Source organism: Microcoleus sp. K4-B3 (assembly GCF_036704615.1).
Taxonomy (GTDB): Bacteria; Cyanobacteriota; Cyanobacteriia; order Cyanobacteriales; family Microcoleaceae; genus Microcoleus.
The window spans coordinates 1-57,671 of sequence record NZ_JAUBSF010000033.1 but is presented as its reverse complement, the minus strand read 5'-3'; the positions used below and the strand labels follow the sequence as shown (position 1 = coordinate 57,671).

Genomic DNA, 57,671 nt, shown 5'->3' with positions numbered 1-57,671 from the left:
TTTGCCGCACTCCTACGCGATCGCCAATCAATTTCAGCTACTAGAAATGCTGAAATATCCCAACTTAGAAATTTTCCACAAAGATATCCCATATCTAGACGAAAATTGGCAGCCAGCAACCGGTTTGTTAGACGCAACTGCTGAAGCAGCAATAAAAAATATTCCTCACCCTTCCGGGTCTCTAAAAGCAGACGCTACCTTACGGATCTCAGTACCTTACAATTTTGCACCCTCAAACACAAAACGGACGTGCTTGTTTGCCACAACAGAATGGGGAATTCTACACAACGAAAACTTTAGAATAACGGGCGCAGCTTCCCTCCGCGAAGGACACAGCAACTCCGATATAATTATTATTACGCCTTCCCATTGGTCGAAAACCGGATTTATCCGCAGCGGTGCGAATCCCGATCGCACAATGGTCATACCCTGCGGCATCGATCCGAATATTTACAAACCTTTAACAAAATCGGAACGCGAAGCTTTGCGGAAACAGCTAGGATGGGACGGATTTGTATTTTTGAATATCGGTGCAGGATCTCCCAATAAAGGCATCGATTTATTGTTAAAAGCTTTCGCAGTTGTAGTTGAAAGTTATCCCGAAGCGAGATTAGTATTGAAAGGAGAAGAATCAATATATGAGTCGGATTCTCTGATAGCTCAAAACATAGACGAACTGACCTTTGACGAAGCAGAAAAAGTTTTGCCGCGCATGGCTTACATAGGAGAAACACTGCCTTTTGCCAAAATGGCTCAACTTTATCAAGCAGCCGATGCCTACGTATCTCTTTATTTAGCAGAAGGATTCAATTTGCCAGCACTAGAAGCAATCGCTTGCGGCTTGCCGCTTATCTGCACTAAAGGCGGCCCGACGGATGATTTTACAACTCCAGATTTTGCTTGGCACGTCGAAAGTACGTTTCAAGAAGGTACTTCTAACGATCTGCCGATATTTCGCCTGATGCCAGATTTAGAACATTCGATCGCCTTAATGAAAAATATTATAGAACAGCCGGAGTTGTGCGATCGCTCTCGCGAAGCAGGCCCCAAATTTGTAGCGGCTGGGTTTACCTGGAAACACGTTGCAGACCAACTCCTAGAGGTACTTTTGCCAACAATTCGATCGCCAAATTAAACAGGGTGCGATCGAATTGTTGGCAACTTCCGATAATTAGCGCTTGTAACGCGCTGTTCGGAATTAATATAAGATACAATAAAAACAACAAGTTGAAGCTTCAGACCTTATTTGACATTCAAGCTATGCAATCTACAACTCAGTCCGAAACAGAACTGGCGATGGACGCTCCCAAACACGGATTGCCCGTTACAATCATTACAGGATTTCTCGGCAGCGGCAAAACAACCCTGCTCAACCACATCCTGACCAACCAGCAGGGTTTGAAAACAGCAGTTTTGGTAAATGAATTTGGCGAAATCGGCATCGACAACGAACTGATTGTCACCACCGACGACAACATGGTTGAGCTGAACAACGGCTGCATCTGCTGCACAATTAATGAAGATTTAGTTAATGCAGTTTACAAAGTTCTGGAACGTCAAGAAAATCTCGATTATCTAGTAGTCGAAACAACCGGACTCGCCGACCCGCTGCCAGTAGCGATGACTTTTTTAGGCACAGAACTGCGCGACCTGACTCGTCTCGATTCGATAGTGACAGTAGTAGACGCAGCCAACTACAGCTTAGATTTGTTCAACTCTCAAGCAGCTTACAGTCAAATAGCTTACGGCGATATAATTATCCTCAACAAAACAGATTTGGTTGAGGAAGCAGATTTAGATTTGTTGGAAGTTAAGATTCGCGATGTCAAAGAAGGTGCTCGAATTCTGCGAACTGTAAAATCGCAAGTTCCCCTACCGCTAGTCCTCAGCGTCGGATTGTTTGAATCGGACAAATATTTCCAATCTGAAAAAACTCCTAGCAGTCACGACCACGATCATCACGATCATCACGACAATCACGAACATCACGAACATCACGACCATCACGACCATCACGACCATCACGACCACGAACATCACGACCACGGCCATCACGACCATCACGGTCACGACCACTCCAACCATTTAGAAAATGACGGATTTACCTCAATTTCTTTCCAGAGCGACAAGCCGTTTTCTCTGAGAAAATTTCAATATTTCTTAGACCACCAACTGCCAACAAACGTGTTTCGCGCCAAAGGGATTATGTGGTTTGAAGAAAGTCCCAAACGGCATATTTTCCATTTGAGCGGCAAGCGATTTTCGATGGACGACGACGAGTGGAAAGGTGAGCGGAAGAACCAGCTTGTTCTCATCGGTCAGGGTTTGGATACCGAGAATTTGCGATCGCAACTCGAAAACTGTCTTTGTATGCCTTCAACCAATCGCGGTAAAGGTTTTGGGAAAAACTAAAGGTTGAAAATTAAACAGAACAGACGTGCGCTGGCTAGAAACCCGGTTTTTTCGTCGAGACTTCGCGGTCAAAACCAAGATTTATCCGAGAAACCGGGTTTCTTTTCATAATTTCTATTAAAAAGGGAAGTTTACCTTTTGATTTTTAGTTTTAAATTTAAGAATTTCTAATTTCCAATGCGAGTCATCATCCAGCGAGTAAAATCATCTCAAGTCGAAATTGAAGATCAAATTGTCGGCAAAATTGGCTGCGGACTTAACTTGCTTGTAGGTATTGCGGACACCGACACCGAATCAGAACTCGATTGGATGGCTCGCAAATGCCTAGAATTGCGTTTGTTTCCCGACTCGGCCGGGGATACCGGGCGCTGGGACAAGTCCGTACAAGACATCGGCGGCGAGTTGCTGGTTGTCAGTCAGTTTACGCTCTACGGCGACTGTCGCAAAGGTCGGCGACCTTCCTTCGATCGAGCAGCGGCTCCTGAACGAGCTGAAATTTTTTATGATAAATTTGTCGAAAAGTTGCGCCAGAGCGGCTTAAAAGTCGAAACAGGCGTGTTTGGAGCGATGATGCAAGTCTCGATCGAGAATGACGGGCCGGTGACTTTGGTATTAGATAGAGAATCCGGGTGAGTTGTGAATTTATAATAGAAATATTTGCAGTGAGTATGGTCACAATTAAAGGTGATTATTGTCATGTAACCTCTGAGTTAATTGTCAGATCATTAGTCAAATTTGGTCAAATAGGATAGTTTATGCCCGTCTAACTTATTTAAACATTTTATTTTTATATTTATGTTAACCCCAGTAAATAAACCATCTGTCCGAGTTACCGAAATCGGCGAGTACATCCATTATCAATCTTGCGATCGCCGCTTTAAGCTAGAGCATAATAACCGAAAGCTTGCCCGAGAGCTTCCGTTTGCAGAACGCCTTTTCAACTCCTTAGATCCAGTTCTCCAAGAGGCGGGGCGATTGAGGGAGAACGAATGGGAAACTTCTCTCAAAAAAAATGGTCTCATTGACCTCACTTTGTACAGCCAAAAATCTGCTGACGAAAAGAAGACACCCTGGACTACCTTTGTCGCACAATTGCAAGGTATAAGTTCAGGACAAAGAGCATATGGACGCGAAATTTCTCTTGAAGCAGACGAGGGAGCTTTCCAGATCAAAGGCCAAATTGACTTTGTACTAATCTTGTGGGAAGCCGATCGACCAAAGCTGCGAATTGTTGAATGCAAAGCCAGTCGTCGAGACCGTACCTACCACCGCGTGCAGGTTGCTATATACCGGATACTTGTACGGCAGCTTATTCAGGTGAGTCCAGTGGCTATTGGCGGCGTAGAACTCAGACCAGAAGATATCGAGTGCGTGGTTGCTAGGATTGATGAGAGTACAAATAAAAGTCAGCTCATCCTCGATCTAAAACCCTTTAAGCTAGATACAGAAGAAGCGGACATTAATCGCCTCCTGGCATCTGAGGGTGCGCTAAACCGCGTAGTTCAGGCTGATTTAGCTGATTTGGACTATCAAATCGATCCGAAGTGTGATGGCTGTGTTTTCAATATTCACTGCTTATCAGAAAGTGCCAGATTGCGTCGCCTTGAACTAATAGGCTTAGATCCATCAGCAGTACGAGTCTTGCGAGGGGCCGGGATTGATAAAATCGATGACTTGGCTGAACTTGACTTAGCCGGACAGCAGGCCGCTCAAGTGCGGCACGATCCAAGCTTTAGCGATAACCTAAAACTTATCCAGTTAAAAGCAAAAACTCGCAGGCGTACACTTCCAGGCGGAAATATCAACCCAGATTCCTATGAAGTAGAGCCGCTACCTGATGCAGGTCAAGGTCAACTTCCAGAACACATAATTAATGGTGAGCGGCTGATTCGCGTTTACCTTTCTGTGGATTACGACTATGTAGAAAACAGGATTGGAGCGCTTGCAGCTCATGTGACCAAGAGCGAGGGACAATTACATACAAGCTTCACGCACGTAAATGGACACAGGCAGCCAGACCCCACGGTCAAGGAACGGTGGGAGGTAGGGCGCGATCGAAATAATCGCCCAGTCTATGAAGAGCGTTCTCTCCAAAGTAAAGAAGTTATTGAGTTTCAAACCTCTCCGTGGACGGGGGAATACAGAGAAGACACAGGGGCGGAGAAACAGCTAATTCAAGCGTTTCTAAAGAAGCTGGTTGAGGTTATTGATGAGGTAGCCGAGACCGAAACCGCTCCCATTCACTTTTATGTCTGGTCTCGATCGGAGATGGATCAGTTGCTCGAAGGATGCTCCCGCGTCAGCTCGCAGTTGCTCGCCAACCTCCGAGAACTTCTAGGATGCCGTGAAAGTTTAGAGCAACTCATCTACTCTTGCTTGCACGATGAAGTCGATCGACGTTTTGCTTTGGGATGGACAGGGAGAGGCTTAGCTGTCGTTACTTCTCTGTCGTGGTTTGGGAGGCGTTATCACTGGCGGCGGCGGGTGTCTGGTGCCGAGGTCGATCTAGAGCAAGCTTTTACACAGGATATCTTCGATTTTAAGACTGATTTGAATTTAGATGCTCAGGGGCAATGGGCAGAGCGAGATTCTGAGCAAGTCAGCAGGCACAAGTTTGAAATCCGCAGTCGCTTTTATGATTCCTTAACAGCACCCTACTGGCGCGCTTACTGGCGAAAATTGCCAGATCCAACAGACCCAAATCTATCGCCAGCAGTTGCTAAGGCAATTGAGCGCTACAACAGCGCTCGGAAACCTAACTATCTCAACCATTATTTTCGTGCCCGCGTACACGCGCTGCGGTGGGTTGAAGAAAGCATTCGTTTCAAGAACCCAGAGATAGTAAAACCATCTCTTGTCATCGCTGATTTACTGGAATTCACGCTTGGGGTAGATAATGCCGCTCAGGCGGGGATTGACTATCTCCGATTGGATCAGCACGTTAAAGTGACAAACTGGATTGCTACTCATCTAGTCCCGCCTGTCTATCGCGTTCCTCTAGGGCGCACTATTCCTATTAGTGATGTTGTCTCGCACGGCAACAATAGGCTGACAGCCACTATCAACCTTGATCGGTATGGTATTAACTATGAAGTTTTGGAGACTAACTGCACGATCGAAAAAGGCAACTTTGTAAGGATTAGCCCTTGTTTTAACGATCCGCATCGCGGTCAAACATTCGGTCAACTTCTACGCGGTGGAAGTACGTGTGTTGTGGATAATATTGACTGGGAGACTCGACAGATTGAGCTTTCAGTAAGACAAACAAATAAACCAGACCGCTATCAACTCCCAGGTCGGTTTTATAAGCAAGACGAAGACATTTTTTCTTATGCTACTTTAGATGAAAGTCCTTCTGATTTTGTAGCCGGAAAGGTTGACGACAGACTAATAAGTGGTTTGGGAAATCATGTATGTCACTGGTTCGATCCTGAGCGTCCTCAGATTCCTCCACAACAGGCTCTAGCAGCACAGGAGCTAGAACAATACCAGAATCTACTGCAGTCCTTGACATTGCCTAACGGACAGAAATTGGCTACCGATCAAGTAGCTGCTGCTGTCAGCGGCTTAACCGCTAGAATTCAACTTTTACAGGGGCCTCCAGGAACTGGCAAGACACAGACAACAGCGATCGCTACTTTTTTAAGAATTTTGGCGCGTTGTTCGATCGGAGATATCGTTCTCATAGCAGCACCTACCCATACGGCTGTAAACAACTTGCTTTTGCGCCTCAATACCCTCTTGCCAATCCTTCAGCAACAAGCCGAGCAATCAGGCTTAACATTACCGCCAATAAAACTTAGCCGAGTTGACCCTAAAGAGGATGAGTCTTTTTTTGAAAAAAATGTTGAATGTTTTCGATCTAAGGGTGATGCGACAAGAGTAAATCAAATGCGCTCAAATGCTGTATTGGTCATCGGCGGTACAACCAGCGCTCTTTTGAAATTATCGCTGCAAATTAAAGCTATCCAAGTACCTATACTAATCGTTGATGAAGCAAGCATGATGGTGTTTCCGCACTTTTTGTCACTGGCTACATTAGTAAAAATTGACGGGGAAATCATGCTTGCCGGAGATCATCGGCAGCTATCACCAATTGTTGCTCATAATTGGGAGCAGGAAGACCGTCCGCCCATTCAACTTTACAAACCTTATGTGAGTGCCTTTGAGGCAGTTAAAAATATTAAAATTACAGGAGTTACTGATTCAGCTATTCTGAGTTCTGCGTTGAGTTTTACATTCCGTTTGCCACCTCTGATTTGTGGCTTAATTTCCCGTATTTACAGAATGGATAATATTGAACTAAAAGGAAGGTCGCTGGATTCAAATAGTCTTTTACAGGAAGAGCTAGGTGGCTTACTTCTTGTTCTTCATGCTGAGCGTCAGTCAAAACGCAGCAATATGCTTGAGGTGCGAATTATTGAGAAAATTATTGAGGCTGCGAAAACTAAAAGAGCAATAGAAAACAAATCTGTTGCTATTGTCACTCCACACCGAGCGCAGCGAACACTGCTTAAAAATTATTTGAATGACTCCCGCGACCTCATCGATGTAATTGATACTGTTGAAAGCTTGCAAGGTGACGAGCGACCTTATATAATTGTGTCGGCAACAGCCAGCGACCCCTCAGCAATCAGTAAAAATGTGGAATTTATCTTAGACCTCAATCGGTCTAATGTGGCTTTTTCTCGGGCTCAGAAACAACTGATTGTGGTCTGCTCTAAGACGCTGCTAGATCACATTCCAGCAGAATTAGAACATTACGAGGAGACAATGCTTTGGAAGTCTTTACGATCTGTGTGTTCGGAACTCATCGGTAAAGAGATGGTGGATGGGCATCACGTAGAAGTTTTTATGCCACCACCCGATATTCTCGAAAAGCTGTCACGCAATTAAATTGCATATTTCAACTTGTGAGGATTTATCATCTTTAATATTTAATTCGATCGACTCAGCATCGCTGTTGTCAATTTGCGGGTCTAAACTTCTGTAAGGACTTACCCGCCCCCATCAAAGCAATCGGGCTGATTTAATAAAATACATCGCTTCGGGCCTCGCTTTGGAGCTAGAAATCTGGCTTCGGTCAATCAACCTGCCTTCTGTCAGATCAAATTTGCAGATTAACCGGGTTTCCGAATTGCTGTGCCGTAGCTTCAGAATACATTGCAGTTCGCTACACTCTGCCGAGTCTCGATTCCGTAATCTCGATCGCCCAAAACCACCTCAAATAGCCAGTTAGTAAATCGTCCACTCAGCGGCCCCGGAACACCGTCAATCTTTGTCGCGATCGCCCTACCCGAATAACAGCTCAGAATGCTTGTACAGTCTGGCTTTAAGGGCAATAAAACCAATCTTCCACAGCCAGCGCTTAGAATCAGATTCAGCAGCCAAAAACTGTTGCATGAGAGAGTGGAACACTGGCATAACTGCGGTTATCTCTACTTCCGTAACATTCAATGTATAGAGAGTTGAATCAGCACAGCAAGCGAAACCGCCAGCAACTGCCACCTCACTCTCTGAGAAATGTCCTCGCACGCTGTGCGCTACTACCCGATAAACGCCATGACTCTCAAAACTGCCACCAACACCGTCAACTGCAACACCGCTTCTGGCTTCAACTCCATTCCGGCCACCGTTGGCGAACCAAACGCCGAAATCAATACTGTTTCCAGCATCGATATCCTCGCTTTGGCTGACTTCGCCCTCAAAGAATTGCAAGCGGAAATGAAAACTGCCAGCCGCAGCGCTCAAGCAGTGGCGATGCGGATTGCTAAGGAAGTCGAACGGATTTGCCAAAAAAGCGATCGCATCCAAATTTCCGGCGAAGTTGAAGCTTGGCAAATCACCTTGGCCGAGCACCGGTTGCAAAAAATCCTGCAATACTACCGCCTCGGTTCCAAACAAGGCCGCGTCGAACTGCACTCCCACCTCGCGGCGATGGTTTACCGCCATGTTGCTTCCTTCCGATCGAACTTGAACTTCCAAGCTCGCTACAACATGATTGAAGACTTTTTGCAAGGCTTTTACATCGAATCTCTGCGAGCTTTCCGCCGCGAACACCAACTCGATGCCACCTACCAGCCCCGCACGCAGCTAGAATTGGCTGAGTACATGGCTTTTACCGAACACTACGCCAAGCGCCAAATCGGTTTGCCCGGCCGCAACCGCCAGCGCCTGATCGTGTTGCGCGCTCAAGGATTTGCCAAGGGTCAACCTCCCGAAACTGCGATCGACATTGAAATGGCTGTAGAATCCGGCAAGGGAGAAGATGCGGAAATGTACAGCCGCTCTCCGGCGCTGCAACAAGTGCGCGAGCAAATGGTATCGGAAACTGTCGATCCGGCTGATGCTGTGCTGCGCGATCGAGTAGTCTCGGAATTAATCGCCTATCTGGAATCCCAAAATCAGCCCGAATGCGTGAGTTACTTAACTTTAAAATTGCAAGACCTTTCGGCTTCGGAAATCGATCGCGTTCTCGGTTTGTCTTCCCGCCAGCGCGACTACTTGCAACAGCGGTTTAAGTACCACGTCGAAAAATTTGCCCGCACTCAAAATTGGAAACTCGTGCACGAATGGCTGGGTGCTGATGTCGATCAAAAGCTGGGAATGACTTCTGACAAATGGGAAGCATTTCGCGCTCAACTGTCGCCGGAAATGCAGCAACTGTTAGAAATGAAGCGGAATCAAGAAAGCGACAAGGCGATCGCCACCGCGCTCAAATGCACTCCCAAACAAGTCCAAAAACGCTGGGCGCAACTGTTGGAGCTGGCTAGCCAGACTCGCAACAGCAACCAAGCTTAACTGGTACTCAAATATGAATGCAACTGTTTTCTTGAGACTGGAAAATGCGATCGGGTGCGGCACCTGCACAGGAATGCCCGCCCCGGCGTCCGCTCTCAAATTAACAAGGGCTGCTACTAATTTATCGCCGCTTTTTGGCAAATTCAATTTATTAAAACAACATTACTTTTTTTAATATTTTTCCTTCCCCGGCATAACCGGGGAATTTGTTTTTATTAGTCATCAGTCATCAGTCATCAGTCATCAGTCATCAGTCATCAGTCATCAGTCATCAGTCATTAGTTATTAGTTATTAGTCATTGGAAATTGCTTGCTAAAGAGGCAGTACGTCGCTCGGTTGAGAAATGCTGTATCCGCTGTCGGTTCGCAATGAAAACTATATAATTTTCCAGCGGGCATAAAAAATTTTACTCTGAGGTGCGGCTGATGTTTCCAGTGTGGTTGCAGGCAGGATTTTGGGGTTTAGTGGGGGGTTCGGCGCTGCTACTGGGAGCGGCGGTGGGTTACTTTGTCAGGATTCCTCAGCGGGCGATCGCGACAATTATGGCTTTTGGCGCTGGTGTGCTGATTTCAGCGCTATCCTTTGAACTGATGGATGAAGCTTACAAGCGCGGCGGTTTCGACTCGACGGCGATCGGCTTTTTGGGGGGCGCTGCTGTCTACACAGCCGCCAATTGGTTTTTGAGTCAACAGGGAGCAAAACACCGCAAGCGATCGGGCGCTTTGCACCCAGCTAAAACAGAGTCAGGCGATGGCGGATTAGCCATTGCCCTCGGCGCGCTGTTAGACGGGATACCGGAGTCGATCGTCGTTGGCGTCAGCATGATTTCTGGAGGCGCTGTCAGTTGGGTGACAGTAGCGGCAATTTTTCTTTCCAACATTCCCGAAGGGCTCTCCAGCGCCGCCGGCATGAAAAAAGCAGGGAGATCGATCGGTTACGTTTTTGGAGTTTGGGGCGCGATCGCAGTTATTTCCGGTATCGCAGCATTGTTAGGATATGCGGTTTTCAGCCACTTTTCTGGGGAAGTAATAGCCGCAACTACCGCCGTAGCAGCAGGGGGTATTTTAGCAATGATCTCAGATACTATGATTCCCGAAGCATTCGAGGAAACTCACGATTTTGCTGGACTAATTACTGTCTGCGGATTTTTAGCTGCTTTTGTACTCAGCAAGTTAGGGGAAAGATAATTGGGAATTAGCGAGCGATCATCACTAATATAGAATTGGTAATTGCTGAGAGTTATCGTGTTTTTGATATAGACACAGACGAATTTAATATATTGCCAAGCTGTCTCTGGCAACAAAAAAGCTTATAATCAACATCAGCGCTCGCACCTCCACAAGGAACTATAAAATTTATGTGTCTCAATCCCGGAGATATACTAGCTGGACGCTACCAAATCATTGATAGATTAGGACAGGGAGGATTTGCTAGAACCTACACCGCTCAAGATTTACAAAATCCCGATCGTCCTCCGTGCGTAATTAAAGAAATTCTTTGTCGTGAACCTGAAAATCCCCCGGTATTGGCCCAAGCAACGAGGCGATTTCAAAGAGAAACTAGGGCTTTGCAGACTCTGGGCAATGACTCGCGCATTCCACAATTGTTCGATCATTTCGATGATGAAAATGGCAAATTTTACTTAGTTCAAGAATTCATTGAAGGAGTACCCCTCACTCAAGAACTCTGTCAGGGCCAGCAATGGACGGAAGCAGGTGTAATCACCTTTTTACAAGAAATTCTAGAAATTTTAATTTTTATTCACCAATCAGATGTTATTCATCGGGATATTACACCTTCTAACTTAATTCGGCGCACAAACGATGGTAAAATTGTACTGATTGATTTTGGAGCTGTCAAAGAAATCAGCACTTTCACCTCTAACAGTACAGGTGAAATAGTGACATCGGAACCGATCGGCACAACCGGTTATATGCCTGCCGAACAATATAGGCCGCGATTAACTCCGCAACCCTACAATGATATTTATACAGTAGGAATCGTCGCTATTCAAGCTCTCACCGGCCGACATCCTAGAAATCTACCACATGACTCCGATACTGGCGAAGTGATCTGGGATTATTCAACATCCGATCGACCGATGTTACAAGTTAGCGATGGTCTCAAAAATATTTTAAATCAAATGGTGCGTTACCACTTTCAGCAGCGCTACCAATCTGCTAATGAGGTGTTGCAAGCCTTGGATTCTCTTCAATTGCCACAGCCGATCGCATTGCCACCACCCTCGATCGAATTGCCACAGCCGCCGATCGAATTATCGCAGCCGCCGATCGAATTACCAGCACGGAAACGCAGCTTAGATCTATCGCACTTTCGCTGGTTGCTATTAGGATTCGCGGGGTTCGGTGCTGCATTGGCGATCTCCTATTTTATCCCCCGGTTACTTCAACCACCAATTCCTGAATCAATCCCTCCATCAATCTCTCCATCAATCTCTCCATCAATCTCTCCTGTATTAGCCTGTATAGATGGTGTAAGTTCTGGAAAAAAAGTCCTTCTTCAAAGTACGCCCCTTTGGTCAAAACAAAGGGGAATAGATGATTTTGCCAATTCAAATTATCCAGAAGCTGTGAAAATGCTCAAACAGTCGTGGCTACAAGAACAGCGTAAAGATCCAGAAACTTTAATTTATATGAATAATGCGCTGCTGATGACAACAAAAGCAGAGTATTATACAATCGCGATCGTTGTTCCTACTCGTAGAAATCAGAATGGTAGCATCATTGATGCAAACTTAGCCGAAGAACTGCTGCGTGGCGTTGCTCAAGCTCAAACCGAAGTTAATTTAAGTCTTCTAACTCCAGACGATACCAATAAAGACTTTCCAGGTCAAGGTTTTTTAGAACCTAAACCTATTAAAGGCAAAGGTCTGAGAGTCATCATTGCTGATGATGGAAATATCGAATCTGAGGCAATTAAAAGGGCAAATTGTTTAGTTGCTCAACCAGATATTTTAGCAGTCATCGGACACTATACCAGCGATATGACTGTGAAAACAGTAGATATTTATAATGCCAATAGATTAGTCGCCATTTCTCCCGGAAGTACCACAGAAGAACTGACTAGGAAACCTCGAAAGTTTTTCTTTCGGACTGCTCCCACCACCAGGATAGAAGCAGAATCTTTCGTGGCTCAGTTACAAAAAGTAAATCAAAAAAAAGTCATCGTTTTTTACAATCCTAAAAGCCCGTTCAGTGCTTCTTTGTGGGAAGAATTCAAAAAGCAATTTGAATCCCCAGGACGCTCGACATTCAGAATAAACGACGAGTTTTACGACTTATCTAAAAATGATTTCAATGCTGAAATAGCCATAAAAGAAGTTAATAAAATCGGAAAAACTGCGTTAGTTGTAATTCCTGATGGTCAAGTCACCAATGCCGTAGAAAATGCGCTCGCAATGATTAAAGCTAACGACGATCGCCATTGGATAGTCGCGCCCTGGACACTCTACGATCCGAGAACTTTAGAAGTTGCAAAACAGCTAAAATCTGTCGAAAAACTGGCTATATCTGTATTCTGGCATCCTTTAATCAGTGTGGACAAAAAATTTCCTGAAAATGCTCAAAAATTGTGGGGAGGCCCGGTAAATACTCGATCGGCTTTAACTTACGACGCCAGTCGTACACTAATTAAAGCCCTAGAAATGCAGCCGCAACCAAGCCGCGAAGGAATGCAACAAACCTTAGCCGATCCAAATTTTAAAGCCGAGGGAGCTACAGGTATAATTGAGTTTGATCCGAAAACAGGCAATCGCAAAAATCCTCCTAAACTATTGGTGCATATTGTACCGTGTTCTAAAGAACAGTTTGGTTTCACCTTTGTGCCGATCGAATTTCCCACAGCCGCAGCCGCAGGTTTAAAGTGCGATTGAATTGATATCTTGTGGCATTCTCAACAAACCTGTAGGGGCGGGTTTTACCAACCATAATTGCCTAAAATCAATAATCTCATAAACCCGCCCCCGCACCACGGTAAATCGCTATTGCGACTATCGCGATCGGTGCAACATATCAATTTATTGGATATATTAAACAAGGCTAGTTTTTTTTATAGAAACCCTTATGACTGTCAATCTCGCTCCCTGCCAAGATTCTAGTCTCAAACCTGAAGCCCAAAATATCTCAGCACTCAAACAAGTCTTGCAGACAATTGATGCCGATAGCTGTCCCGGTTCCTACAACTTCCATATGCACACGGTGTACTCCGATGGGCGTTTGCACCCAGATGAATTGCTTGAAAAAGCGATCGCGATCGGTCTCAAAGGCTTAGCTATTACAGACCACCATTGCACCAAAGGCTACGCTCAAGCTCAAATTTGGTTGGATAATTGGAAATCAAACAATCCCGACAGTAATATCACAGCACCAGCCCTCTGGACAGGGGCTGAAATTACTGCTGAATTGCTAAACAATGAGGTACACATTCTCGGTTATGGCTTCGATCCGCAACATCCCAGTATCAAACAATACTTGCGACGTGATACCGGTACTGAAAGTAGCGATAATTATCCAGCACCAAAGGTAATTAAAGGTATTCAGGAAGCAGGAGGTTTAGCAGTTCTCGCCCATCCTTGCCGCTATCGTTCTAGCGCAGATAAATTAATCCCAGAAGCCGCTCGTTTAGGAATTGACGGCGTAGAAATCTACTATGCCTACGGTAATCCAAATCCTTGGAAACCGAGTCCCAAACAAACAGCTTTAGTCAAAGAATTAGCAGAAACTCACGGCTTGCTTGGAACTTGCGGAACCGACTCTCACGGCCTCAGTCTTCTAGTCCGAATCTAGATAGTTTGGAAATAACAAGTGCTTTATCCTGTGATTGCAAGCCTAAGCGTTAGCGGAGCGCTCTCTTATGAAAGCAATCGCAATGACCCGAAAATAAACAGCTTACCCTGTCATAGTATGTCCGCTCAAACGACCACTATAAAATTGGTTCAGTAGTGAGGACTGAAGTCCTCATTAAAATGCGAGGACAGAAGTTTTCACTACTTGCCTTATAACGGCTATTTTACTAGACGTGGTATCATTGCGATCGCCAGCATTAGCTTTCGCGATTCAAAGGAAAGCAATCACCAAAGCTGGTAATATTTTTGCAACTCCTAGAGACATTGCGCCCTAAAAACCAGTCGCCCTTCTACCGTTCTGGGAACAACTGACAGGCCCTGTTAGTTGGCTGATTTGCCCAATCCAAGCGAGAATTTCCAAATCGATCCATCCAACCTTCCAAATAAGCCCGATTAGCCTTTTTTTCCTCATAATCCGATGTATTCATGGGATGAGGTGCTAAACCCAAAATAGTCGCCGTCGTCACGCAAAACATCGACTTTTGAAAACTCTGACAAATTTGCACCCGCACATCGTCTTCACCCCGACAACTCGTGCGATAAACTTCGTGCAAATACTCCGGCAAAAATTGACGCATATCTTGCATCAGTTGAGTTGGGGGAATCCCTGCACCTCCAATCGGTAAAGGGTCAGCAAACAAAGCCCCGTAGGCAAATTCTCTTTGTTCTTCCGGGATTTGATGAGCTTGAGCATTGTATGAAACTGTGCCAAAAAACGCAGTGCCCCGAAAGAAAACAGCCTCTACATAAGGCACGGCTACATCTGGTAAAAATGTCAAATTAGCCGTCGCTGGCAGTATATCGTAGACTTGAGGGCCAATCTTGACGCTGTAGGTAATCGGTAGGCTGGCCGCGGCGACTAAACCGGCTTTGACAAAATCAACTACATCAGAAATAGACTTAGTTTCCCCTCGATCGTAGGAATCGGACAAATCAATAAACAAATCGCTCATTACCCGCCAAAACTGACCGAGACCGGTGTAGTAAGCCAGCATCCGCACTTGTTCCGGCAAAAAATCAGGAAATGCTTTGTGGAGTCCCTGCATGAAAAAATTGCCTTTTAATTTAGCGGCGATCGCCTTTTCGACCAAACTGCTAAATTCCGGGGAATCCAAATAACAGTCCATACCCCCGCCGCCGTGCCAAAGCATTGTTCTCATGCAATACTCCGCATACTCAAAATTAATGCGATCGTGCCACAAATAGCGTATTAACTTCGGCAGAGTGACTTCCCCATTGAAATATTTAAAAAACGGGAAAAGCACTAAAAACTGTTCTTCAGCAATATAATTGAGATTGCGAGAATAGGCATCTAAAACAATACCATAACTTTTCAGAACGCCGACAACTTCTACTACATTTTCCGCCGATTCAGGCAGCAAAGCTTTGCCTGATTCTAAGACATCAATGTATGCAGCTAGGGGATGGACAGACGGTTTTAATACGGTACTTTTCATCTGGATTCAGCCTGAATTTAATAACTATTTTCTTACTGCTTATAGTTCTGGTATTATATCATTTTTGGCAATGTTGGCTACCTAAAAACACAAAAATTTACTTTGTTTTGATATAAAAATACCTAATATCCTGGAGGCACTCTATATCGAAAAAAAGTGGGTTTTTTAGGTTTCTGCGGGGTGCGTTTGTTTGTAGTGAGGAATGCAAGTCATCATACAATTCTGAGGACTGTCATACTCACTACAAACGAATTGGAGTGCGGTCGATCGACCGGACATCCTATCAGTCTAAGTTTTGAGAAACTTTAACTTGCGCGGGCCCAGGAGCTGCCATTGCGATCGCGGTTTTCTCGCTCAAAGCAACTAAAACTCCCGGCTGCACTCCCATGATTGCAATAATTATTGCTAAAACTAGCGAAGGAATGCGATCGTCCCAGCGGACTTGCGGCAAATTTACCACCAAATCCGAAAGGCGGCCGAAAAAGGCGCGGTTGACCATAATTAAAAAGTAAACTGAAGTCAAACCAGTGCCGATCATGCAGAGGAAAGTTTGCACGGGAAACACTGGCAAACTGCCCCGAAATATCAAAAATTCAGCAACAAATCCAGCCAAACCCGGAATGCCGGCACTTGCCATCACGCCGAGGATCATTAAACTGCCAATCATCGGCAAACCGCGATCGGGATTGAATAAACCTTTGAGCACATCGATGTTGCGGGTACCCGATTTTTTGTAAACAACGCCGACACTCAAAAATAGCAGCGCCGAAATTAAACCGTGGCTAACCATTTGCAAAACAGTTCCCAGTATACTAATCGGAGTAGCTGCGGCGCTAGCTAACAAAATGTAGCCCATGTGAGCGATCGAACTGTAAGCTACAATTTTTTTCATATCTTTTTGGGCGATCGCGCAACTCGCCCCGTAAAGCACGCTTACCACCGCCCAACTCGCCAAAATCGGCGCCGCCACCGCCCACGCATCCGGAAACAAACCCAAACCAAAACGCAGCATCCCATAAGTTCCCAGCTTCAAAAGCACCCCCGCCAGGAGCACCGAAACCGGCGTCGAAGCTTCTACGTGAGCATCCGGCAGCCAAGTATGAAAAGGCACCAAAGGAATCTTAATTCCAAAAGCCAGCAACACCCCGGCCAGCAAAACAATTTGCCTTACCAAAGGCAATGGCAATCCTCCTTCCAAATGCGATGCGCCCGCTGCACCAACGATATCGAAACTAGAAGCACCGCTGAGCCAAACCACCCCCAAGAAAGAAGCCAGCAGCACAATGCCCGAAAATGCAGTATAAATTAAAAACTTAGTAGCAGCATAACCCCGGCGCTCGCCTCCCCAAATCGCAATTAACAGGTAAAGCGGAATCAATTCTACCTCAAAAAACAGGAAAAATAGCAGCAAATTTTGAGATAAAAAAGCCCCCGTTACGCCGCCCGTAATTAACAGCATCAAAGAATAATAAAGTCGAGGTCTGCGGATAGACTCATCCGTAGCGTAAATAGCTACCCCTGTCAGCAGAGTATTTAAAATTACCAAAGGCAGAGACAAACCATCAACGCCGAGATTGTAATTCAATCCCAAAGCATTTATCCAAGGAATAAATTCTGAAAACTGCAACTGACTCGTACTGGCATCAAACTGAGCTGCCAAAATCACCGAGAGAATAAAAGTTATGCCGGCAATGGCGAACGCGACATTCCGAACTATTTTAGAACTGATGGCACCGGGCCAGAACCCAATCAGGGCGGCCGCCAACATTGGTATCCAGATTAAAGCACTGAGCATCAATTAAAACTTTCCTTTGTTACACAGTTTTTAGAGCTATATTTAACATTAACGCAAAGCAACTACATATAAAAGCGATCGGCTGATTTTCTTGTTAACATAGATTCAAATGTCTCTGGAATCCTCCTATGACCTCAAGTCTTACAGATCGAGAAGATTTGCAAATTAAATCAGGTTCTCCTTCCACCCGCCTCACCGTTGCCGACTTGGAAGAACTGCAAGGTATACTCTCGGAAGCACATCTAGACTACCAACTCGAACTGGTAGACGGGAAGATTATCGTTATGGGCCCATCAGACATTGTATCGAGCGAAATTGGACTTGAGTTTGGCAGTCTTTTGCGTAACTGGGTCAAACCCCGCAAACTCGGACGAGTTTTCGAGTCCAGCGGCGGGTTTATTCTCCCCAATTCAAATCTTACAGCACCGGACGTTTCGTTTGTGGTAGCCGATCGCCTCAAGCAAAGTAAAAGGTATTTTGCCGAACTCGTTCCCGACTTAGTTGTAGAAATCAAATCTCAGTCCGAGCGCCTCAAACCCCTCAGAGAAAAAATTTTATCATTCATCGAACTCGGAACCCAAGTAGGAATATTAATCGACCCGGACAAGCGCACAGTAACAATTTACACTCCGACAGCCGAGCCAGTTGTATTGAGAGACGGCGACATGATTTCAATTCCCGAACTTTTAGCCGGTTGGGAAGTTCCGGTTGCCGAATTGTGGCCGATCGAGTTTGAGTAAAACTAGATAAAAAAGCAGACAAACCCAGAATAAAATCATCGGCTTTCATCTGCGTTCACCTGCCCTCATCTGCGGTTTAAAATGGAATAAAATTAGATCAAAAGCAGACAAACCCAGAATAAATTCATCTGCCGACCTCTACGGTTTAAAACTGCCAAATAATCAACGCCAACAACACAGCAACCCCCGACGCAATAGTCAACACATAAAACTGCGACTGACCGGTGCCGCTGTACTTCAACCCTTCGCCGCTGAAAATTGTTGCAAAACCAAACAAATTCACCGCCCCGTCCACCACATACTTGTCCGTCCAAGCGCTGATTTTAGAAATTGAAGCCACAGCCCAAACGACTGTCACGCGGTAAACTCGATCGATATAAAAATCGTAAGCCAACAAATCCTGTAACGCCGGAATCGGCAGCCGTACCGGTCGAGGTAACACCCCGTACCAATAAATCGCAACCCCAACCGCAACCCCAATCAACCCAGATAACATTAACAGCGGAATATCCAGAGTCTTCAACAGCAAATTTAAAGTATCAAAATCCCCCGTTTCCGCCCAAGGCCCAGTCCAACTAATTAACAGTTGCCACTGCTGCAACATCCAAGGCACCAACAGCCCCATTACGGTCAAAATTACCATCGGCAAAGCCATCTGCCAACCGACTTCTGGAGCTCTGCGAGTTTTGGGCTGCGGTTTTCCAGCAAACACTAAACCGAATATGCGAGTTAAATTTAGCGCCGTCAAACCATTAACCAAAAACAACACAATTACCAGCCACAAAGGCAGGGTCCAAAAACCGTTGAGCCAGCGCCGCATCGTCCAAAAGTTGCCCATAGGCAACAGCGCCACCATCCCCGCAGCGCCTACTAAATAAGCGGTAGTCGTGGCAGGCATCTTCGACCACAACCCACCCATTTCTGTTAAATCTTGAGTGTTAGTTGTGGCAATAACTGACCCTATGCTCATGAATAATAAGCCCTTGGCGATCGAGTGCGCGAACAGCAACAGCAAAGCAATGTCAACTTGATTTAGCCCCACGGCGATAAACACCAAACCCAAAGAAGCGCTGGTAGAATGCGAAAGTGCTCTTTTGATGTCGATTTGGGCGATCGCCACCAAGGAAGCGCCAACAGCAGTCACCGCACCCAAAACCACCAGCACCGCATCTGCGATCGGCGACAGCGCTAAAACAGGCTGAAGTTTAATCAAAACATAAGATCCAGCGCCCACAACTACCGTATTCCGCATAATCGAAGCCGGGTTGGGCCCTTCCATCGCCTCGTCGAGCCACAAATGGAATGGAAATTGAGCGCATTTTGCCGTAGGTGCGGCAATTAAAGCCAAACCTAAAAGAGTCGCCACTACGGGAGACAAAGTTGCAGTTTCCGCCCATTTTTCCAAATCGGAAAAATTCAAACTTCCCGCTAAAGTTGAAAGCGTCACTACTCCCATCAGCAGCGGCACGTCTCCTACACGCTTTGTTAAAAAAGCATCTCTAGCCGCTGTTACTACCAGCGGTTGAGCGTACCAAAACCCGACTAGCAAGTAAGTTGAAAGCGTCAGCATTTCCAACAAAGCGTAAGTTAGAAGCAGCGAGTCGCTAATCGCAATGCCGCTAATTGCCGCTTCAAAAAAACCGAGCAGCCCAAAAAATCGAGCTAGCGCCCAGTCTTTTTCCATGTAGCCAAGAGCGTAAATTTGTGCTAGCAAACTCAGAACTGTAACTAACTCCATTGCTCCGACGCTGACCGTGGAGATTTCTATTGCAAAAGACAAATCTAAATCTGCTGCTTGCACCCAATGCACGAGCAACTGTTGGGGCGGTTGATCCCAAGTCGCTGTAAAAATAACTGACCCGTGTATGAAAGCCAACACACTCATCAGCAAATTGAAGTAAGCCGCCGGTCTCGGCCCTGTTCTGCGAACGGTTCCCGTAGACCACGGCAAAGTTAAAATTGCGCCTATTAAGCCATATAAAGGTACCCACCAACAGGCTTGGAGGAGAAATTGAGTCATTTAATCTATCCCTTAAACTTCAAATTACCGGCTGCGTTTATACAAAAACAGTCGCGGGCGATCGTGCGATACCCTAAAACTTTAACTAAAGCCGATCGTATAGTTCTGGCAAAATAATTTGCACTCAACAAGATTAACTATACATTAAAGCATCAAAACTGAGAATTTTCTCAATACAAAATTACCGACTGAGCAGGCTCGGCACTCAAAGAAAAAAATGCCTGCCGATGGGCCAAGACTGCCTTTTTTGCCGATTTCCCCGCGATCCCCCTTTTTGAAATCCCCAAGTTTCCCGGCAATGCTCAGCCCCGGCTTCACATACCGAACTCTACTTTATAAGTATTGTTACTTACTCTAATCCCCGATCTCTGTCGGCATCTACTCGTCTTTATATTAACTTTATTAAATAAATATTAAATTATTTGAAGTAACATAAAAAATTTTAATTTTTGTTATTAAACATTATGATGTTAGTTTATATTGTCAAGGTGGACAGCTTCCCCTATTCTTAAAGGATAGGAAGCTTTACACTGCATTACTAAATAATGTGGGCCTCCCCGTCCAAATTTTTAGATTTCTCAAAGATTTGTAACGGTAATTTCACTAATCCTCTAGGAGATTCAAAAATGTCAATTGCCGTGGGAATGATTGAGACAAAAGGTTTTCCCGCTGTTGTGGAAGCTGCCGATGCTATGGTCAAAGCTGCCCGCGTTACCCTCGTGGGCTATGAAAAAATCGGCAGCGCCCGCGTCACCGTAATTGTGCGCGGCAACGTCTCGGAAGTCCAAGCCTCAGTGGCCGCCGGAGTGGAATCCGTCAAGCGGGTGAACGGCGGAGAAGTCGTCTCTACCCACATTATCGCTCGCCCCCACGAAAACCTAGAATACGTTCTGCCGATTCGGTATACAGAAGCAGTAGAACAGTTCCGAGGCTACTAAGTTCTTTGCGCACACAAATTTCGTTTGACGAAAATTAGTGCGATGGTCAAAAATTAACTGTTTAGTTCCCCAAATATTGAATCAGGAGTAAAACCAATGGCAATTGCAGTTGGCATGATCGAAACCTTAGGCTTCCCCGCAGTTGTAGAAGCTGCTGACGCGATGGTCAAAGCAGCCCGCGTCACCTTGGTAGGCTACGAAAAAATCGGTAGCGCTCGCGTTACAGTCATTGTCAGAGGAGATGTCTCGGAAGTGCAAGCTTCCGTCGCCGCTGGAGTAGAGTCAGTGAAGCGCGTTAACGGCGGACAAGTGATGTCCACCCACATTATCGCCCGCCCTCACGAAAACTTGGAGTACGTGCTGCCGATTCGCTACACCGAAGCTGTAGAACAGTTCCGCGAAGGCGTGAGCGGCATTCGCCCTCTCAACAGATCGTAAGATAGGCGATCGGCAAAGGGGCCTTAGGTAATTAAAAATTAAAAATTAAAAATCGCGATGTTTTTGATTTAGCATTTTTAATTTTTAATTGAGGAGGGCATGGGATATTGGTTATTAGTCATTAGTCATTAGTCATTCATTAGTTACTAGACGAAGAACTCTAAACGGCGGACAGCGGACTGAGTAAAGCTAATTAAAAAAAAGACAAGTGACAGTGTAAAAATGACAGTTACCAATTACCTATTACCTATTACCTAAAATGCAAATGGCCAAAGTTCTCGGCACAGTTGTCAGTACCCAAAAAGAGCCGACACTGAGAGGATCGAAATTTCTACTGCTGCAATTCATCGATGAGGAAGGTTCCCCAGTTCCCGGATATGAGGTAGCCGCTGACTGTGTGGGCGCTGGTATCGATGAATGGGTTTTAGTGACCCGAGGCAGCGCAGCCCGGATCGCGCCCGGAAGCGAAAACCGTCCGATCGATGCTCTGGTAGTAGGCATTATAGATACTGTCAATGTAGAAAATCGCCTCATTTACAGTAAAAAAGACGACCCGTACCGCTAGTTGCAACCGTTAGCAGTTAGCAGTTAGTGGAAGAATAACTAACAACTAACAACTAACAACTAACAACTAACAACTAACAACTAACAAAAAGATTTTTCAGCTTAGGAGAACTTAATTTATGGCAGTCCGCAACGTTGCGGCTCCCCCGACGCCTTGGTCGAAAAACTTGGCTGAGCCCAAAATTCACGACACCGCCTTCGTACATTCCTTTTCTAACATTATTGGAGATGTGCATATCGGTTCTAATGTGATGATTGCCCCCGGGACATCTATCCGCGCCGATGAAGGCACTCCTTTTTATATTGGAGAAGGAAGCAACATTCAAGACGGAGTAGTGATTCACGGCCTAGAACAAGGCCGAGTCACAGGAGATGACGACAAGTCCTATTCTGTGTGGGTGGGGAAAAATACTTCCCTCACCCACATGAGTTTAATTCACGGCCCTGCCTACGTGGGCGACGAGTGCTTTATCGGCTTTCGCTCTACGGTGTTCAATGCCAGAGTGGGCAACGGCTGCATTGTCATGATGCACGTACTAATTAAAGATGTGGAGATTCCCCCCGGTAAGTACGTACCTTCGGGAGCCATCATCACTAATCAGAAGCAAGCCGATCGCTTGCCTGACGTTCTAGATTCTGACGTTCAATTTGCGACCCATGTCATCGGCATCAATGACGCTCTGAGAACGGGTTATCGCTGCGCTGAGAACATCGCCTGTCTAGCACCAATTCGCAACGAGCAAACTAAAAACCCAAATATGACTCAAACCAAATATTCTACCCATGCCGGCACCCAATTGAGTTCTTCTCTAGCCGATAGCATCCGCAATTTACTAGCCCAAGGATACAGTGTGGGAGCCGAACACGCCGACGCGCGACACTTCCGTACCGGTTCTTGGCGCACTTGCGGCCCAATTTCCTCAAAGCGCGACTCAGAAGTAATCGCGGCTCTGTCAGCTTGCATGGCCCAGCACCAAGGAGAATACGTCCGCTTGATCGGAATTGACACCAAAGCCAAGCGCCGCGTACTAGAAGAAATCGTCCAAAGACCGGGAGACAACGGCTCTAACGGTTCTAACGGTGCGAAAACTCACCAATCTAACGGTAAAGTTGCACAACAAGCTTCATACCACAATAGCGGTTCCGTGTCAAGCGGAAAATTGAGTGCCGAAACAGTGGCTCAGGTTCGCGGCTTGCTAGCTCAAGGCTACAAGGTGGGGACGGAACACGCCGACGCACGCCGCTTCCGCACCAGTTCTTGGCAAAGCGGGCCTTCGCTGCAAGTGAAAAACGAATCTGAGGCGATCGCCGCTTTGGAATCTGTGATGAATCAGTACCCGGGCGAGTACGTGCGCTTGATCGGGATTGACCCGAAAGCTAAGCGGCGCGTTGTTGAAGAAATTATTCAGCGTCCCGACGGCCCAGTTGCTCAATCGGCTAAGCCGGGAGCAACATCGGGATACAAAGCAGCTTCGACTGGTTCGGCGAGCAGCGGAATGTTGACCGGCAAGACGATCGACCAAATCCGCAACCTGCTCTCCCAAGGCTACAAAATTGGCACGGAACACGCCGACGCGCGCCGTTTCCGCACCGGTTCTTGGAGCAGTTGCGCCTCAATCACATCCAACCGCGAAGCCGAAGTGGTTTCTGCCCTCGAAAGCTGTCTCAAAGAACATAGCGGCGAGTACGTCCGCTTGCTTGGCATCGACTCCAAGGCCAAGCGCCGGGTGCTCGAAGAAATTATCCAACGACCTTAATTAGCCTGGTAATTAGCCTGTTTCTCCCGTTAAGCCCTGGCGCTGGGGCCCGCGGGAGAAACCCAAGCGGATTGAAGTTGGAGTTGAGATAGTTAAAAAGCTCGATTGAGAAATGTTGGTCAAAATCTAGAATCTTCTGAAAGTTTCTATAAAACGTTAAAGCATCAAGCTTCTCAGTATTAGTAAATTATCGTTTCTTAGATTGACATGATTAAATTTATCAGTCGAGAACACCCATAATTTAAAGTCCTTTTATCTAAAAAAATAGCTCCTTTCATGGTGAAGTTGAATGTATTTATCGCCACTGCAATTAAGTAGCAACTCTCAGATTTTGATGAGTGGCGATGTAGTTGTGAATGAGGGTGCGGCGATCGCCCCTGGAGCAATCCTGCAAGCAGATTCGGGCAGCCGGATCTCGATCGCCGCCGGTGCGTGTATCGGCATGGGAGTTATCCTTCACGCCCGTGAAGGTACTCTGGAAATCGGGGCGGGCGTTATTCTGGGTGCAGGGGTGCTGGTGGTAGGTGCGGGAACGATCGGGGCAAATGCCTGTATTGGGGCGGGGACGACACTGATCGATCCTTTTATCGACAAAATGCAAATTATACCAGCAGGTTCTCTAATCGGAGATACCAGCCGCCAAGTCGCCGCAGAAGCAACTGCAGCAGCGCCAAAATCACCAGAAACCCCCGAAGCCACTACGCCACCAGTAGATCGACCGCTCGAGCCGCTCGAGCCGCCGGAACCCGCCCAAACACCGCCTCAAACTGCGCCGGAGACTGCCCCTGATCCCCCGGAATCCACAGCCGCAGAGCCGCCCCAACCAGGGGAGACGCCAACTATTCTCTACGGTCAAGCTCACATCAATCGGCTGTTGGGGACGCTGTTTCCGCACCGGCAAGCTTTTAATCGATCGGAGGAAAACGGTCAAACTTTATCGGGCGGTTCCGGGTAGCCGTCATTTCGGCAAAAGGCAGCTATGCTGAAGGCAGAAAGATCAAATATAAATAGGTAATCTCATATTATTGGTAGCTCAGCAATTTGTCAGGCTTTGCAGCAGCACTCAGTGTCTTGTAGCTCGTGCAGTCTGTCTTCTCATCTGAGAAACTAAAACTATCAACAAATTTTTATTTTGGGAAGTTTCTAAAGGTAATAGAAGATGGACGGACAAACAGATCGTAACAGTCACGAAGAGCGATCGCAGCGCCAGGAATACTTCAAAGATACTGCTTTGGGTTTGGTATCGACCAAGAGTTTTCCGGCAATTGTGGGGACTGCTGACATGATGCTGAAGTCGGCAGGGGTGATTTTGGTAGGATACGAAAAAATTGGTTCCGGTCACTGTACGGCGATCGTCCGCGGCAGAATTTCCGACGTGCGTTTGGCTGTGGAAGCTGGAGCTCAAACAGCCGAACAGTTCGGGCAGTTTGTTTCTAAGTTGGTGATTGCTAGACCTTTGGCTAATTTGGAAGTGGTTTTGCCGATCGGCTTTCGCCTGACTGAGCTTTCGGAAAGTGGCAGTTATTCTCGGCTTAGCAATCAGGCGATCGGTTTGCTCGAAACCCGGGGATTTCCGGCAATGGTCGGTGCTTGCGATGCTATGCTCAAATCCGCAGACGTACACTTGGCAGCTTACGAGAAAATCGGCGCCGGTTTGTGCACGGCAATTATTCGCGGTGCAGTTGCAGATGTAGCAGTCGCTGTAGAAGCCGGGATGTACGAAGCGGAGCGAATTGGCGAGTTGAACGCGGTGATGGTAATTCCGAGGCCTTTGGAAGATTTGGAACAAACTTTACCGCTGGCGAGTTGCTGGATCGAGCAGCGTAAACCTGTGATGATGCCCGTGTCGGTTAAGGAAAAGGAACAAGAATTGATCGAACTTCCAGATTTGGAGAAATTGACTGTTTATGTGGAAGAAGAAATCAATCGGTAATTGGTAATTAGGCAACAAAATTTTGTAGAGACGTGCTGCTGCAAATACTGAGACGAAGTTTCTCAAAAAAATATAAAGTTTACTCGGTGGGAGTGGGTGCAACAATTTATACTGAGTAGCTGTCTCAAACTTAATTTGGCGATCGAGCCGATCGCAGCCGCATCAAGAGACACAGAACACCAACTAAAACTAGACTTTTAAGATCGAGTCTATCGCCTAAACAATGGAACTGACGAAGTAAATCCAGCCGAGGTGCAGACTCTTTCCACAGGATTTAACTGCTGTTAAAATGAACCTAAAATCCTGTTTCCGGTAGATAGCCTACAATCAATTTGAGGGTAATCTAATAACGGATGGCAAAAAAAGAGAAGTTTAACAGTTGTTCAACTCAAAACTGGCAGCAAAGGAATCAACCCCCAGAATCAAGCACTCCTGAAAGTTGACCTATGAACCTCAAACAATTTTACAAGCGCGGTTTGCACAGCGCCAAGAAAGGAAACTATGAAGCGGCGATCGACGATTTCGATCGCATCCTGCAACTCAACCCTGCCGATGCCAAAGCCTATAACAATCGCGGCTTAGTCTACTATTACATGAAAGACTACGAGAAAGCGATCGCAGACCTCAGCCAAGCGCTAGATATCAATCCTAATTTGTTTGAGGCTTACCTGAATCGAGGCAATGCTTGGCGCCATCTCGGAGAACACGAAAAAGCCATTGACGATCTCAACTGCGCTTTAGCAAGTAAGCCTGGCAACCACGCTATCTACAACAACCGAGGACTCGTACTTGCTAATTTAGGACATTACGAAGAAGCAATAGAAGACTACAATCGAGCTCTCTCTATCAATTCCCACAATTACAAAACCTATTACAACCGGGGGCGCGCTTACTACCTTTTGGGAGAAAAAGAGGCCGCAACGGAGAACTTTAACGAAACGCTGCGGTTGAATCCTAAATATATCAAAGCTTACATAAATCGCGGTCTCTGTTATCACCAATTAGGAGACAATACGCAGGCGATAGCCGATTACAACACTGCACTGGGCATCGATCCACAAAATGTTTATGCGTATTATAACAGAGGTTGCGTTCGCTATAAATTAAAACAAATGCAGCTTGCAATTGAAGACTTTGACAAAGCAGTGGAACTCGATCCGAACTATGTTAAAGCTTATCTCAACCGGGGTTTAGCGCTGTATAAACTCGGAGATGTGACGGCAGCAAATAAGGATTTTTACCTAGTAATGTGCATTAATGCAGAAGCTTATGTATACTACCAAGCCCAGCGGTGCACGCCTGATATTAATTCTTACTTCAAAGAAGCGCCGCAGGTGGAACTTAATAATGCTGTAGAATACTACAACACAACATTAAATACGATGTCAACTTCCTTAAGTTCGGCAGCATTAAACTCAATCTGGAATCAAGAAGATTTGGACACCAGAGACTCGATTATCTGTGAAGGTGAATTTATCAATAATTGAATTAGTCAGTAGTCAGTAGTCAGTAGCCATTAGGCTTATTGCATAAATTTTTTAGCGACAGGGAAACGGCATATGGAACGCAGAGCCATTTCAAGATAGGAGAGGGAATGTATGCAATTTAAGTCTCATAACTCAGCAGTCATTAGTCATTAGTCATTAAGTAGGTCATCGGAAAAAAACAATACCTCAGAAACCCGGTTTCTTCGTGTATTTCTCGTGTGTCGTCGCAAAATCTAGTAGAAACCGGGTTTCTAGCCCCATGCGCAAGCCCCGATCGAGAGGTTTTTAACGCGGATTGGGTAGCAGTTAAAAATTAAAGTCCTTACTGCCAAAAAAACAGCAAGGACTTCAATCATTTATTCCTGAGTTTTAAGGACGAACGTCCTTACTACACAGATTAAATACTTGCCATCACTTCGCGAGCGGCAGCCAAAGTTCGATCGACATCTTCCTCAGTATGAGCCAAAGAAGTAAATCCCGCCTCAAACTGCGAAGGAGCAAGATAAATTCCGTGCTCCAACATTCCCCGGTGAAAGCGGCTGAACTTCGTCAAATCCGCCTTCTTCGCATCATCGTAATTGTGAACCGGGCCCGCCGCAAAAAACAAGCCAAACATCCCGCTAATTTGCCCGCCGCAAGCCGCGTGTCCGGCTTCCTTAGCAATTTTTAGCAATCCGTCGGACAGTTTTTTGGTAATCTTATCCAACTGTTCGTAAGTGCCGGGCTTTTGCAGCAATTCCAAAGTCTTAATCCCAGCAGTCATCGCCAAAGGATTTCCCGACAGCGTACCCGCTTGATACATCGGGCCAGCAGGAGCAACCATTGCCATAATATCGCGCCGTCCGCCGTAAGCTCCCACCGGCAAACCGCCGCCAATAACTTTACCCAAAGTTGTCAAATCCGGGGTAACGCCGAATTTTTCTTGGGCGCCGCCGTAGGCGATGCGGAAGCCGGTCATTACTTCATCAAAAACTAACAAAGCACCGTTATCTTTGGTAATTTCCCGCAAGCCTTCGAGAAAACCTGCATCCGGGGTAATAAAACCGGCATTGCCCACAACTGGTTCGAGAATTACGCCTGCTATCTCGCCCGGATTTTCGGCAAATAAAGCTTTTACTGCTTCCAAGTCATTGTAGGGAGCGTTGAGGGTGTTGGCGGTAACGGATTTCGGAACGCCCGGGGAGTCTGGAAGGCCCAAAGTTGCCACGCCGGAACCTGCTTTTACCAAGAACATATCGGCGTGCCCGTGATAGCAGCCTTCAAATTTAATCAGTTTATCGCGTCCGGTGAAAGCTCGCATCAGCCGCAAAACGGCCATACAGGCTTCGGTGCCCGAGTTGACAAATCGCACCATTTCAATGCTGGGAACCGCATCGATGACCATTTCCGCGAGCACGTTTTCCAACAGCGACGGTGCGCCGAAACTCGTACCTTTTTCTAAGGATTCGCGAAGGGCTTTGATGACTTCTGGGTGGGCGTGGCCGCAGATAGCCGGGCCCCAAGTGCCTACGTAGTCGATGTATTGGTTTTCGTCAACATCCCAAATGTAAGCTCCTTTTACCCTGTCAAAGACGATAGGCTGTCCGCCTACAGATTTGAAGGCGCGGACGGGGGAACTGACGCCACCTGGCATCAACTTCTGGGCAGCGGCAAAAATTTCTTCTGATTTGGTGGTTTTCAAGGTTGTGGAAACCAATGTTTTCTCCTTAGTGAACGTCTGTTGTTGGTAGGATACTTTTATAGCGACTTCAGGATAATGGTTAGGTCGATTCAAGGAAACTATGTTAATAGATTTTAGGGTACAAACCAATGAGTAGCAATAGCACCTTGGGTTTTTCGCGCTTTGTGGCACTAGCACCGATCGCCCTAAAGTGTAATATTTTGTAAAATACTTCTTGACAATTTGTCCATCACTTCCTCAATCTCCTCTCTTCTCTTCCTCTGCGTCCTCTACCTTCTCTGCGGTTAATTAAAAAAAATCTGCGACAGGAAAGCGTTAATCTATATTACCAAGTTGAAATAAAATTATGTCTACTACTGATTTATCGAGTTTGAGCCGATCGATTCCAATTGAAAAGATTCGTTACGACGATCGAGGTTTGGTACCGGCGATCGTCCAAGATTATTTGGACGGTACGGTGTTAATGATGGCCTGGATGAGTCGGGAGTCGCTGCAAAAAACGCTTTCTACCGGGCAAACTTGGTTCTGGAGTCGTTCTCGTTCCGAATTGTGGCCCAAAGGCGCGACTTCGGGACACGTTCAAAATGTCAAAGGGCTGCGTTACGACTGCGATAGTGATGCTTTGCTGGTGACAGTCGAACAAGTCGGAGATATTGCTTGTCACACGGGAGAAAGAAGTTGTTTTCACCAAGTTGATGGGGAAATTTCACCGCCGCCAGGTGATATGTTATCTCAATTATTTGCAGTAATTTGCGATCGGCGCGACCATCCTAACGAAAGTTCTTATACTTGCAAGTTGTTTGAGGGCGGCGACAACAAGATTCTCAAGAAAATTGGCGAAGAGTCGGCGGAAGTTGTGATGGCTTGCAAAGATGACGACAAAGAGGCGATCGCTGGAGAAGTTGCGGATTTATTTTATCACGCTTTGGTTGCTTTGGCTCACCATCAAGTTGATTTGAGAGCAGTTTACCGCAAATTGGGCGATCGGCGAAAATAAATTAGTTATTGGTTATTGGGCATTGGGCATTGGGCATTGGGCATTGGGCATTGGGCATTGGTAGCAGCAACAAATGACTAATGACTGCTGACTAATGACTAATGACTAATAACTAATGACTGCTATTTTTTAACATTCGATCGAGCTTTTGCAAAATAAAAATAGCCGCGCCCACACTCAAAGCCAAACCCAACCAAAAATTATCCGCCGCCCATTTACCTCTATCCAAAGCCAAACCGCCCAGCGGCGGCCCGATTAAATAGCCGATCGCCCAACACTGAGAATTAACCGCCAAATACACGCCCCGCAAAGACTCCGGCGCTAAATCCACCACCAAAGCCGAAGCAAAAGGCGTATAAGCAACAGTCGCCACCGACAAAAAACTCAAGCCTAAAACAGCTAACAATAGATTGCCAGTTGCAGCCATTCCGGTCAAGCCGATCGCAATAAATCCCATTCCCCATAGCAGCGCAGAAATCATCAAAGCTTTTGGATGGGAAAACGGCCTCAAAGCTTTAACAACTGGCAGTTGCAAAGCCACAGTTAAAAACGTGCTAAAAGCAAACAAAACGGTAATTGTACCTGTTGAAAAACCTTTTGCCGCCCCCACCGCGACAAACTTGCTAAAGTACAGTGGCATTGTGGTTTGGATTTGGGAAATATATAGAGTGAAAAGAGTATTTACTAAAGCATAAACTAGAAGACTTCGATCGCTCAGCGCCACCATCCAGCCATTTTCCAGATTTTTGCTGCCTCTATCCGCTGAATTAGCTGGTTTGTAGGTTTCGGCGATCGCGATCGCAACTACCGCAAATAGCACTAAAAACGAGATACCATCAATAATAAAGAGCGATCGATAATTACCCGTTACCTCAATCAATAAACCCCCCAAAATAATCCCAACTTGCAAACCTAAATTATCAGCCAGCCGCGTCAAAGCAAAAGCTTCCTGTCGCTGTTCGCCCTCGGTTAAATCCGCCACCATCGTCTCGGTTGGAGGCCAATACAAACCCACGCCCAAACCCATCAGTAAATTGCCCGCAACTAAACCAGCAAAATCATTAGCAGCCGCCAGTACAAAAGAAGCCACAGCAGCAATAATTGCCGCCAGCAATAAAGTTCGCCGCCTTCCCCAAAATTGGGAATCGCAAAAAGAACCGCCCAAAATTCTGCCCAATATTCCCGAAACTGAACCGCTACCCAAACCAATCCCAACAGCAGTAGCAGATAAACCGACGCGATCGACAAAAAATATGGGCGCGTAAAATAAAGTAAAACCGGTGCCGCTTTGGGAGAGGAATCTGCCAGCGGCAAGAATCCAGACTTGAGGGGGGAGACGGGGAAACCAAGAGGATAATTGAAATTTAGGCATATACATTTAAATTAGGAGTTAGTCCTGGACGCAGAAACCCGTTTTTTTTATGAACATACGTTATAGCCTTTAATCACGGTCAAAAACCCGGTGTCTTTGGTCGCAGTGCGTAAGTTCTGTGAGTAATTATTAATTTATTCCGTACTTTTTCCGAATTAGTATTAGTTAACGCAGGTGATGACAAACATAAGTGAGCTTAACAATTCTTCAGGCTCTGTTACACAAAAGTTACCATTAATTTAAAAATACTTAACACGATTTTATAAAAAAGTTAGTTAAACTCTAGAAAAGGCAGAAGAAAATTTTAGAGGGTCTAATTATATGACAGCTATTACAACATCAAGAGTGGAATCAATCAGACCCCGCTGGCAAGCAATTGTTATGGTCGCCTTAATTTTCTGGGTCAGCGTTAGCCTGATTTTGGATCTAGTAATTATGCCCAGTCTCTACGTATCTGGCATGATGACATCTCCCGAGTTTGCAACGGCCGGAAATTTAATGTTCTGGGGATTCAACCGCGTTGAGTTAATCTGTTCGGGCCTGGTGACAACGGGTTTGATGGTTTTGAGCAATTTAGTCGGTGACTTCGGCAAGCGCAGCCGCACAGCAATCTTATTATCATTGGTACTTCTGGCGATCGCCCTGATTGACACCTACGCCCTGACGCCCCAAATGAGCGCCTTGGGAATGCAGCTAAATCTGTTCGATTCCGCAGCAGAAGTGCCGACCGGGATGAATCTACTGCACCAAGGCTATTTTGGCTTGGAAGCGCTGAAGTTGGCTGTCGCCGGTACGCTGCTCGGCTTGTGCTACCAAAACCAAGTTTAATCAACGATAAAAATTAGGACACGGCAGTGCCGTTTCCCTACAATGAATTGGGGTAGGGAAACGGCACTGCCGTGTCCTCTTATTCGGATTCTTCTGACACATCAGATAATTCAGATTTCGGCCACAGCAGGCGCAAGCCCATCACCGCAAATCCGATCGCCGCGATCGCCTTTACCAGTCGCTCCGGCAATACCTCTGCCGTGCCTTGCCCAACTAAAACGCCGATTAAACTCGCCAGCAGCAGCGCCGACGCCGTGCCGAAAAATACAGCCCGCGGCGAGTTACAACTGCTGCCTAGGGCGATCGCAGCTAATTGACTTTTGTCTCCCAATTCTGACAAAAAAACTGTAAGAAAACTTATTCCCAAAAGTTGCCAATCCATGTTTTTTAGTTATTAGTTAATTAAGAAATCTCCGACAGTATATGTAGGGTGCGCCTCGGCGCACCTTGCCCATATAAGGTGGTTAATGTCAGGGCGATTGACAATTAACCCAGCACTTCCCACAGCAGAACAGCCGCAATCCCCAGCAAAATCACTCCTGCTGCTCTCTCCAAAGTTCTCGGAGCAATCCGACTTGCCAGCCACCTTCCCAGCAAAACTCCCAGCAAACTGGTTGCTATCAAAGCCGTACCCGCACCCGCAAACACAATCCAAGGATTCCGAGATTCAGCCGTCATCAGCAAAATCGCGAGCTGAGTTTTGTCTCCAATTTCAGCAAAAAAAATAGTTGCAAAAGTCGAGGCAAAAATTGCCCACTGCTTCGACTTCAGTTTCTTTTCTCCCTGACAAATATCGGGATTTGCACCCACTGAAATTTCAGCCTGCTCCGGGGTTAAAGCAGCACAAATCTCAGAAACCTCTTTTATTTGTATTTGTACCTGTTGTGGCAAATCATAATTGAGGTTTACTGAGTCAGAAGCAGACAAGCTTGGCGGAACAGAATCAAGTTTCACGGGCAATGAGTGCTAAACGCTATTTATTTTTGACTTGTACTTTTGATTCTAACTTTCTCTGTACCTGCTTTTACCAAACCAGGGTCATCTTTTTCGCCGAAGATTTCAGCAACTGATTCCTGGAACAACTCACCGCACCCAAATACAGATACAAGCCCCCAGATTTATCTGTCGAGTCAATCTCAAATCTCAAATCTCAAATCTAAAATTGACTGACTGACTGATTGGTTCATGTACCGTAAGTTCGATCGCCCGCATCTCCCAAACCAGGTACAATAAAGCCCTGTTCGTTGACTGTTTCGTCGATCGTTGCCGTGTAAATCATCAAACTCGGGTACTCTGCACTCAGCCTCTTCAAAGCCGGAGGAGCAGCCACCACAGAGATAATCCGAATCAAGCTCGGGTCAATTCCCCGTGCAGTCAATTCCTGCATAGTCGCTACAATCGTCCCGCCAGTCGCCAGCATCGGCTCGCTAATTATCACCCGCGTTTCCGGGTTAAACTGCGCCGGCAATTTGTTCAAATAACAAGTCGGTTCCAGCGTCTCCTCATTTCTTGCCATGCCGAGGTGGTAAACCGACGCCAGCGGCACAACCGTCTGAATTCCTTCCAGCAGTGCCAAACCCGCCCGCAAAATCGGTACCACAACTAACGGAGCTTCCGGGTTGATAAAAGTCGCCGGACATTCTGCCAAAGGCGTCTGCACCGTTGTTTCCACTGTCGGCAGCCATTCTCGAATCGCCTCGTAAGCCAGCCACCTTCCCAATTCTGTCATCGCAGAACGAAAAAGTACCGAGGGGGTGGCGGCGTCGCGGGCGACAGCCAGCCAGTGTTTAATTAACGGATGCGGGGGAACGTAAACGCGCAGTTGCAGGGACATTAGAAAATTGGGGAGATTGCTAGGTTTGAGGGATTTTATGCGGTGCGGTCGATCTTCTTCGAGGACTTCGCCAACCGGCGATCGATCGCTCTGTGCAACTTATCACATCCTTGAGGGCGCATACAACCCAGAGAGTGAGAATCGACCGAAGATCACCATTTTCAAGATTGCCGTCGCGAGTTCAAACTCCTGCCGGACTGTGGCGACAAGCACAAGCCGTCCGTTACAACCCATTCGCCGATCGACCTCCATCCGCTTATTGAAATATTTTTCTAATAGTATTGACATTAATTAGCAACAAGGCTATAGTAATTTTCAGTGTTCTCCTCTCAAAGGATCGGCAGACGGGGGCAGTCGGCAATGGTAGACTGTTCCCGCATTTTTTTTGGGGAAAGAAGAAGGAAGAAGTCCGATGGAAGAGGGAAGAGGCAAAAAGGCAGAAGGCTACATATACAAAGGGAAAATGGCAGAGGCAACAGTTCAGGGAGGGCGATCGACTGTAATATTATAGAAATTATTAAGATTTTTAAGCGAATGTCAGCTCCTACCCAATCCCAGTTATTTGCTCCGAACTCCCGCCCGACACAGCAAGAGTTTGATGTGATTGTCATCGGTTCCGGCATTGGTGGACTCGTGACAGCCACCCAGTTAGCCGCTAAGAAAGCCAAAGTTTTAGTGCTCGAAAGCTATACTATTCCGGGGGGTAGCGCTGGATATTTCGATCGAGAAGGCTACAGATTCGATGTCGGCGCCTCCATGATTTTTGGCTTCGGACAGCGTGGCACCACCAACCTCCTCACCCGCGCCCTGAAAGCAGTCAACGTCACCTTAGAAACGATTCCCGACCCCGTACAGCTTCACTATCACTTACCCAGCGGCTTGGAACTTGAAGTTCCCCAGGCTTATGATAAATACTTGCAAGAATTAGCTGACAGGTTCCCTCACGAACGCGAAGGAATCCACAAATTTTACGGTGAATGCTGGAACGTCTTCAACTGCCTCAACGGGATGGAATTGCTATCCCTAGAAGAACCCGGATATCTAGTTCGAGTCTTTTTTCAGAATCCTTTAGCCTGTTTGGGGTTAGTAAAATATCTACCTCAAAATACAGGCGACATCGCGCGTCGCTACATAAAAGACCCTACTTTGCTGAAATTTATCGACATGGAATGCTACTACTGGTCTGTAGTACCCGCAGACTTGACGCCGATGATTAACGCCGGAATGGTATTTTCGGATAGACATTACGGCGGCATAAATTATCCCAAAGGCGGAGTCGGTCAAATTGCCCAAAAATTAGTAGAAGGATTAGAAAAATGCGGCGGCAAAATTCAATACAAAGCTAAGGCGAAAAAAATTATTACAGAAAACGGCCGCGCTGTCGGAGTCGAGCTAGCAACCGGCGAAGTTTACCGGGCTAAGCGGATAGTTTCTAACGCCACCCGGTGGGATACTTTTGAGAAATTGCTGCCTGCAGAAGAGATGCCCGCTAGCGAAAAGAAATGGCAGCAGCGCTATCAAAAAGCCCCCAGTTTCTTGAGTTTGCATTTGGGAGTAGAAGCAAGCGTAATCCGTGCTGGTAGCGCCTGCCACCACATTTTGTTAGAAGAGTGGGATAAAATGGAAGCGCCGGAGGGAACTGTTTTGGTGTCAATTCCAACCGTGCTCGACCCGGATTTAGCTCCCGCAGGATATCATATCGTTCACGCTTTTACGTCGAGTTGGATGGAAGATTGGGAAGGACTTTCGCAGCAGGCATACGAGGATAAAAAGGAAGAGGCAGCAGGGAGAATTATTGAAAGATTAGAAAAGATTTTTCCCGGTTTAGATGCCGGTTTGGATTATATGGAAGTTGGCACTGCGCGTTCTCACCGTCGGTTTTTGGGGCGCGAAGATGGAACTTACGGGCCAATTCCAAAAGAGAAGTTAATGGGTTTGTTGGGAATGCCGTTTAATCGAACTTCTATTCCTGGTTTGTATTGTGTGGGTGACAGTACGTTTCCGGGACAGGGTTTAAATGCGGTGGCCTTTTCTGGGTTTGCTTGCGCGCACCGAATTGCGGTTGATTTGGGTTTTTAGGAGGAGTGTGGCAACACAGGTTGCCCCATTTCTAACTCAGGACTTATGGATTGGGAGGTAATTCTGTTATATATCTAACAGTTTTTCTAGGATGGAGTAAATGTCTTTTTTGTCACCATCTTTACGTCTCCCGAGTCCTACAACAACAACCATAACTCGATCTTGCTCGACTTTGTAAACAATGCGATAGCGCTGTCCAACGGCTCGGATACTGCGAAATCCCGATAAGTTATCAACAAGCGCTTTGCCTTGCTTCTCTGGTTCAATTTTGAGTTTATCGATGCGATCGCGCAGTTTCTCCTGTTCTCGTCTATCTTTAACCGAAAGCATCCAGGATACAAGCCCCCGGATTCATCCGTCCAGAAATAAAAAACCTGTATCCGATAAAGGAGCCCCCGAATTTATTCGTGGGGTGAATGCTTCAATTCTTTAATCTAAAATCTAAAATCTAAAATCTAAAATCGATTGACTTCCGCCAACATTTCTAGTGCCAACGGCGTAAGTTGGATGTCGTATTCGATTGAATTTGCTTCGCCTTTCATAGTCCCAGTTGGGCTTTAGCATTTTCCCAGGAAACAGTTTTGCCTTCGCCGGCTTGGGTGATGCTTTGGCGAAGTTTGGTAACGAATTCAATATCGGTGAGAATATCCAAGGTTTCGAGGAGTTCAGTCAAATGGTTGTAGCTGATTACCGCCATAACGGGAACACCATCTTGAGTGATCGCGATCGGCTGATCGGTGAGTTCTTGAAGTAGGTTGGGAAGCTGCTGCTGTGCTTGGGCAATGGTGAGTCGTTTAGACATGGCTGTATTGTACAAATTTATTAAGATTATAAGTATTAAAGCAATACTAATTTTAATTTAGCACCTGGGTCCAAATACGGCGAATCAATTAAAAACCCGGTTTCTGGGGAAAAACCGGGTTTTAAACTGAAAATTGGCGGTTTTCATTCTTTTACTGAGTTCACTGGTCGTAGCTGCCGCCGACGCCGATTTGGGTATTGTAGATTTTTGCCTCCGTGATGGTCATATCTTCCATTGATGCGCCGGATACGTCAGTGGTGTTAATGATGGCGGCGGTCAGATTTGCCCGATCGAGGTCTGCGTAATTTAAACTGGCATTAGTCAGGAAAACTGCGGTTAAGTTAGCACCCGTCAAGTTAGCACTCGTCAAGTCAGCGCCTTCGAGGTTCGCACTAGATAGGTTTGCTCCTCGTAAATTTGCTTCTCTCAAGTCAGCACCAATTAAATGGGCTCCCGTTAAATCTGCTCCAGCCAAGTCGCACTGAAAACATTCCCCGGTTGACAATAACTGTTTGACGTGAACGGGATTTTCAGCGCGAGCCGGGCCTGCCAACAGTAGGGGAGTAATTAAAAAAGTAGCGGCTAATAGATGGCGTTTCATAATCTCTTTTCCTCACCAGACTGTGTGTTGAAGTTCTTCTGTTTATATCTACAATCTTACCACGGTTGTTTTCGGCAGTTGCGATCGAATTCACAGATTGGCTGTGATATCCATTGCCCTCGACAAGCCACACATGGTCTCGAAAAGCTCGCAAAACTTACTTTCGCAAAACTTAACACTGCCGAACTTAATACAGTGCTTTTTTGTAGTAACCTTTCTAGGCTAGCTAGTAAAGCCAACAGATGTGTATTTCTGAAGATGGATATGATTAGCGCTGCGATGGATGATTTTAGCCAGTAATCCTACCGCAAAAAGTTCACAATAAATACATTATTTTTAATAAAAGTGTCACGGGACAGAAAATTTAACTTAAAATAAAGATCCGCTTATAACTTTATAGTAGGTAGACGGAGAGCTGTCACCGGCCAGATCCCCAGCCAAAGAGCGGGGTGCATTCTTAACAAGAAATTTTAATTAGGTCTCAGTAGCAGCGCTGTAAAAATTCACCTAGTGCTTGAAAAGCAGCGCTTTTTTGGAATGTCGCAGAATCAACGCGATCGCAAAACTAAATTAAATATGCTCAAAAACGATTCCTCTAAGTATCTGCCAACCTTAGATCAAGTAATTGACCCCTACCCCTTGACAGTTACGCCCGATACCCCATTAGCAGAAGTAATTACCCTGATGGGCCAATGGCGCGGAAGTTGCTCTCTAAACGCAGACATTCCACCAAGCGATATCTACCAGCAACTAACAGAAATCGTCAATGCCCCCACTTCAAGCGCGTTCAGAGACGCCACAGGTATCTGCGTCTTTGTCGTGGAAAAATCTCTCGAAAAATTATCCTCGCACTCTGCTCAAAATTCTCAATTGCAAGGAATCTTCACGGAGAGGGATCTTGTCGATTTGATTGCTTCGGGCAAAAACTTAAAAGGTGTCACCATCGCAGAAGTGATGAGGCAGCCGGCAGCAACTCTGACCAAATCCGATACTCAAGACATTTTCAGCGCCCTAATTCTGCTGCGGCAACGAAGAATTAACCATCTGCCAATATTGGACAGCGAGGGTCAACTCTTAGGAGTAATTACGCCCGAAAGCATTCGCCAAGCCATGCTGCAACCGGCAAATATCTTAAAAATGCGCAGCGTGAAAGAAGTAATGATCGCACAAGTCATTCAAGCGCCTCGATCCGCCTCAGTTATGAGTTTAGCCGAGTTGATGGCGCAGCACCGGGTTAGCTGCGTGGTAATTACAGAATCAACAGAATTATCGAGGAATTTGCCGTTCCCCATTCCAGTAGGTATAGTCACAGAACGGGATATTGTCGAATTTCAAGCTTTAGATATAGATTTGTCGCAAACGATCGCCCAAACTGTGATGAGTACCCCCTTATTTAGTCTCAAGCAAGAAGACTCGCTGTGGGTAGCTCATCTTGAAATGCACCAGCGTTTAGTCCGCAGGTTGGTAGTAACGGGGGAACGGGGAGAACTCCTGGGAATAGTCACTCAAAGCAACTTACTGCGGGTACTTGACCCGATGGAAATGTCCGGGGCGATCGATGTTCTGCACGATTCAGTCGTAGAACAGACTAGCGAATTGCAAAAAGCGATCGCATCACTCAGCTTGACTAACGCCACACTAGAAAGCGAAATCGCTACCCGCGTGCGGGCCGAGGTGCGGCTGCAACTGCTAGAATCTGCCGTAGTTAACGCTAACGACGCGATCGTGATTATGGATGCGGGACACAGCGATATCTCCGATCCCAGCATCATCTATGCCAACGAAGCTTTTACCCAAATGACGGGCTACCTACCCGAAGAAATCATCGGACAAACCCCCAGTTGCTTGCGCGGCCCAAACAGCGACCCGACCCAAGTCGCTAAAATTCGCCGTACTTTCTCTCGCCGAGAACCCCTACGCGTGGAATTGATTAACTACCGTAAAGACGGTTCAACTTATTGGGTCGAACTCAACAGCGTACCCATTGCCGACACATCCGGGAACGTTACCCACTGGGTGTCCGTGCAGCGGGATATTAGCGATCGCAAGCGCATGGAACAAGCATTTTTTGAAGAAAAAGAACTCGCTCAGGTTACTCTACAATCGATCGGCGATGCCGTAATCGCTACTGATGCCGACGGCTGCATTTCCACCCTTAATCCAGTTGCCGAAAAACTCACGGGTTGGTCTACCTGGGAAGCTAAAGGTTTGCCCCTCGACAGCGTACTCAGAATAGTTGACGAAACTACCCGACTGCCGGCAGAAAATATCGCCGAAATCGCTTTGTGCGAAGGCCGGATTGTTGACCAAAGGCACAACAGCTTGCTGATTGCCCGCAACAACCAGGAATTTGCGATCGACCACTGCGTCGCCCCCATCCACGCCAGCAGCGGCAAGATTGTCGGGGCCGTCGTTGTGTTCCGAGATGTTACTCAAGTGCGAACTCAAGCGCGACAACTCACCTGGCAGGCAACTCATGACCCCCTGACGCAATTAGTCAACCGCCGCGAATTTGAGTACCAGCTAGAACAAGCCCTGCACAGCGCTCAAGGTTACGGGCACGAACACGTTATGCTTTACCTGGATCTCGATCGCTTCAAAATAGTTAACGACACTTCCGGTCACGCTGCAGGCGACGAACTGCTGCGCCAAGTCAGCCAGCTATTTAAAGGCAAAATCCGCCAAACCGATATTTTGGCGCGTCTGGGCGGCGATGAATTTGCTGTACTCCTGTATTACAGTCCCCTCGAACGAGGCTTAGATGTTGCAGAATCGCTGCTGCGAAGCATTCAGGGATTCCGGTTTGGGTGGCAGGACAAAACTTTTTTGATCGGTGTCAGTATCGGTTTGGTAACAATTAATCCCAAAACAGTATCGACATCTGCGGTTTTGAGCGCGGCCGATATGGCCTGCTACGCTGCTAAAAATAAAGGCCGCAACCGGGTGCAGGTTTATCAAGCGGGCGATCGAGAATTAATCAAACAGCACGGCGAAACCGAGTGGGTGGTGCAAATTAATAAAGCTTTAGAAGAGAATCGCTTTTGCTTGTACTCTCAGCCGATCGTACATTTGCTCAACTCTCCAACCACCGGAACCCACTGCGAAATCCTGCTCCGCCTCCAGCTTGAAACTGGTCAGTTGGTGTCGCCGATGGCGTTTATTCCGGCCGCCGAACGCTACAACTTGATGCACGCCATCGACTGCTGGGTAATTCGCACTTTATTTAGCAATTTATCTAAAATTTTTACGGCCAATTTATTTGTCCAAAACCCCGGCGCAGACAACGAGAAAATAGTTACCTTCCCTGCTTGCTCTCTTTTGTCTAATCCCAAATTCTCATTTGGCAAGTATCCTAGCCTTTATTCAATCAACCTTTCTGGGGACAGCCTCAACGAAGAAAAGTTTATCGAGTTTATTCAAGAGCAGTTTTCCATCCATCAAATACCGCCAGAAATAATTTGTTTTGAAATTACAGAAACCGTGGCGATCGCTAATCTCAGCAAAGCAGCCAGCTTAATTTGGCAACTCAAGGAACTCGGCTGCCAGTTTGCCTTGGACGACTTCGGCAGCGGGATGTCTTCCTTTGCTTACCTGAAAAGCTTGCCGGTTGATTATCTCAAAATTGACGGCAATTTTATTAAGAATATTGCCGACAATCCTATTGATATCGCAATGGTGGAAGCTATTACCAAAATTGCTCACGTCATGGGAATTAAAACTATTGCCGAGTATGTGGAAAGTCAAATAATTATGGATAAACTCAATGAACTTGGGGTAGATTACGCTCAAGGTTATTATTTGGGGAAGCCTCAACCTTGTAACTTCATCTCTCCTAGTTTAGAGGAAGTTTTGGGGGAGTTGACGGTTAATTCTTTGGCTTTTGAGGCTAAGCTGGCTTCTTAAACAGGGACGTTGAGCAATCGATTGTATAACGGATTTAACGGATTTAACGGATTAAACGGAGGGATGTTGAGGGAAAAAGGAAAAGAGAGAATGAAAAGGGAGATTTTAAGTTGTGATATCAATTCCCGATTCCCGATTCCCGATTCCCGATTCCCGATTCCCGATTACCCATTACCTTCTACATTAGTTTCCGCCGCTTCAATGTACTGACTGTCTAACAGAAAAGCACCTTTTTCAAAGCGAATGCCCCAATAATTGCCGGGACGCCGATCGATCACAATACCTTCAGCGCCGATCGCAATTAAATTCGCAGGCCGCAGCATCGGCATCGGTTCGGCAGTTTTGACGTAAGGCGGCATCGCCACAACTCGGACTTTTTGACCGATTGTAAATTCTTTTTCCATGAGTTTTATTCCTTTTGGCGATCGGCATAATCTAGTAAAACGTTCTTCTTTTAGATTCCCGACTTATTGAAGAAGTCGGGGATATGGGTAGGTGGTTTTTTTAGGTAGGCTTACTTATCTTTCAAGTGTTTAGCCAGCAGACAATCCTCAAAGCTAAAGGATTCTTCATCTCAAAAGCTGGATATTGCCATTTCGATCGCGTAGGAGAGAGAACATTCAAGTTCATTGGACTTGGACAATAGGGCAGCTTTTATGTAGTCGGGCAAATAATCGACCAACTGATGAATATCTTCTGGAGAAAGGTGTTGCGTGTTGATAGTTTGAGTCATGATTCTCTGATTGCAAGTTCAGATTCTTTAGTTACCGCGCCCTGGTTTGCAATCGGCAAAACCAAGTGCTTCGCTATCGAGGAAATTAGCAATTGCCATTTCGACAACAATTTCGATCGGATATTCAATTTCCGCAGCACGGGCGATGAGGGCGGCACGAATTCGTTCTGGAAGGTATTTTAGGATGGCTTCGGCATCGGCAGCAGATAATTGTTCCAGAGTTGTTGATTGCATGAGTCTAGTTTTCCGGTGGGATTTGAACGTTGTAGGGCGGCTCAGTTGCTCTCAGAATAATGGCTTCTAGCTCTAATAATAACGCAGGGTTGCTCCATGCCGAGAGCGGGTGAATGGCGATGCGAACATCTTCCCAGTTGTATTTGTCGAGCCATGCCCAGAGAAATGCTTTGTGTCCGCCACTAAATCTACCGCGCAAGCTTTTGGTTTTACCGATGTAAAGCAGGCCATCCACACGATGTCTGACAGCATAAAGTCCAGGGCGAGAGGGGATGGTATTAAAGTTGTGGCTGAGGGGTTGGCATTGCTCGAAAGGGGTGAAGGCAAGGGTGTCAAGAATTTGGTGGGCTTCTTGTTGGATAGAATCGGCCATGATGATAGGAGATCGTATTTGCCGGATTTTATATTGAGCGATCGCAAAAGCAGCAAATTCGGCAAATTTATGTCATTATTGGCTGCGCGCTGCCCTCTCCAATCCTAATTTTCCCCCCGATCGCACATAAGACCCGATACCGATCGCGCTACAATTGTCAATCGGAATGAAAATGGCTGATCTGAAAGTAGGGGATAGTTGATATGGCTACAAGTCGTCGCATTGAGCGTGTAGCTTCAATGATTAAACGGGAAGTCAGCCTGATGTTGCTGAATGGAATCAAGGACGACCGTGTAGGTGCGGGTATGGTTAGCGTTACCGATGTAATTGTTTCGGGAGACCTTCAGCATACAAAAATTTTTGTCAGCATCTACGGTACTGATGAGGCAAAGGCTGAGACTATGGAGGGTTTGAAATCTGCAACTAGCTACGTCCGCAGCCAGTTGGGCCAACGGGTGCAACTGCGCCGGACGCCGGAAGTGATTTTTCTCGAAGACCGTTCTTTGGAACGCGGCGATAAAATGTTGATACTGCTGAATCAGCTTTCGGCCGATCGCAAACCGGGCATTCTAGATCCCGAGGAAGAATTCGCTGAGGATGAAAGTCCCGATTGAAGCGAGAAGGAAGAAGGAAGAGGGAAGAAGGAAGAGGGGAAGAGAAGGAGATAGGGAAAATTCCCAATTCCCTGTTTGGCCGATTCCCAATTCCCTGTTTGGCCGATTCCCGATTCCCAAATCTAAAATCTAAAATCTAAAATCTAAAATCTAAAATCGAATGATTGACAATCTTTCCTTACCAGAACTGGTGGCCCAGATGTTCGTGGTGCGCGCTTCAGGCTACTTGTTCGACCACCAAATTCGCTATCCCGAATGGGAACCAACTGCCAGCAAACTCCGCTATTATCTGGAAAAGTTGGGCGTCGGCGGTGTGATTTTGGTGGGGGGAAGTGCTGCGGAGTTGGCGGTTCGATCGCACCAATTGCAGTCTTGGGCCAAGTTTCCCCTGCTGCTGGCGGCTGATATTGAGGAAGGTGTAGGCCAGCGGTTCGCGGGGGCAACTTGGTTCGGGCCGCCGATGGCAATTGCCGAAGTGGCGCGGCACGATGCAGGTAAAGCCGATCGATATGCCGAACAAATGGGCGCTGTGACTGCGATCGAAGCTAGGGCGATCGGTCTCAATTGGGTTCTCGCACCAGTAGTTGATGTTAACAACAATCCCGACAATCCTGTGATTAACGTCCGCGCTTTTGGCGAGACACCGGAAGTTGTCGGCAAATTAGCCGCTGCTTTTATTCGCGGCGCAGGCCCGCACCCGGTTTTGACTACAGCTAAGCATTTTCCCGGTCACGGGGACACGGCGGTTGATTCTCACTTGGAATTGCCGGTTTTGCCGCATTCGCCAGCGAGATTGGCTGAGGTTGAGTTGCCTCCTTTTGTCGATGCGATGGCTGCTGGGGTCGATGCTGTGATGAGTGCTCACTTGCTGATTCCGGCTTGGGATGCGGAGTTTCCTGCTACTCTTTCTCGCAAAATTTTGATCGGGAAGCTGCGAGAAGAGTTGGGATTTGAAGGTTTGATCGTGACGGATGCTTTGGTGATGGGTGCGATCGCCAATAAGTACGGCGCCAACGAAGCTGCTGTTTTGGCTGCTGAGGCTGGTGCTGATGTTTTGCTGATGCCGCTTGACCCGGAAGGGGCAATTCTCGCTGTCTGCGAAGCTGTCACTCAAGGGCGGCTTCCATTAGCACAAATCAAGGAATCTGTCAAGCGAATTTGGGCAGCGAAAATAAAGGTGGGTTTGTCGATTTCTGACCCCCCCCAACCCCCCCTTGCTAATGGGGGGAGCAAGGATTTACAATCCATCGACTCGATCGACTTAAGTTTGCTGGCAAATCCTGACTCAAGGGCAACTGCTGCCGATATTTTGCGAGATTCTTTGAAATTTGGCGGAAATCTACCTTTGCAGATGTCAAAGTCCCCAGAAAACCAGCTTTTGCGGAATTTGATTGTTGTAGATGATGTTTTGGGGTGCGAGTTTTTGGGAAACCACACTCCGGCGATCGCCCTTCCCGAACAGTTTGGTTACGAATTGCAACTGATTGACGATCGCACAGGTGCGATCGCTGATAATGCAGGTGCAGAGCATTTTTCTCCTACACTGCTGCAAATTTTCATTCGCGGCAATTGCTTCCGAGGCAGTGCTGGTTTGACCCAAGCAGCTCAAGATTTGTTTAAGAAATTATTAAAGACGGGAGAACTGCAAGCTGTGCTAATTTACGGAAGTCCCTACGTTTTAGAGCAATTTTTGCCGCACTTGCCTCCCAGTATTCCTTATGTATTTTGTTTCGGGCAGATGCCGGTAGCGCAATCTCTCGCTCTAGAAGTGCTGTTTGGACTTGACGCCACCGGCAATGCTTGAACTGCCGGACTCCTAAATCTTTCTTTTGCTGCGGCGTCAGGACTTAAATTTATCAACCCGGTTTCTCGCAAGAAATAATTTTGCCTTTGGCGGCGAAGCATCCAGAAACCGGGAATCGGGCGCGGGTTCCTACATTCAGAATTGAGCTTTGCAGCAGATGGGCCTGCTAGCGCGGAAAAGTTGCGGCCAAAATCCCAAGACAAATCCCATCACTTACTAATCGTTCCTATAATTTTTTAAAATTGACGGCAGTGAATTGTATACCTGTATACTGACAAAATTTTAATTACATATCCGGAATTTTGCATTATATTATTACCAGGGCCATAATTTTTTTTTTACTAAAACCTTGAGGGCGCATTATGATTCAGTCCACTATCAAAATCCAATACTCTTTAGATGTCATCCAGGATGAAGCCCGCCACCTCGTGAACGAGGGCGTGCTGAGCCGACAACAGCCTATCTACACGCTCTGTCAGTTCATCCCACCCCGAGAATGGGCTTGCGTGGAGTGCGAGTTAGAAAAATGCGACTTCTTGCTGCGCGATCGCATTGCCGACCTGATCGGTTCTGAAAACTGGGACAATGACTAAAGTTTGGTTCTCTTAAATAAGTTTGCAAGTCAGTTTCCAAGTCAACTCCGGCTGTGTTAAAGAATCTTGATTCTTTAATCCTGGAAATTTTCGGCGCGCAAATTTTCCAATTCGGCCCTCAGCGCTGCCATGTGTGCAGTTAATTCTTGAATCTCTAGCTTTACGTCAGGCTGTACAGCCGACTCGGGAGGAGCATCAGTCGCTGCATCCGATTGTTTGGGCGAGACAGATTCGCTCTCTGCATTCTCCCGATCGATCGGTTGAGAGAAAATAGTATCTACAAAATTCCGCGCTTCTCGATCGGTCATTTCTCCTTTTTCCAGCAGCTCGTCCGCGAGCAGGCCCAAATCTGACTTCAGTTTGTCAAGATTTTCTTCTCGCTTTAAGGGATCTTGCAAGGTCTCAATTAAAAAGGAAGTTGCACCTAAAGTCAGGTGAAATCCTGTTTGCAGCATTTGAGGCAGCTTGTCGAGATTCATCTAAAAATGCCGCTAGAACGTTTTTATGAGTTTTTGGTTCGCCAGTTGCTCCCAAGTCGGCGTGTAAGGCCGCTTCTTAGCGGGAAGATGCGAAGTTGTCGCTCGCGATCGCCCCGACTTAGGAAAGATCAGCTTTTGGGGGGACGCTTTTCTGTTGTTCCAATACTAATGGTATCATTACTTCGTAAATTTATAAATGTCAAGTGTAAACTTTTGTAACTAGGAATCGAGACCTCCCCACTGGAAGGGTCAGTCTATTTTAGATTTTAGATTTTAGATTTTAGATTGAACAGGACTTAGGCACTGCGACTAAAAAAACCCGGTGGCTGAGCACCCGTGCGTAAGTCGTGTTCAATCCAGTTAAGGATAAAGCGCCTCACCGGTGGAGGGGTCAAATATAAATAGTCGATCGAAGTCAAGCTGTACCGTCAGGCGATCGCCGGATCGCAAGCGAACACTCGCAGGTACTTGCACCTGTACAGTAGTTTCCGCGCTCAACAAAGGCAAACTCGCCCGGATTAAAGTTTCTCGCCCCAGAGGTTCCACTACTTTTACCTCTACATCGAGAGGAACTTTTTCAAAAGCCCAAACATCGGTTTTCAAATCATCATCTTCTGCTGTTTGTGGCGTAAAGATTTCTATATTTTCTGGACGGATGCCCAAATCAAATCCTTGTCCTTCTCTCGGCTGCAATTTTTTCTGAATCGAGACTGGACAGGCTAAAGCTTGATTTCCTACTTGAAAGGATTCGTTAGTATAAATTACAGGCAAAATGTTCATGGCCGGATTGCCTAAAAATGTGGCAACCATGCGGTTAGCTGGTTTGGCATAAATGCTTTGCGGGTCTCCAATTTGTTGAATTTTCCCCTTATTTAAGACTACAATCTTATCAGCTAAAGTCATCGCTTCCACTTGGTCGTGGGTGACGTAAACTGTGGTAATTCCCAGCCGTTGATGCAGTTGTTTGAGTTCTGCTCTAGTGTCGTCTCGCAGTTGAGCATCGAGGTTAGAAAGCGGTTCATCTAAAAGAAATACTTTAGGTTCGCGGGCGATCGCCCTTCCCAGTGCTACCCGCTGCTGCTGTCCGCCTGATAGCTGTTTGGGCTTACGCTTGAGGAGGTGGTCGATCGAGAGCGATCGGGCTACTGTTTCGACTCGTTCTTGAATTTTAGTCGGGTCAACATTCCGCATCCGCAATCCAAATGCCAAGTTTTCTGCGACAGTCATGTGCGGGTAAAGCGCGTAATTTTGAAACACCATGGCTACATCGCGCTGTCTCGCCGGAATATTGTTAACTAAACTATCTCCGATGTAAAGATTGCCGGAAGTTGCGGTTTCTAAACCTGCAATTGTCCGCATAATTGTCGATTTCCCGCAGCCGGACGGCCCGACTAATACCCAAAATTCCCCGTCCGGGATTTTGAAGCTGATGTTTTCGATCGCGGTGACGTTTTGGTAGCGTCGGGTAATATTTTCTAAGCGAACATTTGCCATTTGTTAGTAGTTATTGGTTACTAGTTATTGGTTGTTGATTTTTAGTTTTTGTCTTCAGAAAGCTTGGTTAATTCTAAAACTGTGCGGTCTAATTCTTCAACTATAGGCGTTAACTCAGCTTGGCGGAATGCTTCTACTAAAGAACGATAATACCAGAGAGAACCGTCTTTGCCGCCTTTGAAGCGTTCCCAAACAAGGTCGCCCAATTGACGGGAATCTTTCAGGATCGATCGAACATTATAAAGTTTATCAGCAGCCGAGACTAATCTCACTGAGCCTGAAGCTGTAGAAATGCGATCGATATAAGCTTGTTTTCGCTGTCGCCAAGGGGGTTTCGGCGTCTCGTCACTGTCGGTACAGCCGTCTACAATCGCTGTGACGGTATCGCCAAAGCGGCGGCGGATGGCTTCGCGGGTGGTGGGGCCGCCTCGATCTTCGATCGCATCGTGAAGCAAAGCTGCGATCGCCTCATCTTCATTTGCCCCATATTCTAAAGCTATACTAGCAGTACCCAACAAATGGGCAATGTAGGGAACGCCGGAACCTTTGCGAACTTGGGTAGCGTGCAATTCAGCGGCATAGGTGAGGGCTTCAGAAAAACGGTTTGAGAGAATCATGAAAGTCACCTTTCTCAATTGCTATGATATATAAATTGTCGGGCTAAGTTGAAAAGACAAAATCTACCAATTTCCATAAGATCGTAAAGATGCGATCGAGAGCGATCGCTTGTACAATTATAATCGTTAAAGAGAGGTTGCGAGCATGACAGCTACTATAATTATACCCAAAAATGCCGACCAAAACTCAGAACCAGAATCACATCCAAAATTAGAAAAGATACCCGAAATTAACCCAGAATCTGAGCAAGAAAAAGTCATATCTCTGGAAGAGTTTTTAGTCAAGCCTGCTGATAGAATGGAATGGGTTGACGGCAACTTAGTGGAGAAAACAGGAATGACATTCAAGCACGGTCTCGCTCAATCTAAATTATCGAGCTACTGGAGAAATTACAAAAATTCCAGCGGACAGGGAGGAGAAGTTGTTACAGAAGTCCTTTGCCGCACTAACAAACAGGGCCGCCGTCCCGATGTTGCTTACATTACTCCTGAACTGCTGCCAGAATCAGGCAATTTTACAGCATTTTCCCAAAGTTTTCCTTTGATAGCGGAAGTTGCTTCCCCCGAAGATAGCGGCGAAGAGTTATTTGCGAAAGCTCAGGAATATTTGGAATCGGGATGTTTAGAAGTTTGGTTGCTGTTTCCTGAAGCTAGATTAATATTTGTCCATGCGGGACAACGCTGGCGGTTGTTTAATGCCGATGAAGTTGTTAACACTCAAAGTGTGCTTGCAGGTTTTAGCGTAGCTGTGAGTGAATTGTTGGCTTGAGGAATTTGTTAAAGTAATTTATCCAAATAAAATCATAAAAAGAAAAAGTAAAGGTAAAAAACTTTAGCTTAATACTGGGTTTAATGAGAAGGTGGGAGCGAGCAAATCTAGTTTAAAATCGCTCTACAGGTAACTTTGAAATATTGATAAATTCGATCGCGCTCTAAATCTAACGTTCCGCTTTTGCAAATCAACGTCAAAGGCGTTTTTCTGGATTTGAAAGAGGTAGCAACTCGGCTTCATGATAATGGACTGGCAATCAATTTTTCTTAGTCCGTTACCCGTTTGATTTTGCCGACTTATGCCGTTTACTCAGCAACCAAAGCAGCGGTATAGTTTTTAAAATGGGTGTTTGCAAAACAGGTCGGAGTGCGGGGCATCACAGTTAATTATTTTTCTCCATAAATTACAAATACTGACTTGTTTCTAGATTGTAAAGTGGTTTAATACCCTAACCACTATAATTAAGGTATGTCTAACAGTGGTATGTGTCCAGGCCCCAGCCAGATTTATTACGTTTGGCGTCACTCAAGAAGAGAAAGAATTACTAAAGAAATATTGCGAGCCAGAAGTGAGAAATCAAACCTGTTGTGCTAAAAAATCTGATTAGGGGACTGAGGCGTAAACTGAAAAGGACTGACCCTTTATGGTCACCAGATTCATCCCACGACTAGAAGCCCAGGGCTTTCTCTGGGATTTTCTGTAAGCGGTAGTCTTCGAGGGGAATGGGGTGTAGAGATTTTTGGTGGAATGCGATCGCCTTTAAATTTGAGCCAGAACGATCGCCCGATCTACTAAAAAAACAGTCGGCTAACAGATCAAAGCTGATAACCGCCTCCCAGCAACTCCACCAAGCAAGGGTACATCAACCAACTCAGCCATTGTTCCTCTCCCTGAAAAAGAGAAAGCGACTCGCAACTTGCTAATGCGACTGGTCGTTGGAGGTAGGAGATTAATTCTTAGCGTCGGTGGCTATTTCAGCTACCAAGTGGTGCGGAATTTGACGCTATAAAACTTGAACCGCAATGCTTTTTTAGAAGTCCAACCGAAGCCAATATTTTCCCTGTTTATTGCAGATAAAATCTGGTGCCTCTAAACCAAGTTTGGGAACTCTCAGGCCTGTAGCCTATCTTTACTGTTTTGAACGCTATGCTGTCGAAGTCCACAATTGCTGCTGCTAAAGGCTTTAGTAAGGTTCCTTTGCGAACCGGTCTGGTTGTTCCATTCATCCTGCAAATCTTCGCCGCCGTAGGATTAACAGGGTATCTGTCGCTGCGAAATGGACAAAAAGCAGTGAATGAACTAGCGACTAACTTGCAAACGGAGGTGAGTAACCGTGTCGATCAGCACCTCGACAGCTATGCCGCTGCCACCCGCTATTTGACCCAAATCAACGGCGAGCAAATTGACCTGGGATTGTTGAACTTACAGGATGCCGATCGCCTGGCTCAATTCTTTGCAAAGCAGGTAAAAACCTACAACGTTGGCTATATCCTGTACGGGTCTAAAACGGGGGACTTTATCGCATCCGGATATTACCGCGAGTCAACCATTCCGAATCACGGCAATCCTGACATTAGCCTGGTGCTACCGAAGCGGTACGGCAATCCTGATTTGTACAACTACATTACGAATGACCAAAGCAAGCCCACTAAAATGTTTGAAATCACCAAAGCGTATCAGTTCCAGAAGGAAGGTTGGTACGCCAAAGGTGTCGAAACCGGCAAGCCCGGGTGGAGCGCGATCTATCAATGGGAGACTAATAACTACCCGTTGTCGATCGCCACGAGTCGCCCCATCTATGACAATAATGGTCAGTTGATCGGCAGCGTAGGGGTGGAGCAGCGCCTTTCGCAAATTAGTGACTTTTTACGTGAAATTAAGGTTAGTCAATCCAGCAAGGTGTTCATTCTGGAGCGCAACGGATTTATCGTTGCCAGTTCTAGCGATGCGCCCGTGTTTTCAGTGACCAACGGCAAACCTCAACGACTGCGGGGCTTTGAGAGTAAGGACGCCCTAATTCAAGCCACATCCAAGTATCTCCGCGATCGCTTCGGCGATCTGAAAACGATTCAAACTATCCAGCAGCTAGACTTTCGCCTCCAGAGTGAGTGGCAGTTTGTTCAAGTAACTCCCTGGCAGGACGAATGGGGATTGGACTGGCTGGTAGTCGTCGCCATGCCCGAATCAGATTTCATGGGACGAATTAATGCCAACACAGTCAACACGATTTGGCTGTGCTTAGGCGCATTAGCACTGGCAACGGTTTTGGGTATCTACACCTCGCGCTGGATTGCTAGACCCATTTTGCTGCTCAGTCACGCATCGGAAGCGATCGCCGAAGGAAAACTCGACCAAAACGTCGAAGCCTCTGGCGTTAAAGAACTGGGTGTACTTGCTCAATCCTTTAACCGAATGGCGCAGCAGTTGCGCGATTCCTTCACCGCCCTAGAGCAAACTAACCAGCAGCTTGAACAGCGAGTTGAACAACGCACGGCAGAACTCAAGTATGCAAAGGAAGCAGCAGACAATGCCAACAAAGCAAAAAGCGAATTTCTCGCCAACATGAGCCACGAACTCCGCACTCCCCTCAACGGTATTTTGGGCTATGCTCAAATTCTCAACCGATCCAAAGCGTTGCCAGCGAAAGAACGTCATGGAGTAGAAATCATTCACCAGTGCGGTTCTCATTTGCTGACGCTGATTAACGATGTGTTGGACTTGTCCAAAATTGAAGCCGGCAAATTAGAACTCACACCTAAAGGGATTCACTTTCCCTCATTCCTCCAAGGTGTCGCTGAAATCTGTGGCATTCGTGCCGACCAAAAAGGCATTGACTTCGTTTACCAGCCCGATCCGCAGTTGCCTGAAGGGATTTTTGCTGATGAAAAACGGCTGCGTCAGGTGTTACTCAACTTGGTGGGAAATGCGATTAAATTCACCGACAAAGGTTGTGTCACGCTCAAGGTTGCCGTAGTTGAGAATCATCCCAATCTGTCCACTCACTCTTTCAAATTTCAAGTTGAGGATACGGGCGTAGGAATTGCGCCCGATCACTTGGATAAAATTTTTCAGGCTTTTGAACAAGTGGGCGATCGCCAGCGCCAAGCCGAGGGCACCGGTTTAGGACTGGCTATCAGCCAAAGGATTGTCCAACTCATGAACGGACAAATCCAAGTTAAGAGCCAACCCGAAGTCGGCAGTGAGTTCTTTTTTGAGGTGGAACTGGCGATCGCCACCGATTGGGTACAGCAAAACTCCATCACAACTGGAAAACAAATTATTGGTTACGAAGGACAACGACGCAGCATTCTTGTGGTAGACGATCGTTGGGAAAACCGAGCCGTTCTCTTCAACTTGTTAGAGCCACTAGGATTCCAAGTTAGTGAGGCCGAAAATGGACAAGCAGGATTGGAAAAAATACGACAGTCTCAACCTGACTTAGTGATTACAGACTTGGCAATGCCAGTGATGGACGGCTTTGAACTGCTCAAACAGGTTCGCAGTGCAAATGATTTGCAACACCAGAAGATCGTAGTCTCTTCTGCATCAGTGGAACAAGCCTATCGACAGATGAGTTTAGATGCAGGGGGAAATGATTTCCTGGCAAAGCCAGTGGAAGTCAGTGAATTATTTAACCTCTTAGCCACTCATTTGGAATTCGAGTGGAAATATGAATTGACAGCCTCAAACGAGTCTAGTGCATCGACTTCAACGACTGCATTAGAGAATCAAGAAGGGATGATTATTCCTTCTCCTGTAGAGTTAAAGACGTTACTAGAAATGGCACAGAAAGGCAACTTAAAACGGCTACGAGAACACACAGATCATATTGCTCACTCTCACCCTGGCTGCGCTGATTTTGCCTCACAAATTATTCAGCTTGCCAAGCAATTTAAAGCCGAAGAGATTGAAGAGTTACTACAACAACACCTCACAGAGAAGAAAGCCGATGTCTAGTCCTGAATTAATTCTGGTGGTGGATGATACCCCTGCGAACTTAGAAGTGGTTTGTGACACCTTAAGTGATGCGGGGTACGAAGTAGCAACCGCAATCAACGGCGATCGCGCTCTTAAGAGAGTCCAAGCTTATCCTCCCGATCTGATCTTGCTCGATGTTCAAATGCCAGGAATTGACGGCTTTGAAACCTGCCAACGTCTGAAGGCAGATCCCAGAACAGCCAGTATTCCCATCATTTTTATGACCGCTCTCTCCGATGCCGACAGTAAGGTGAAAGGATTTGTCCTGGGTGGTGTGGACTACATCACCAAACCCTTTCAAGAACAAGAGGTGCTAGCACGGGTGAAAACTCATTTGCAGCTACGGCAGTTAACTAAAAATCTCGAACAGCGTGTAGCTGAGCAAACGGCTGATTTAGAAGCAGCACTCACACAACTGCAACAGTCTCAGCTTCATTTAGTCCACACCGAAAAGATGTCTGCTTTGGGCAATTTAGTGGCGGGTGTCGCGCACGAGATTAATAATCCGCTTGCCTTTATTGCTGGCAATCTGAAACCCGCTCAACACTATATTAAAGACCTCTTTCAACTTATCGCTCTCTACCAAAAAGAACTCCCTTATCCGAGTGCCACGCTACAGGCAGTCGTGGAAGAAATAGACTTGGAATACTTGCAAGAGGATTTACCCAAGTTGATCGATTCGATGCAAGAAGGAGTCGAGCGCATTCGCACAATTAGCACCAGTTTAAGAACCTTCTCGCGTTCGGATTGCGATCGCCCCATTCATTACAATATCCACGACGGCATTGACAGCACGCTCTTGATTCTCAAACATCGCCTTAAAGCCAACGAATCTCGCCCGGAAATTCAAGTCATCACAGATTATGGCGATCTGCCACAGGTAGAATGCTTTGCCGGACAGTTGAATCAGGTATTTATGAATCTGCTGGCAAATGCGATCGATGCCCTTGAGGAATCAAATCAAGGACGCAGTTTTGCTCAGATCAAAGCCAACCCCAACCAGATTACTGTCAAAACCCAATTGTCGGAATCTCAGGCAGTGATCCGAATTCAGGATAATGGGATTGGGATGACGGATGCGGTGAAGCCAAAAATCTTTGAGCATCTGTTTACCACCAAAGGCGTGGGGCAAGGAACAGGGCTAGGATTGGCTATCGCCCGTCAAATCGTAGTCCAGAAACACTCTGGAACTCTAGAAGTCAACTCAACTTTAGGTCAAGGTACAGAATTTGTGATTTCAATTCCGGTAAACGCGATCGCTGTAAAAGACATTCAGGCAACGATCTGCGTTGATGCAGCATAACAAATCGTTGCAACGGCAGCAGAAACATGATTAATCGCCTCTTCAAACCCTCCAAACTATTGATATAGTAGTACGCGGTGCAAAAAACGGTAAACCATGACAGCCACAAATCTCGTCAATAAATTTGAGTACAAACCCCTATACAAACCGAATCAATTAATTTGCGGAACGGGGCAAACAGCCATTGTCAGCGGCTGGACGGTAAAAAGTGCGATCGGCAAACATTTACAAACTCAAGAATATGCTGCGATCGGACAACTGTACTCTCCTACTCGCGGCATCAACTTCTTAATTAGAAACTTGCTGTGCAATCCCCACGTCCGCTTTTTAGTAATTCTCAACGCTACCAAAGAAGACCGCAACTCCGGTGCGGCAGCGTGCTTGCTCGACTTTTTTCGCAACGGCTTTGAAACCGGCAAAAGCGATACTGGCAGAGATTGCTGGCTAATTAAATCTGCAATATTTGGCTACATCGATATTGAAATAGCAGCAGAAGCCTTAGAACTATTGCGTCATTCCATCGAATGGAAAGAAGCCAAAAACATAGCCGAGACAGTGACCTTTGTCAAGTTTTTTGCCCAAAAAGAATCTGTTGAACCTTGGGGAGAAACCGTAACTTTTCCGCTAGTCGAAATCGTCCCGACTGTACTCCCCGGTCAGAAATACGGACACAGAATCGAAGGCAAAACTATCGCCGAAACTTGGGTAAAAATTATCCACCGAATTAAGACCACCGGCACCCTGCGACCGACTGGTTACGACGGACAGTGGCAAGAATTAATCGACTTAATGGCAGTGATTACAGATGAACCTGCGGAGTTCTATTTTCCCGAACCGAATTACTTACCAATAGACCGTGATTTTCTCGAACAGTACAAACCGCAAATGCTGGAAGATGCCCCATATAACGAAGGCATTAAATATACCTACGCACAGCGGATGCGGTCGTGGTTTGGACGCGATCAAATTGAAGAAGTTATTGCCAAACTAATTAAAGAAATTGATGCGGCAAGTGCGGTAATTAGTCTGTGGGATGCAGGCGGAAATATCAACAGAAGACCTGACGGTTCCTCCGACCACCAGCACAGCGGCAGTCCTTGTTTAAATCACATTTGGGTGCGAGTTGTGGACGACGAAATATCGCTAACTGCAACTCTCCGCAGTAACGATATGTTTGCGGCTTGGCCGGCAAATGCAATGGGTTTGCGGGCTTTGCAGCAGCATATTCGAGATGAAATTGCGAGGCGTTCCGATTATAATTTGACAATGGGCCCGTTGATAACGCTGAGCCAATCCGCTCACTTGTATGACGATACCTTTGAAAATGCCGATCGACTAATTCAAACCCAATATGCTAAAATCTGCGAAGATCGAGACTTTTTCGATGCAGCGGGGAATTTTTTAGTTGAAGTAGCCGACAATCAAATAGTTGTCACGCAAACCACCCCCGGCAGCGGCGAAGTTGTCACCTGTTATTCTGGAAAAAACCCTCTCAAGTTAGTGCGAGAAATTTGTGCGGCTTCCCCTGCCATCAAAGGCGAGCATATTGGTTATTTGGGAATAGAATTGCAAAAGGCGGCCCAGTGTCTGAAAACAAGCAACCAATACATCCAGGATAGACGATGAATCTAGAAGAAGAGAGACCGAGTTGGGACGAATATTTCTTAATGTTAGCAAAATTGGCTGCTACTCGATCGACTTGTCTTGCTTTTCCTGTAGGCGCAGTGATAACTAAAAACAGGCAAGTTTTAGCAACGGGTTACAACGGTTCGCCGTCAGGTTCGGCACACTGTACAACCCAAGGCTTCTGCTATCCTGGTTTGAGTAGTTGCGACGCCAGTAAAATTTTGCCATCAAGGGCGGTTCACGCTGAAGCAAATGCGATCGCCAAAGCCGCAAAACATGGTATATCTACTGCTGGATCTACCATTTACGTCACCCTAGAACCCTGCATTTATTGTTTGAAATTAGTCATTGCTGCTGGTATTCGAGAAGTGTTTTACGAAACAACTTTTAACAGCGGAGAAAAAGCTGCTTTGAGAGATACTTTTATCAGTGAAGGTATTGTTGAACTTAAACAAATTAAGCTATCTGAAGATACAGCAAAAAAGGCTGCTCTATTTTTGTTGAATCCTACTTCTGTACTCAAAGATACTGTAACAGGAATTGTAGACCCAGGCCAACAATAAAACCTAACCTCCCCAACCTCTCTGTTTGCAGCAGAGGGGTTGGGGAGAAGTTTTTACCGCTTCAAAGCTAGCTGTGAGACGGGCATTTTCTCAAGCTCTTTCTTGTCCTCTGGAACGCTTCAGGATGCTGATGACTTCTCCTGGGTTGCGAGTTGGTGTCAACTTGCTCCACGATTCGACTTCGGCTATCCCCAAACTGTGCAAGCGGTGAATGATGCCCTTAACCCATTTGGGCTCGCCGAGCAAAATCATGCGGTTGGCAGGCTTGCCGGAAATCGTTAAAGCGTCGGCGACAAGGCTAGCAGGGGAAGGATCGGCTGGTGCAGGTAATTTCTCTGATATAGGGAACGACGCCCAAGTATTCTGTAGTCAACCGGGGCCAAATTGCTGTGGATTTGCCGAATACTGAGGTGGGAGTAGATGCAACTCAGTTATACCCGGAAGGGATGGTGCGATCTGTGGGAGTAAGTCAATTGCAGCCGGGAACGGCAAGAATAGTGGTGAATTTGGCTCCCGGAATGGCCATCAGGGCCGATCGAACTCAATTCCAAAAAATTGGCGCCGACAATCGCTGGCTGTTGGTTCCGTCGATCGAACCCAGAGGCCCGGAAACTGCCGAAACTCAAGCCCCACCGACGACAGCTCCGAACTCAACTGCGGAGGGACTGCCGCCAGCACCCGCGCCGCCTGCGGTGGCAAATTTCGAGCCAAATCCGACGCCAACGCCCACTCCAAACGACCATATCCGATTGACCACACCCATTCGTTGCCAAGCAATTAATTTTCACCAACTCTCAACCCGTTTCAATTCGGTCAACTTCCCAGATAATTAGGAAAATAGAAACGATCTCTAGGCAAGCTGCTGGAGCTAGGGATCGTCGGCCGATCGGTAGCACGGCTGGCGTAGCAGCAGCCGCCGTTTCGGTTTTGACTGGCGGGGCTAGCCTTGGGGGAATCTTACTCGGTACTGGCGCTGGCGCTGGCGTCAAGCTGTGGTGTAGTTACCTTTATCTTACGGTTTCCCTTCTTTTTTGATACCGCATCTCACATAGGCCGTAACGTATAAAATGAAACCAAATAAAACTAGGCGAAGACGAGGAGTTGTACTAAGCTGATACGCAGCTAGATTGTATAATATAAATATAAAATAAGCGCTCATTAGTTAGAATGTATGCCAGCCAAAA

General features: G+C 46.5%; 49 protein-coding genes (1 of these 49 running past the window's edge). 29 read left to right on the top strand and 20 right to left on the bottom strand.

The annotated features are described in order from the left end of the window. The 4 genes from QUA78_RS16100 to QUA78_RS16085 form a co-directional block, all read left to right on the top strand. Positions 1-1,135, top strand: partial view of a glycosyltransferase gene (locus tag QUA78_RS16100; RefSeq protein WP_333300571.1) — the 3' portion only. It extends 29 nt beyond the left edge of the window; only the last 1,135 of its 1,164 coding nucleotides appear in the window; the start codon falls outside the window, past its left edge; its stop codon occupies positions 1,133-1,135. A 125-nt stretch (positions 1,136-1,260) separates the two neighbouring features. Next, a complete protein-coding gene (locus QUA78_RS16095) occupies positions 1,261-2,412 on the top strand; it encodes a GTP-binding protein (protein ID WP_333300573.1) in 1,152 nt (383 codons plus the stop codon). A 177-nt stretch (positions 2,413-2,589) separates the two neighbouring features. Continuing rightward, the gene (gene dtd, locus QUA78_RS16090) at positions 2,590-3,045 is read left to right on the top strand and encodes a D-aminoacyl-tRNA deacylase (RefSeq protein ID WP_333300574.1); all 456 of its coding nucleotides are present in this window, start codon (positions 2,590-2,592) and stop codon (positions 3,043-3,045) included. Positions 3,046-3,207: 162 nt separating this feature from the next. Then, positions 3,208-7,308: an AAA domain-containing protein gene (locus QUA78_RS16085; RefSeq protein WP_333300576.1), complete on the top strand. Its 4,101-nt coding sequence runs from the start codon at positions 3,208-3,210 to the stop codon at positions 7,306-7,308. Between the two features lie 257 nt (positions 7,309-7,565). Here QUA78_RS16085 and QUA78_RS16080 read toward each other — a convergent pair whose 3' ends face one another. Further along, entirely contained in the window at positions 7,566-7,754 is a 189-nt protein-coding gene (locus QUA78_RS16080) for a hypothetical protein (RefSeq protein ID WP_333300577.1), read from the bottom strand. 220 nt (positions 7,755-7,974) lie between these two features. On the opposite strand from QUA78_RS16080, the gene QUA78_RS16075 reads away from it, so the two are divergent. The 4 genes from QUA78_RS16075 to QUA78_RS16060 all read left to right on the top strand — a co-directional run bounded on the left by QUA78_RS16075 (position 7,975) and on the right by QUA78_RS16060 (position 14,019). Beyond that, positions 7,975-9,213 carry a HetZ-related protein gene (locus QUA78_RS16075; RefSeq protein ID WP_333300579.1) on the top strand — a complete coding sequence of 413 codons (1,239 nt, stop codon included), beginning with the start codon at positions 7,975-7,977 and terminating at the stop codon, positions 9,211-9,213. A 426-nt stretch (positions 9,214-9,639) separates the two neighbouring features. Continuing rightward, positions 9,640-10,401, top strand: a complete 762-nt coding sequence (locus tag QUA78_RS16070; protein ID WP_333300580.1) for a ZIP family zinc transporter — start codon at positions 9,640-9,642, stop codon at positions 10,399-10,401. A 170-nt stretch (positions 10,402-10,571) separates the two neighbouring features. Beyond that, positions 10,572-13,106: a bifunctional serine/threonine-protein kinase/ABC transporter substrate-binding protein gene (locus QUA78_RS16065; RefSeq protein WP_333300582.1), complete on the top strand. Its 2,535-nt coding sequence runs from the start codon at positions 10,572-10,574 to the stop codon at positions 13,104-13,106. Between the two features lie 190 nt (positions 13,107-13,296). Continuing rightward, positions 13,297-14,019 carry a PHP domain-containing protein gene (locus QUA78_RS16060; RefSeq protein ID WP_333300583.1) on the top strand — a complete coding sequence of 241 codons (723 nt, stop codon included), beginning with the start codon at positions 13,297-13,299 and terminating at the stop codon, positions 14,017-14,019. Between the two features lie 349 nt (positions 14,020-14,368). Here the strand turns inward: QUA78_RS16060 and QUA78_RS16055 are convergent, their stop codons facing one another. Then, positions 14,369-15,535, bottom strand: a complete 1,167-nt coding sequence (locus QUA78_RS16055) for a CO2 hydration protein (protein WP_333300585.1) — start codon at positions 15,533-15,535, stop codon at positions 14,369-14,371. Between the two features lie 283 nt (positions 15,536-15,818). Next, positions 15,819-17,330: an NADH-quinone oxidoreductase subunit M gene (locus QUA78_RS16050; protein WP_333300586.1), complete on the bottom strand. Its 1,512-nt coding sequence runs from the start codon at positions 17,328-17,330 to the stop codon at positions 15,819-15,821. A gap of 128 nt (positions 17,331-17,458) precedes the next feature. On the opposite strand from QUA78_RS16050, the gene QUA78_RS16045 reads away from it, so the two are divergent. Beyond that, positions 17,459-18,070: a Uma2 family endonuclease gene (locus QUA78_RS16045; protein WP_333300588.1), complete on the top strand. Its 612-nt coding sequence runs from the start codon at positions 17,459-17,461 to the stop codon at positions 18,068-18,070. Positions 18,071-18,215: 145 nt separating this feature from the next. Here QUA78_RS16045 and QUA78_RS16040 read toward each other — a convergent pair whose 3' ends face one another. Continuing rightward, positions 18,216-20,090: an NAD(P)H-quinone oxidoreductase subunit F gene (locus QUA78_RS16040; protein ID WP_333300589.1), complete on the bottom strand. Its 1,875-nt coding sequence runs from the start codon at positions 20,088-20,090 to the stop codon at positions 18,216-18,218. Between the two features lie 626 nt (positions 20,091-20,716). Here QUA78_RS16040 and QUA78_RS16035 point away from each other — a divergent pair. The 7 genes from QUA78_RS16035 to QUA78_RS16005 all read left to right on the top strand — a co-directional run bounded on the left by QUA78_RS16035 (position 20,717) and on the right by QUA78_RS16005 (position 27,207). Next, positions 20,717-21,028: a carbon dioxide-concentrating mechanism protein CcmK gene (locus tag QUA78_RS16035; RefSeq protein WP_006635059.1), complete on the top strand. Its 312-nt coding sequence runs from the start codon at positions 20,717-20,719 to the stop codon at positions 21,026-21,028. Positions 21,029-21,124: 96 nt separating this feature from the next. After that, entirely contained in the window at positions 21,125-21,466 is a 342-nt protein-coding gene (locus QUA78_RS16030) for a carbon dioxide-concentrating mechanism protein CcmK (protein WP_006635058.1), read from the top strand. A gap of 259 nt (positions 21,467-21,725) precedes the next feature. Continuing rightward, entirely contained in the window at positions 21,726-22,031 is a 306-nt protein-coding gene (locus QUA78_RS16025) for a EutN/CcmL family microcompartment protein (protein ID WP_172186882.1), read from the top strand. A gap of 118 nt (positions 22,032-22,149) precedes the next feature. Then, positions 22,150-23,787: a ribulose bisphosphate carboxylase small subunit gene (locus tag QUA78_RS16020; RefSeq protein WP_333300591.1), complete on the top strand. Its 1,638-nt coding sequence runs from the start codon at positions 22,150-22,152 to the stop codon at positions 23,785-23,787. Positions 23,788-24,076: 289 nt separating this feature from the next. Beyond that, positions 24,077-24,742 (top strand): carbon dioxide concentrating mechanism protein, encoded by a 666-nt coding sequence (locus tag QUA78_RS16015; RefSeq protein WP_333300593.1) that lies wholly within the window; start codon positions 24,077-24,079, stop codon positions 24,740-24,742. 204 nt (positions 24,743-24,946) lie between these two features. Continuing rightward, complete coding sequence (locus tag QUA78_RS16010) at positions 24,947-25,720, top strand: BMC domain-containing protein (protein ID WP_333300595.1); 774 nt, start codon at positions 24,947-24,949, stop codon at positions 25,718-25,720. Between the two features lie 446 nt (positions 25,721-26,166). Next, on the top strand, positions 26,167-27,207 hold the full coding sequence (locus QUA78_RS16005; protein WP_333300596.1) for a tetratricopeptide repeat protein: 1,041 nt from the start codon (positions 26,167-26,169) through the stop codon (positions 27,205-27,207). Positions 27,208-27,604: 397 nt separating this feature from the next. Here the strand turns inward: QUA78_RS16005 and hemL are convergent, their stop codons facing one another. Further along, complete coding sequence (gene hemL, locus QUA78_RS16000) at positions 27,605-28,903, bottom strand: glutamate-1-semialdehyde 2,1-aminomutase (protein WP_333300598.1); 1,299 nt, start codon at positions 28,901-28,903, stop codon at positions 27,605-27,607. Between the two features lie 331 nt (positions 28,904-29,234). On the opposite strand from hemL, the gene hisIE reads away from it, so the two are divergent. Next, complete coding sequence (gene hisIE / locus QUA78_RS15995) at positions 29,235-29,885, top strand: bifunctional phosphoribosyl-AMP cyclohydrolase/phosphoribosyl-ATP diphosphatase HisIE (RefSeq protein ID WP_333300600.1); 651 nt, start codon at positions 29,235-29,237, stop codon at positions 29,883-29,885. A gap of 112 nt (positions 29,886-29,997) precedes the next feature. On the opposite strand, the gene QUA78_RS15990 is transcribed toward hisIE, so the two are convergent. Further along, positions 29,998-31,257, bottom strand: a complete 1,260-nt coding sequence (locus QUA78_RS15990) for an MFS transporter (protein WP_333300601.1) — start codon at positions 31,255-31,257, stop codon at positions 29,998-30,000. A gap of 321 nt (positions 31,258-31,578) precedes the next feature. Here QUA78_RS15990 and QUA78_RS15985 point away from each other — a divergent pair, with 321 nt between their 5' ends. After that, on the top strand, positions 31,579-32,085 hold the full coding sequence (locus QUA78_RS15985; protein WP_333300603.1) for a hypothetical protein: 507 nt from the start codon (positions 31,579-31,581) through the stop codon (positions 32,083-32,085). Between the two features lie 79 nt (positions 32,086-32,164). Here the strand turns inward: QUA78_RS15985 and QUA78_RS15980 are convergent, their stop codons facing one another. From QUA78_RS15980 to upp, 3 genes are all read right to left on the bottom strand, one after another. Further along, positions 32,165-32,467 (bottom strand): TMEM165/GDT1 family protein, encoded by a 303-nt coding sequence (locus QUA78_RS15980; RefSeq protein ID WP_333300604.1) that lies wholly within the window; start codon positions 32,465-32,467, stop codon positions 32,165-32,167. Between the two features lie 104 nt (positions 32,468-32,571). Then, the gene (locus tag QUA78_RS15975; protein WP_333300606.1) at positions 32,572-33,039 is read right to left on the bottom strand and encodes a TMEM165/GDT1 family protein; all 468 of its coding nucleotides are present in this window, start codon (positions 33,037-33,039) and stop codon (positions 32,572-32,574) included. 229 nt (positions 33,040-33,268) lie between these two features. Then, positions 33,269-33,919: a uracil phosphoribosyltransferase gene (upp, locus tag QUA78_RS15970; protein WP_333300608.1), complete on the bottom strand. Its 651-nt coding sequence runs from the start codon at positions 33,917-33,919 to the stop codon at positions 33,269-33,271. Positions 33,920-34,453: 534 nt separating this feature from the next. On the opposite strand from upp, the gene crtH reads away from it, so the two are divergent. Next, a complete protein-coding gene (crtH, locus tag QUA78_RS15965; protein ID WP_333300611.1) occupies positions 34,454-35,998 on the top strand; it encodes a carotenoid isomerase in 1,545 nt (514 codons plus the stop codon). A gap of 66 nt (positions 35,999-36,064) precedes the next feature. Here the strand turns inward: crtH and QUA78_RS15960 are convergent, their stop codons facing one another. The 3 genes from QUA78_RS15960 to QUA78_RS15950 all read right to left on the bottom strand — a co-directional run bounded on the left by QUA78_RS15960 (position 36,065) and on the right by QUA78_RS15950 (position 37,401). Then, complete coding sequence (locus QUA78_RS15960; protein WP_333300613.1) at positions 36,065-36,328, bottom strand: type II toxin-antitoxin system RelE/ParE family toxin; 264 nt, start codon at positions 36,326-36,328, stop codon at positions 36,065-36,067. A 208-nt stretch (positions 36,329-36,536) separates the two neighbouring features. Further along, positions 36,537-36,800 carry a type II toxin-antitoxin system prevent-host-death family antitoxin gene (locus QUA78_RS15955; protein ID WP_333300614.1) on the bottom strand — a complete coding sequence of 88 codons (264 nt, stop codon included), beginning with the start codon at positions 36,798-36,800 and terminating at the stop codon, positions 36,537-36,539. Between the two features lie 160 nt (positions 36,801-36,960). Then, complete coding sequence (locus QUA78_RS15950; protein ID WP_333300616.1) at positions 36,961-37,401, bottom strand: pentapeptide repeat-containing protein; 441 nt, start codon at positions 37,399-37,401, stop codon at positions 36,961-36,963. A gap of 537 nt (positions 37,402-37,938) precedes the next feature. Between QUA78_RS15950 and QUA78_RS15945 the strand changes: the two genes are divergently transcribed. Further along, positions 37,939-41,304 (top strand): EAL domain-containing protein, encoded by a 3,366-nt coding sequence (locus tag QUA78_RS15945; RefSeq protein ID WP_333300618.1) that lies wholly within the window; start codon positions 37,939-37,941, stop codon positions 41,302-41,304. Positions 41,305-41,468: 164 nt separating this feature from the next. Here the strand turns inward: QUA78_RS15945 and sipA are convergent, their stop codons facing one another. The 4 genes from sipA to QUA78_RS15925 all read right to left on the bottom strand — a co-directional run bounded on the left by sipA (position 41,469) and on the right by QUA78_RS15925 (position 42,644). Next, positions 41,469-41,708 (bottom strand): regulatory protein SipA, encoded by a 240-nt coding sequence (gene sipA / locus QUA78_RS15940; protein WP_333300619.1) that lies wholly within the window; start codon positions 41,706-41,708, stop codon positions 41,469-41,471. Positions 41,709-41,878: 170 nt separating this feature from the next. After that, positions 41,879-42,037, bottom strand: a complete 159-nt coding sequence (locus QUA78_RS15935) for a hypothetical protein (RefSeq protein ID WP_333300621.1) — start codon at positions 42,035-42,037, stop codon at positions 41,879-41,881. Positions 42,038-42,064: 27 nt separating this feature from the next. After that, positions 42,065-42,271: a hypothetical protein gene (locus tag QUA78_RS15930; RefSeq protein WP_333300623.1), complete on the bottom strand. Its 207-nt coding sequence runs from the start codon at positions 42,269-42,271 to the stop codon at positions 42,065-42,067. Between the two features lie 4 nt (positions 42,272-42,275). Next, positions 42,276-42,644 carry a GIY-YIG nuclease family protein gene (locus QUA78_RS15925; protein WP_333300624.1) on the bottom strand — a complete coding sequence of 123 codons (369 nt, stop codon included), beginning with the start codon at positions 42,642-42,644 and terminating at the stop codon, positions 42,276-42,278. Positions 42,645-42,847: 203 nt separating this feature from the next. Here QUA78_RS15925 and rbfA point away from each other — a divergent pair, with 203 nt between their 5' ends. From rbfA to QUA78_RS15910, 3 genes are all read left to right on the top strand, one after another. Further along, positions 42,848-43,258, top strand: a complete 411-nt coding sequence (rbfA, locus tag QUA78_RS15920; protein WP_333300626.1) for a 30S ribosome-binding factor RbfA — start codon at positions 42,848-42,850, stop codon at positions 43,256-43,258. A 160-nt stretch (positions 43,259-43,418) separates the two neighbouring features. Continuing rightward, on the top strand, positions 43,419-45,062 hold the full coding sequence (locus tag QUA78_RS15915) for a glycoside hydrolase family 3 N-terminal domain-containing protein (protein ID WP_333300627.1): 1,644 nt from the start codon (positions 43,419-43,421) through the stop codon (positions 45,060-45,062). 362 nt (positions 45,063-45,424) lie between these two features. After that, on the top strand, positions 45,425-45,655 hold the full coding sequence (locus tag QUA78_RS15910; protein WP_172186863.1) for a DUF4327 family protein: 231 nt from the start codon (positions 45,425-45,427) through the stop codon (positions 45,653-45,655). A 74-nt stretch (positions 45,656-45,729) separates the two neighbouring features. Here the strand turns inward: QUA78_RS15910 and QUA78_RS15905 are convergent, their stop codons facing one another. The 3 genes from QUA78_RS15905 to QUA78_RS15895 all read right to left on the bottom strand — a co-directional run bounded on the left by QUA78_RS15905 (position 45,730) and on the right by QUA78_RS15895 (position 48,245). Further along, the gene (locus QUA78_RS15905; protein WP_333300629.1) at positions 45,730-46,134 is read right to left on the bottom strand and encodes a hypothetical protein; all 405 of its coding nucleotides are present in this window, start codon (positions 46,132-46,134) and stop codon (positions 45,730-45,732) included. A 360-nt stretch (positions 46,135-46,494) separates the two neighbouring features. Further along, positions 46,495-47,628, bottom strand: coding sequence for an ABC transporter ATP-binding protein (locus QUA78_RS15900; protein ID WP_333300631.1), 1,134 nt, complete (start codon positions 47,626-47,628; stop codon positions 46,495-46,497). Positions 47,629-47,669: 41 nt separating this feature from the next. Beyond that, complete coding sequence (locus QUA78_RS15895) at positions 47,670-48,245, bottom strand: HD domain-containing protein (RefSeq protein ID WP_333300632.1); 576 nt, start codon at positions 48,243-48,245, stop codon at positions 47,670-47,672. Between the two features lie 145 nt (positions 48,246-48,390). Between QUA78_RS15895 and QUA78_RS15890 the strand changes: the two genes are divergently transcribed. The 5 genes from QUA78_RS15890 (at position 48,391) to QUA78_RS15870 (ending at position 56,487) form a co-directional block, all read left to right on the top strand. Then, positions 48,391-49,014 (top strand): Uma2 family endonuclease, encoded by a 624-nt coding sequence (locus QUA78_RS15890; protein WP_333300633.1) that lies wholly within the window; start codon positions 48,391-48,393, stop codon positions 49,012-49,014. Between the two features lie 1,149 nt (positions 49,015-50,163). Continuing rightward, entirely contained in the window at positions 50,164-52,974 is a 2,811-nt protein-coding gene (locus QUA78_RS15885; protein ID WP_333300635.1) for an ATP-binding protein, read from the top strand. Beyond that, positions 52,967-54,298, top strand: coding sequence for a response regulator (locus QUA78_RS15880; RefSeq protein ID WP_333300637.1), 1,332 nt, complete (start codon positions 52,967-52,969; stop codon positions 54,296-54,298). Before QUA78_RS15885 ends, QUA78_RS15880 begins: the two co-directional genes overlap by 8 nt. A gap of 96 nt (positions 54,299-54,394) precedes the next feature. Continuing rightward, on the top strand, positions 54,395-55,924 hold the full coding sequence (locus tag QUA78_RS15875) for a thymidylate synthase (protein ID WP_333300639.1): 1,530 nt from the start codon (positions 54,395-54,397) through the stop codon (positions 55,922-55,924). Beyond that, complete coding sequence (locus tag QUA78_RS15870) at positions 55,921-56,487, top strand: dCMP deaminase family protein (protein ID WP_333300641.1); 567 nt, start codon at positions 55,921-55,923, stop codon at positions 56,485-56,487. The genes QUA78_RS15875 and QUA78_RS15870 overlap by 4 nt, the downstream gene beginning before the upstream one ends. Before the next feature lie 90 nt (positions 56,488-56,577). On the opposite strand, the gene QUA78_RS15865 is transcribed toward QUA78_RS15870, so the two are convergent. After that, positions 56,578-56,739: a hypothetical protein gene (locus QUA78_RS15865; RefSeq protein WP_333300642.1), complete on the bottom strand. Its 162-nt coding sequence runs from the start codon at positions 56,737-56,739 to the stop codon at positions 56,578-56,580. A gap of 131 nt (positions 56,740-56,870) precedes the next feature. Between QUA78_RS15865 and QUA78_RS15860 the strand changes: the two genes are divergently transcribed. Continuing rightward, entirely contained in the window at positions 56,871-57,320 is a 450-nt protein-coding gene (locus QUA78_RS15860) for an AMIN domain-containing protein (protein WP_445302335.1), read from the top strand. Positions 57,321-57,671 lie beyond the last annotated feature (351 nt).

Excerpts from the sequence above, each read along its gene's own strand:
- QUA78_RS16095 (WP_333300573.1), top strand. The coding sequence starts at position 1,261 with ATGCAATCTACAACTCAGTCCGAAACAGAACTGGCGATGGACGCTCCC.
- dtd (WP_333300574.1), top strand. The coding sequence starts at position 2,590 with ATGCGAGTCATCATCCAGCGAGTAAAATCATCTCAAGTCGAAATTGAA.
- QUA78_RS16085 (WP_333300576.1), top strand. The coding sequence starts at position 3,208 with ATGTTAACCCCAGTAAATAAACCATCTGTCCGAGTTACCGAAATCGGC.
- QUA78_RS16075 (WP_333300579.1), top strand. The coding sequence starts at position 7,975 with ATGACTCTCAAAACTGCCACCAACACCGTCAACTGCAACACCGCTTCT.
- QUA78_RS16070 (WP_333300580.1), top strand. The coding sequence starts at position 9,640 with ATGTTTCCAGTGTGGTTGCAGGCAGGATTTTGGGGTTTAGTGGGGGGT.
- QUA78_RS16065 (WP_333300582.1), top strand. The coding sequence starts at position 10,572 with ATGTGTCTCAATCCCGGAGATATACTAGCTGGACGCTACCAAATCATT.
- QUA78_RS16060 (WP_333300583.1), top strand. The coding sequence starts at position 13,297 with ATGACTGTCAATCTCGCTCCCTGCCAAGATTCTAGTCTCAAACCTGAA.
- QUA78_RS16055 (WP_333300585.1), bottom strand. The coding sequence starts at position 15,535 with ATGAAAAGTACCGTATTAAAACCGTCTGTCCATCCCCTAGCTGCATAC.
- QUA78_RS16050 (WP_333300586.1), bottom strand. The coding sequence starts at position 17,330 with ATGCTCAGTGCTTTAATCTGGATACCAATGTTGGCGGCCGCCCTGATT.
- QUA78_RS16045 (WP_333300588.1), top strand. The coding sequence starts at position 17,459 with ATGACCTCAAGTCTTACAGATCGAGAAGATTTGCAAATTAAATCAGGT.
- QUA78_RS16040 (WP_333300589.1), bottom strand. The coding sequence starts at position 20,090 with ATGACTCAATTTCTCCTCCAAGCCTGTTGGTGGGTACCTTTATATGGC.
- QUA78_RS16035 (WP_006635059.1), top strand. The coding sequence starts at position 20,717 with ATGTCAATTGCCGTGGGAATGATTGAGACAAAAGGTTTTCCCGCTGTT.
- QUA78_RS16030 (WP_006635058.1), top strand. The coding sequence starts at position 21,125 with ATGGCAATTGCAGTTGGCATGATCGAAACCTTAGGCTTCCCCGCAGTT.
- QUA78_RS16025 (WP_172186882.1), top strand. The coding sequence starts at position 21,726 with ATGCAAATGGCCAAAGTTCTCGGCACAGTTGTCAGTACCCAAAAAGAG.
- QUA78_RS16020 (WP_333300591.1), top strand. The coding sequence starts at position 22,150 with ATGGCAGTCCGCAACGTTGCGGCTCCCCCGACGCCTTGGTCGAAAAAC.
- QUA78_RS16015 (WP_333300593.1), top strand. The coding sequence starts at position 24,077 with ATGTATTTATCGCCACTGCAATTAAGTAGCAACTCTCAGATTTTGATG.
- QUA78_RS16010 (WP_333300595.1), top strand. The coding sequence starts at position 24,947 with ATGGACGGACAAACAGATCGTAACAGTCACGAAGAGCGATCGCAGCGC.
- QUA78_RS16005 (WP_333300596.1), top strand. The coding sequence starts at position 26,167 with ATGAACCTCAAACAATTTTACAAGCGCGGTTTGCACAGCGCCAAGAAA.
- hisIE (WP_333300600.1), top strand. The coding sequence starts at position 29,235 with ATGTCTACTACTGATTTATCGAGTTTGAGCCGATCGATTCCAATTGAA.
- QUA78_RS15990 (WP_333300601.1), bottom strand. The coding sequence starts at position 31,257 with ATGCCTAAATTTCAATTATCCTCTTGGTTTCCCCGTCTCCCCCCTCAA.
- QUA78_RS15985 (WP_333300603.1), top strand. The coding sequence starts at position 31,579 with ATGACAGCTATTACAACATCAAGAGTGGAATCAATCAGACCCCGCTGG.
- QUA78_RS15980 (WP_333300604.1), bottom strand. The coding sequence starts at position 32,467 with ATGGATTGGCAACTTTTGGGAATAAGTTTTCTTACAGTTTTTTTGTCA.
- upp (WP_333300608.1), bottom strand. The coding sequence starts at position 33,919 with ATGTCCCTGCAACTGCGCGTTTACGTTCCCCCGCATCCGTTAATTAAA.
- crtH (WP_333300611.1), top strand. The coding sequence starts at position 34,454 with ATGTCAGCTCCTACCCAATCCCAGTTATTTGCTCCGAACTCCCGCCCG.
- QUA78_RS15960 (WP_333300613.1), bottom strand. The coding sequence starts at position 36,328 with ATGCTTTCGGTTAAAGATAGACGAGAACAGGAGAAACTGCGCGATCGC.
- QUA78_RS15955 (WP_333300614.1), bottom strand. The coding sequence starts at position 36,800 with ATGTCTAAACGACTCACCATTGCCCAAGCACAGCAGCAGCTTCCCAAC.
- QUA78_RS15950 (WP_333300616.1), bottom strand. The coding sequence starts at position 37,401 with ATGAAACGCCATCTATTAGCCGCTACTTTTTTAATTACTCCCCTACTG.
- QUA78_RS15945 (WP_333300618.1), top strand. The coding sequence starts at position 37,939 with ATGTCGCAGAATCAACGCGATCGCAAAACTAAATTAAATATGCTCAAA.
- sipA (WP_333300619.1), bottom strand. The coding sequence starts at position 41,708 with ATGGAAAAAGAATTTACAATCGGTCAAAAAGTCCGAGTTGTGGCGATG.
- QUA78_RS15935 (WP_333300621.1), bottom strand. The coding sequence starts at position 42,037 with ATGACTCAAACTATCAACACGCAACACCTTTCTCCAGAAGATATTCAT.
- QUA78_RS15930 (WP_333300623.1), bottom strand. The coding sequence starts at position 42,271 with ATGCAATCAACAACTCTGGAACAATTATCTGCTGCCGATGCCGAAGCC.
- QUA78_RS15925 (WP_333300624.1), bottom strand. The coding sequence starts at position 42,644 with ATGGCCGATTCTATCCAACAAGAAGCCCACCAAATTCTTGACACCCTT.
- rbfA (WP_333300626.1), top strand. The coding sequence starts at position 42,848 with ATGGCTACAAGTCGTCGCATTGAGCGTGTAGCTTCAATGATTAAACGG.
- QUA78_RS15915 (WP_333300627.1), top strand. The coding sequence starts at position 43,419 with ATGATTGACAATCTTTCCTTACCAGAACTGGTGGCCCAGATGTTCGTG.
- QUA78_RS15910 (WP_172186863.1), top strand. The coding sequence starts at position 45,425 with ATGATTCAGTCCACTATCAAAATCCAATACTCTTTAGATGTCATCCAG.
- QUA78_RS15905 (WP_333300629.1), bottom strand. The coding sequence starts at position 46,134 with ATGAATCTCGACAAGCTGCCTCAAATGCTGCAAACAGGATTTCACCTG.
- QUA78_RS15900 (WP_333300631.1), bottom strand. The coding sequence starts at position 47,628 with ATGGCAAATGTTCGCTTAGAAAATATTACCCGACGCTACCAAAACGTC.
- QUA78_RS15895 (WP_333300632.1), bottom strand. The coding sequence starts at position 48,245 with ATGATTCTCTCAAACCGTTTTTCTGAAGCCCTCACCTATGCCGCTGAA.
- QUA78_RS15890 (WP_333300633.1), top strand. The coding sequence starts at position 48,391 with ATGACAGCTACTATAATTATACCCAAAAATGCCGACCAAAACTCAGAA.
- QUA78_RS15885 (WP_333300635.1), top strand. The coding sequence starts at position 50,164 with ATGCTGTCGAAGTCCACAATTGCTGCTGCTAAAGGCTTTAGTAAGGTT.
- QUA78_RS15880 (WP_333300637.1), top strand. The coding sequence starts at position 52,967 with ATGTCTAGTCCTGAATTAATTCTGGTGGTGGATGATACCCCTGCGAAC.
- QUA78_RS15875 (WP_333300639.1), top strand. The coding sequence starts at position 54,395 with ATGACAGCCACAAATCTCGTCAATAAATTTGAGTACAAACCCCTATAC.
- QUA78_RS15870 (WP_333300641.1), top strand. The coding sequence starts at position 55,921 with ATGAATCTAGAAGAAGAGAGACCGAGTTGGGACGAATATTTCTTAATG.
- QUA78_RS15865 (WP_333300642.1), bottom strand. The coding sequence starts at position 56,739 with ATGATTTTGCTCGGCGAGCCCAAATGGGTTAAGGGCATCATTCACCGC.